The following is a 56,598-nucleotide window of genomic DNA, read 5'->3' on the forward strand; positions in this document are numbered from 1 at the left end:
GATTGGCCATTGGCTTCACCGGAAGCGGTGATGGTGACGGTTCCTGCGGACACGCCGGTCACCCTGCCTTTGTCGGTGCCACTGCTGCTGATGGTAGCGACGGCCGGGTCGCTGGAGCGCCAGCTCACGGCATCGTCAGCAGTGACATCCAACACCTGACCATCGGACAGAATGACTTCCCCTTTGAGTGGTTCACTCAAGCCAACCGGCAGAGAAGAAATGGCGGGGGTGATCTGTAGCTGGGTTACGATGGCATTGGTAATCGTCACCTCGGCAGTCGCGCTGAAGGATTGGCCATTGGCTTCACCGGAAGCGGTGATGGTGACGGTTCCTGCGGACACGCCGGTCACCCTGCCTTTGTCGGTGCCACTGCTGCTGATGGTGGCAACGGCCGGGTCGCTGGAACGCCAGCTCACGGCATCATCAGCAGTGACATCCAGCACCTGGCCATCGGACAGAATGACTTCCCCTTTGAGTGGTTCACTCAAGCCAACCGGCAGGGAGGAAACGGCGGGGGTGATCTGCAATCCGGATATAGAGATATCTGGCGGTATTACAGTAGATGAGTCATTGTTATTACCATTACAACCCAGTAATAAAAATGAGAAGAATAGGGCGACATATGACCGTAACATCTTTGTCATAGCAAGGTCCTCTAGGTTTATATTTTTGGAGCAAGCTTGAGGGCTTGGGCAATCATAAACAGGGGGCGAGTTACAGCTATGCAAGGATGTGGCAACGTGCCAACGAAAAAGTATGTGAGACGATCTTTAAGGCGGCTGTGTTTGGTAACTCTATAATGTGATCGAATAATAACCCACGATATTAATCACGACCAGCATTATAAAAATGTACTTTTGTTATTCCTTTGCGCTGGTTTTCAGTATGAATTAATTCTGAATGGAATTACTTGTATTTCCGTCTGAAATATCCTGTAACAAATTATATTGTGCGATGCATTCAAAGCATTCAAAGTGCTTTTTTATTTAACTGGTTTTGATGAACCAACTCTGAATGGATCTTGCTAAATTCCCCTCAGACATGTTTTGATACAATTTTATGGGAGTCATTTTCAATCGGCTATTCATGCTTTGTGCCCTCCATATGGATGGGCGTCGTACGAGGTGCCGTATTCGATTGGCATGGTGTGCGGGGGGATGGGCGCGGGGCCTTTCCTGGCATGTCATGCAGTTCCCGATTCATCTTGCTTGCATTGCCTGTCGTGGAGGGGCGATTGTGCAGCCCCCCTGTCTGACCCGTGGGTAACTGGGCTGACAGGGGCATTGTCAGCGCGTCGGCTCAGATCCCCTGCCAGATCGGCCAGCCGAGCCAGATCCCGAGCAGCAGCAACTGCCCCCAGACGATGGCCCAGAACCGCAGGCGGTAGCTCCCTTTCTGGGTCTTGTGGCGCAGCCACTGGCGGGCGACCAGGGCGCCAGGCCAGCCGCCGCACAGCTCAAGCAGATGCAGGCGGGCCTCGGGCACGCGCCAGCCGCCACGAATGGCCTGGCGTTTGTCCCAGGCGTAGACGACCAGGGTCAGCAGGCTCATCAGCAGGATCAGGGCCAGCGGCCACCAGTTGGCATCGTGCAGGCCGAGCCAGCCTGCCCAACCCAGGGGCAGCAGGGCAAGGGCCATCATGACAGGCACGCCGGATCCCGGGTCTCGCCCGGGTGTAGCGTGCGGATCACCCGGGCCGGGTTGCCCACCGCCACCGAGTCGGCCGGGATGTCCCGGGTGACCACGGCGCCAGCCCCTATGATGGAGCGGGGCCCTATGGTGACGCCGGGGCAGATGATGGCCCCGCCGCCAATCCAGCAGTCATCGCCTATCCGCACCGGCTTGTTGTAGGCGGTCCAGTTGCGTCGCTCCAGATGATCCATGGCGTGGGTGGCGGTGTAGATCTGCACGTTGGGGGCCAGCAGCACATGGTTGCCGATGTGCACCTCGCCCACGTCGAGTATGGTGACGTTGAAGTTGAAGAAGGTCTTCTCGCCGATGTGGATGTTGCGGCCGAATTCGCAGGTGAAGGGGGTGCTGATCCAGCAGGAGTCGGGGCAGTGGGCGAAGAGGTCGCGGCAGATCTGCTGGCGCAGGACGTGATCCCCCGCCGGTGAGGCGTTGAGCCGGCTCAGCAGCGCCTGGCCGCGAATGCGGTCGTTCGCTATCTCCTCGCTCTGGCTGTCCAGGGCGCCCCCCGCCAATACCTTGTCCCAGTCGCTTGCCATGGTCATCTCCTCCTGCTGCAAGAGGGGGCAGTATACGCGACAAGGGGAGGGGGTGTCAGAGTGCCGGGCCCGTCAGGTGATCCCCGTCATCCTGTCATCACGCCATCACGTCACAGGACAAGGGGCAGGATGAGCAGGATGGAGACGAGGTAGGGGAGCAAGACCCGCCGCCCCAGGCTGCGTCCGCCAATCACCAGTGCCAGCACCCCTTTCACCAGGGAGTTGACCAGCCCGGCGAGCAGTATGCCCCTGGCCGCCACCTCCAGGGCCAGCTCCTTCTGGGCGAGCTGGGAGAGGGAGAGGGTGATGGCGTCCACGTCCGTGATGCCGGAGACCAGCGACAGCAGATAGACCCCGGAGTTGCCCACCTTGCTTTGCAGCAGGGTGGCCATGAAGCCGATGAGGGCGAGCAGCAGACCGAACTTGATGGCGGTGGCGAGATCCAGCGGGTTGCGGGTTTCGGGCTGTACCGGGCCGTCCGGCATCTCTTCCCGCTGGCGCCAGAACCAGAAGGCAAAGCCGTAGACGATGGCTGCCAGCAGCAGCAGGGGGGCGGCCAGACGCAGCGCCAGCTCTCCGTGGATGATCAGCACCAGTGCCAGCAGCCTGAGCCACATGGTGGCTCCCGCCAGCAGAATGCCGGTGGCCAGCAGCCGCTCCAGCCCTCCCTGCTCCTTGTTGAGGCGGGCAAATTGCAGGGTGAGGGCGGTGGAGGAGGCGAGCCCCGCCAGCATGCTGGTGAGCACCAGCCCGGAGCGGGTGCCGAGCAGGCGCACCGCGAAGTGACCACAGAACGAGATGCCGGCGATCACCACCACCATGAGCCAGATCTTGAAGGGATTGAAGGCATTGAGGGGACCCATCTCGGTATCGGGGAGCACCGGCAGCAGCACCAGGGAGATGAGCAGAAAGCGCAGGGTGGCGTGAAACTCCATTTCGCTCAAGAACAGCATCCCCTGCTGGATCTTGCCCTTGAGCCCCATCAGGAGGGCCGCCAGCACGGCGCAGGCCACCGCCTCGCTCGGGCTCTGCAGCACCGACATCAGCCCCAGCAGGTAGGTGAGCACCATGGCTACCGAGCTGGTGAGGCCGAACTCCCCCTGCCAGCGCTGGGCCAGCCAGACCGAGAGGCCGCACCCCGTCACCACGGTCAGCAGACCGAGCAGGGCCAGCCAGGCGCCCAGGGTGGGCAGCAGCAGGGCGCAGACCCCGCCGAGCAGACCGATGAGGCCATAGGTGCGCATCCCGGCGATGCGCTGGTTGTCTCCGAGCTGGCGCACCTGCCAGCCCCGCTCCAGCCCGATGATGAGCCCGATGGCCAGGGACACCAGGGCGCCGTAGACGGGCTCGGCCTCTATCCACATGGGTTTCTCCTCCCGCTGCCGTTTCAGTGAGGATGGCACAGGGCATCCCGGGGCAGGGGGAGCTGGCTCACAGAGCGGGTGTCCCGCCTGCCGGGGTCTTGCAAACAAAAAAAAGGCGCCACCTGGAGGGGGCGCCTGGAAAGGTCAAACCTTGCGGTTTGCAGACCAACGGAACCAAAGATCACACACTTCACACTCAGCACTGCTGTGGGGGCAGGGCTCAACCCTGCCACTTGCCTCCTTCCACTATCACGTCGTTGGGATCGGTATCGGCGCTCAGCTTGTCGCGCACATACTGGTCGTAGAGTTTGAGCAGGTACTTCTCTTCCCCCAGCTTGGCGAGACGGTCGTTGACCCAGTCCCGCAGCTCGATATTGCCCTTCTTCACCGCCGGGGCGATGGGGTCTTCCGAGCCCAGCTTCTCGGGCAGCACCCGATAGCCCGGGTTCTCCTTGGCCCAGCTGAACAGCACCAGGTTGTCCTGGGCATAGGCATCGCCACGGCCCTGGGCCAGCGCCTGCAGGGATTCGGTGTTCTTCTCGAACTTGAGCACCTTCCAGTCCGGGTGGTTGCGGGTCAGCCAGATGTCGGCCGTGGTGCCGGTGGTGACGATAAGCCGCTTGCCGGCCAGATCGTCGAGCTTCTTGGCGTCGCTGCCTTCCGGCACCAGCACCTGCACCGCGACCTTGAGGTTCGGGTTGGTGAAGTCCACCACCTGCCGCCGCTCCGGGGTGACCGTCATGTTGGCGAGGATCAGGTCCACCTTGTCGCTCTGCAGGAAGGGGATGCGACTGGCGGGCTCCACCGCCACGAACTCGACCTTGTTCTCGTCCCCCAGCAGATCCTTGGCGAAGCGGCGGCCGAGATCGGTGTCAAAGCCGACGTAGTTGCCCTTCTCGTCCACATAGCCAAACGGCGGTTTGTCGGTGAAGACACCGACGATGAGCTTGTCGCGGGCCTTGATCTTGGCGAGGGAACCGTCTTCTGCCTGGGCGGCGCCGCTGGCGAGGCCCAGGCCGATGAGGGCGCTAAACAGGACCGAGGTAATTATCTTCATGCTGACTCCTTTCGTTTGCTGACAGTTGTATAAGAAAACTTGGCGAGGAACTGGCGGGCACGCTGGCTCCTGGGATTGTCGAAAAATTGATGGGGGGCGGCCTGCTCCAGGATGTGGCCGCCGTCCATGAAGACGATGCGATCGGCCACCGCCTGGGCGAACGCCAGCTCGTGGGTGACGATGAGCAGGGTCATGCCACTGCCGGCGAGATCCCGGATCACCTCCAGCACCTCTTGCACCATCTCGGGATCCAGCGCAGCGGTCACCTCGTCAAACAGCATCACCTGGGGGTTCATGCACAGGGCCCGCACGATGGCGATGCGCTGCTGCTGGCCGCCGGAGAGCTGGCGCGGATAGTCATGGCGCCGCTCCCACAGACCGATGCGGGTCAGCAGCTGCTCCGCCTGCAGCAGGGCCTCCTGCCGCTCCCGCTTCTGCACCTGCACAGGGCCGAGCAGCACGTTCTCCAGCACCGTCAGGTTGGGGAAGAGGTGATAGCTCTGGAACACCATGCCGATGCGCTGGCGCAGCCGCTGCCAGTCGGTGCTGGCATCCAGCAACTCTCCGTCGAAGCGAATGTCGCCCCCCTGAATGGGTTCGAGCCCGTTGAGGGTGCGCAGCAAGGTGCTCTTGCCGCAGCCGCTCGGCCCCAGGATGACGATCACTTCCCCCGGGTTCACCGTGAGGCTGACCTCATCCAGTACCCGGTGTTGGCCGAATTGTTTGCTGACAGCATTGAGCTCAAGCAGAGGTGTCATACCGCGTTACCCCATTGTTGCTCCAGCCGGCGCGAGGCGAGCGAGAGCGGATAGCAGACCAGAAAAAAGAACAGGAACAGCAGACCGTAGATAAGCAGCGAGCCATAGGTGCGCTCGATGATCTGCTGGCCCACCTTGATCACCTCCACCACCCCGATCAGCACCGCCAGGGAGCTGGTCTTGATGATGCGGGTGTAGATGTTGATGGTCGGCGGCGTCAGCCGTTGCAGCGCCTGGGGCAGCAGCACGTGGCGATAGAGCTGCCAGCGGGAGAGCCCGAGCGCCAGGCCAGCCTCCTGCTGGCCGCGGGCGAGGGATCCCAGGCCGCCGCGCACCACTTCGCCCACCTCGCTGGCCCCCCACAGGGCCAGCACCAGCACGGCGCACCAGAAGGCCGGGATGTCTACGCCAAAGAAGATCGGCAGCCCGAAGAAGAAGAGGTAGAGCCAGACCAGCACGGGCACCACCCGAAACAGCTCCAGATAGACCCGCAGCACTCCCCGAGTCAGCCTTCCCCCTTGCTGGGCCAGCACGCCGTAACCGACCCCGCCCAGGGTGGCGAACAGGATGGCGAGCAGGGAGATGGCGAGGGTCTGACCCGCGCCCACCGCCAGCAGCGGCAGCGCCTGCGCCAACTGTTCAGTGACCGGACTGGCCATAGTGATCCCTCCCTTCTTGTGCATGGGTGGCGAGTGACGGCGGCTGCAGGACAATAGGTGCCTTCATCAGTTGCTCAATGACCGAACTGACCATGTTGCAGCCTCCTTTCAACGACGCGCAGGGCAAGGGAGAGCGGCAGAAAAATCAGCACGCACATCAAGGTCAGCACCGCCAGCATCTCGTAGGTCTTGTAGTAGAGGGCGATGTAGTTCTTGGTGGTGTAGAGCAGTTCCGGCACCGCCACCGCCGAGGCGACCGTGGTCTCTTTGAGCAGAAAGATGAAGTTGGCAAACAGCGCCGGCAAGCTGGCGAGCCAGGCCTGGGGCAGCTGGACGTGGCGCAGCAGCTGCCAGCGGGAGAGGCCGATGGCCCGGCCCGCTTCCAGCTGGCTGGGGGGGATTGCCTGCACCCCTGCCCGCAGCGCCTCGGTCAGGTAGCCGCCGCCGAGGAAGGTCATGGCGATCACCGCCGTGGCAAAGCCGGAGAGCGAGATTCCGAGCGCCGGCAGCCCGAAGTAGAGAAAGAACAGCTGGATCAAGAGCGGCGTGTTGCGGGCCAGCTCCACATAGGCGCGGATCACTCCGTTCAGCCAGGGCTTGTGCAGGCTTTGCAGCGTCACGTTGAGCAGCGCCACGGCGAGTGAGGTGAGGATCACGATGGCGCCGAGCTGCAAGGTGACCCAGACCGATTGGCCGAACGTCGGCAGGGTAGTGAGAACAAAGGACCAGTCGAAGCTCATGCCGGGATCCTCCCGTCGCGGCGCAGCCGCTGGGGCACGACCGTGATGGCGTCAGGGTACTTGATGCCGGCGCCGGTGTTGAGCACCACCACCCGCTCGCCCCCCTGTATCCAGCCAGCTTCCCGCAGCTGGCGGGCGGCGGCGAAGGCGGCCGCCCCTTCCGGGCAGACGAAGCTGCCTTCGCGCGCGGCGAGTTGACGGATCTCGCGCTGGATGGCGCCATCGTCCACCGCGACGGCGCACCCCTCGGTGCGATAGAGGGCGTCCAGCACCAGAAAGTCCCCCAGCGCCTTGGGCACGTTGATGCCAAAAGCGAGGGTCTGGGAATCGGGCCAGAAGCGCGATTCGCGCTCCCCCTGCTGCCAGGCCTGGACGATGGGCGCGCAGCCGCTCGCCTGCACCGCCACCAGTCGCGGCAGCGGCCCCTTGACCCAGCCCAGCTCCTGCAACTCCCGCAGCGCCTTGTAGATGCCGATGAGACCAACCCCGCCGCCGGTGGGGTAGAGGATGACGTCCGGCAGGGTCCAGCCGAGCTGCTCTGCTATCTCCAGCCCCATGGTCTTCTTGCCCTCGATGCGATAGGGCTCCTTGAGGGTGGAGGCATCGAACAGCCCCTGCTCGGCCACCGCCTCGGCCACCTGGCGACCGGCGTCGCTGATGAGGCCATCCACCAGATAGAGGCGGGCACCGGCCAGCGAGGTCTCCAGTCTTGTGATGGCGGGTGCCGCCTGGGGCATGACTATGGTGCTGCGCAAGCCGGCGCGGGCGCCATAAAGCGCCCAGGCCGCACCGGCGTTGCCGTTGGTGGGCATGGCGAAGTGGGTGATGCCGAGCTCCCGGGCGCGGGAGACGCCGACCGCGGCGCCGCGGGCCTTGAAAGAACCGGTGGGGATGATGCTCTCATCCTTCATCCAGAGATCCGGAATGCCGATCTGTTTGCCGAAAGCGGGCAGGGGCAGCAGAGGGGTGAAGCCTTCCCCCAGGGTGATCACCTGGGCGGGGTCGCGCACCGGCAGCAGCTCGTGGTAGCGCCACAGGCTGGCGGGGCGCCCCAGCAGAGCGGCCGGGTGCCAGGCCTGTTTCAGGGCCTCGAGGTCGTAACTGGCCAGCAAGGGGGCACCGACCGGGCTCAACTGCTGGGGCTGATCGGCATTCACTATCTCGCCGGTCTTGCTGCAACGTAGATGTGATAGGTAGCTGTACGGCATGCTTTATCCTGAATGGCTCACGTTGGCTGGTGTCTTATTCCATCCTGTGACCCAAGGGCCGGATAACAAACAAAATAAAGCGGCAAACTTAAGCGAAAAAATTCATATGGCTCCCCCGTGTCGGCGGGCCACCCTCTGCCACCGGTCGGGGGGTTGGGCCATCCGGCGCGCTTTGTTAACCTGCCCGCTCACTCAAACCGCAGGGAGCCGCCTCGATGCGAGCCATTGTCAGCCTGCTGGCCCTGTCACTGCTCTGTGCGTGCAGCGGCCAGCCAACCAGAGAGGATGCCATGTCAGGGAATACGCGCCTTCACTACCCGGTCACCCGCCAGGGTGAGCAGGTGGATCACTATTTCGGCCAGGCCGTGGCCGACCCCTATCGCTGGCTGGAGGATGACCGCAGCCCCGAGACGGAGGCCTGGGTCAAGGCCCAGAACCGGGTGACTCAGGGTTACCTGGCGCAGATCCCGTATCGCGCCGCCATCAAGGAGAAGCTGGCCGCCTCCTGGAACTACGCCAAGGAGGGGGCGCCGTTTCGCGAGGGGCGCTACCACTACTTCTTCAAGAACGACGGTCTGCAGAACCAAAACGTCCTGTGGCGCCAGCTGGAGGGCAAGCCGGCGGAGGTATTCCTCGATCCCAATACCCTCAGCCCCGACGGCACCACGGCGCTGGATCAGCTGAGTTTCTCCCGCGATGGCCGCATCCTGGCCTACTCCTTGTCGCTGGCCGGCAGCGACTGGCGCGAGATCCACCTGATGGACGTAGAGAGCAAGCAGCCGCTGGAGGCGCCCCTCAGGGACGTGAAGTTCAGCGGCATCAGCTGGCTCGGCAACGAGGGCTTCTTCTACTCGAGCTACGACAAGCCCGACGGCAGCGAGCTGTCGGCCAGGACCGATCAGCACAAGGTCTATTTCCACCGGCTCGGCACGGCGCAGGAGGATGACCGGCTGGTGTTCGGCGCCATCCCGGCCCAGCACCACCGCTACGTGGGGGCGACCGTCACCGAAGATGACCGCTTCCTGCTCATCTCGGCGGCGAACTCCACCTCCGGCAACCGCCTCTATGTGAAGGATCTGGGCCAGGAGAACGCGCCGCTGCTGACGGTGCAGGGGGATCTGGATGCGGACGTGAGCCTGGTGGACAACCAGGGCGGCACCCTTTATCTGCTGACCAACCGGGACGCCCCCAACGGCCGGCTGGTGACGGTGGATGCCGCCAACCCGGGTCCGGCGCGCTGGCGGGATCTCATCCCCGAGCGTCAGCAGGTGCTGACGGTACACAGCGGCAGCGGCTATCTGTTTGCCGAGTACATGGTGGATGCCACCGCCCGGGTCGAGCAGTTCGACTACGAAGGCAAGCGGGTGCGCGAGGTGGCGCTGCCCGGCCTTGGCAGCGTCAGTGGCTTCAACGGCAAGCACGACGATCCCGCCCTCTACTTCGGCTTCGAGCACTATGCCCAGCCGCCGACTCTCTACCGGTTCGAGCCCAAGAGCGGCGCCATCAGCCTCTATCGCGCCTCGGCGGCGCCGTTCAAACCGGAGGATTACGTTTCCGAGCAGCGCTTCTACCAGAGCAAGGACGGCACCCGGGTGCCGCTCATCATCAGCTACCGCAAGGGGCTGAACCTCGATGGCAGCAACCCGACCATCCTCTACGGCTATGGCGGCTTCGACGTGAGCCTGACCCCGAGCTTCAGCGTGTCGGTAGCCAACTGGCTGGATCTGGGGGGCGTCTATGCGGTGGCCAACCTGCGCGGGGGCGGCGAGTACGGCCAGGCCTGGCACCTGGCGGGCACCCAGCAGAACAAGCAGAACGTGTTCGACGATTTCATCGCGGCGGCCGAGTACCTCAAGGCCGAGGGCTACACCCGCACCGATCGGCTGGCGATCCGAGGTGGCTCCAACGGCGGTCTGCTGGTGGGGGCGGTCATGACCCAGCGGCCGGATCTGATGCGGGTCGCCCTGCCGGCGGTGGGGGTGCTCGACATGCTGCGCTACCACACCTTCACCGCCGGGGCGGGCTGGGCCTATGACTACGGCACCAGCGCCGACAGCGAGGCGATGTTCGACTACCTGAAGGGCTACTCGCCCCTGCACAACGTCCGGCCCGGGGTCAGCTACCCCTCGACCCTGGTGACCACGGCGGATCACGACGATCGGGTGGTGCCGGCCCACTCCTTCAAGTTTGCCGCCACCCTGCAGGCCGACAATGCCGGCCCCCATCCCCAGCTCATCCGCATCGAGACCAATGCCGGGCACGGGGCGGGCACGCCGGTGGCCAAACTTATCGAGCAGAGTGCGGACATCTATGCCTTCACCCTGTACGAGATGGGCTACAGGGAGCTGCCGCGTCAGCCTTGATCCGGGCGAGACGGGCGCCAGCCATCCACTATCATCAGGGCCCTGCGGGGCCCTTTTTATTGCCGCGCGTTGGAAGAGCTGCGCTGGCTGCACTAGCTGCGACCATCCCTGTCTCGCCGCTGGCCCGTTTTGGCAGACGGGCCCCATCTGTCATCCCCCCGGTGGTATAGTCAGCCACAAGATCCGCATTCAAGGAGTCCATCGTGAAGAAGATCATCTACATCCTGCTGGGGTTGGCGCTGGCGGCCGTGGTGGCCATCGCCGCCCTGGTGTCTCTCATCGATCCCAACCAGTTCAAGCCCCAGCTGGCGGAGCAGGTGCGCAAGAGCACCGGCCGCGAGCTGGTGATACAAGGGGATATCGGCTGGCGTTTCTGGCCAAGCCTGGGCCTCTCCCTCGAGAAGGTGGCGCTACGCAACCCCGCCGGCTTTGCCGAGCCCGACCTGGTGCGATTCGAGCAGGGTGAGGCCTCGGTAGGCTTGCTGCCGCTGCTCTCCCACCGACTTGAGATCGGCAAGGTGACCCTGAGCGGCGCTCATCTGTTTATCCAGACCAGGGCTGACGGCAGCTCCAACCTGAGGGATCTACTCCAGGCCTCCGCCGACCCCAAGGGGGAGGCGACCTCCGAGCCCGCCGCAACGACGCCCCCAGCCGCCAGTGACAAACAGCCCTGGCAGATCAGCCTGCAAGGCATCGCGCTGGTGGATGCCAGCGCCCTGGTGCGGGACGACCGCAGCGGTACCGTCTCCCGGCTCGACAGGCTGGATCTCGATCTGGGGCAGTTGACCCCGGGGGAGTGGGTACCGGTGACCCTGGCGGCCAAGGGGGCACAGGGGGATCTGGCCTTTGATCTCAAGGGTCAGGCCCAGCTCAAACCGGCCCGGGAGGCCATGAAGAGCGAGCTTAAGGATCTCAATCTCAGCGGCAGCCTGAACCAGCCGACCCAGCGGCTGGATGCTTTCTCCCTCAAGGCCGATCGGCTGGCATTGGGGGAGTGGAGCAGTCTGAGCCTTAGCCTCAGCGGGGCACAGGGGGCGGCGGACAAGCCGACCCTGGCCGGTACGCTGGAGGGGACCCTCAAGGCGCGCCTCGATGAAAACCGGCAACTGCTGGAGCTGTCGGATGCCGTGCTGGCCGCCAAGCTGAGCGGCGATGCCCTGCCGCGCCCGCAGATGCAGCTCAAACTCGCTGGCTTTGCCCGCGCCGAGCTGGACAAGCAGGCCGTCACCCTCAGCAACCTGGTGATGGGGGTGGATGATGCTCTGCTGAGCGGCAGCGGCGCCGTTCGTCTGGGGGCCGTTCCCAAAGTGGACTTTGACCTCAAGGGGGAGAAGCTGGATCTCGACGGCTGGCTCGGTCAACCGGCCAAGGCTGCACCTGTGGCCGCCACCTCGGGAGCGGCTGCACCGGCCGGAACGCCGACACAGACCGCCGTGCCCGCCAACAGGGCGCTCTCCACGGCCGAACCGGATCTTACCGCCCTCAAGTCGGTGGACCTGGCTGGCCGACTGCAACTGGGCAGCCTGCGCCTCAAGGGGCTGGATCTGAGCGCCGTCGATCTGCAACTGGCCCTGGCCGGTGGCCAGCTCACCCTCAAGCAGTTCAGCGCCGGGGTGGCCGGCGGCCAGGTGACCGCCAGCGGCGTGCTTGATGCCCGTCAGCAGCCGGCCCGCTATCAGGTGCATAAGCGGGTGCAGGGAGTCGAAGTGCGGCCCCTGCTGCAGACCCTGGCCCAGACCGACCTGCTGGAAGGCAAGGGGGATCTGGAGGTGGAGGTGCAGGGTAGCGGTCTTTCCGAGCAGGCGCTGCGCAGCCGGATGCAGGGCAAGGTGAACCTCAAGTTGAGCGACGGTGCCCTGCACGGCATCAACCTGGCGGAGATGATCCGCGAGGCGCGGGCCACCCTGACCGGCAAGGGAGCGGATCAGGTGAAGGAGGTGCGCAAGACCGATTTCAGCGCCCTCACCGCCAGCTTCCAGATTGCCGACGGGATTGCCAGGAGCGACGACATCCAGCTCTTTGCCCCCGCCCTGCGGGTGAAGGGGCAGGGCCAGACCGCCTTGGTGCCGGAGACCCTCGACTTCCTGTTCCTCACCTCCGTGGTGGAGAGCAGCAAGGGACAGGGGGGCAAGACGGTGGACGAGCTCAAGGACATCACCATACCGGTGCGCATCGGCGGCCACTGGCAGGCGCCGAGCTACAAGCTCGACGTGAAGGCACTGCTCAGCAACAACAAGGTGCTGGAGGAGAAGGCCCGCAAGGAGGCCGAGCGCGGTCTCAAGAAGCTGCTGGGTGACAAGGCCGACAACGAAGGGGTGAAGGGGGTGGCGGACCAGCTGCTCAAGGGCCTGTTCAAATAGCCACCCTCCCGTTGTTGTCATCAAGAGCCCGCCCCGTGCGGGCTCTTTGCTGTGGTGCCGGGCGTTACGGGACGAGGTGTGGTCGGCAACATGAGGTACTATGCGAAATAGTCTTCGAAACCGGGAACCAGGAGGGTTCATGAACAAACGGGTGCTGATCACCGGCGGTGGCAGAGGTATCGGGGCCGCGACAGCCCGCTATCTGGCGGCGCAGGGTTACCATCTCTGTCTCAACTATCGTCAGGACAGGGCGTCCGCCGAGGCGGTGGTGGCCGAGATCCTGGCCACCCATCCGGTCGAGTGCATCGCGGTGCAGGCCGATGTCAGCGTGGAGGCCGAGGTGGTGCGCCTGTTCGAGGAGATGGACGCGAGGCTCGGCCCCGTTACCCACCTGGTGAACAACGCCGGCAGGTTGCAGCCCCAGATGCGGGTGCTGGAGATGAGCGCAGAGCGCATCAACCAGACTCTGACCACCAATGTCACCAGCTGCTTTCTCTGCTGCCGCGAGGCAGTGCGCCGCATGACGGCAGGGGGCGCCATCGTCAACGTCTCTTCGGCCGCTGCCCGGCTGGGCTCCCCCGGGGAGTACGTGGATTATGCCGCCGCCAAGGGGGCAGTCGACGTGCTGACCAGAGGCTTGTCGCTGGAGCTGGCGGCCCAGGGGATCCGGGTCAACGGGGTGCGTCCGGGTTTCATCTACACCGACATGCATGCCGACGGCGGCGAGCCCGGCCGGGTGGACAGGATCAAGGGGGCCATTCCGCTGCAACGGGGCGGCGAACCCCGTGAGGTGGCGACCGCCATCGCCTGGCTGCTGTCGGACGAGGCCTCCTATGCCACCGGCACCTTCATTGATGTGGCAGGTGGGCGCTAGGTCATCTTCAACAAGCCTCTCGTCAACGAGAAGGGGCGCCATGGCGCCCCTTCTGCTTATTATCCCAGCAGCTGTTGCCAGACCGCCAGCACATGGCCCCGCTCTCGCGGCAACTGATCGTCCCCCACCTTGCGGGAGATCTCCGAGAGATTGAGGCGATGGCCGAGGTTGCGGATCTCCAGATAGGCCTGCTTGAGCCCCTCTGCCTGCTCCAGTGTGAGTACCCCCGCCATCACGCACTCATCGAAGATGCGCACATTGTCTGACCAGCGGGTGAGGGCGTCCGGCTCACCGCAGGCATGGGCCAGCACCAGGTACTGGGCGATGAACTCGATGTCCACCATGCCACCGGGGGACTGCTTGAGATCGAACTCTCCCTCTCCCGCCTTGAGCAGGTGATCCCGCATCTTCTGGCGCATCTCCCGCACTTCGCGGGCCAGGGTGGGCAGATCCCGCTCCTTGGCCAGCACGTCGCGGCGGATGCGGGCAAATTCGGCGACCACGGTATCATCGCCATAGATGGGACGGGCTCGCACCAGGGCCTGATGCTCCCAGGTCCAGGCTTCCTGCTGCTGGTACTGCTCATAGGCCGACAGCGATGAGACCAGCAGGCCTGAGTCGCCGGAGGGGCGCAGCCGCATGTCGATCTCGTAGAGGATGCCGGACGGAGTGCGGGTGCTGAACAGATGCAGGATCCGCTGGGCCAGGCGCAGGTAAAACTGGCGGCTGTCGATGGGCTTGCGGCCATCGGTGTAACTGTTGGGGTCGCCGCCGTGCAGGAACACCAGATCGAGATCCGAGCCGTAGCCGAGTTCGATGCCCCCCAGCTTGCCGTAGGCCACCACCGCAAAGCCGCGCTGGCCGCTCACCGCCACCTCGGGCGGCACCCCGTAGCGTTCGCTCATCTGGGCCCACGCCTGATTGACCACCTCCTCAGTGATCGCCTCCGCCAGCCAGGTGAGGTGGTCGCTCACCTTCATCAGCGGCAGGGCGCCGGCGATGTCGGCGGCGACGATGCGCAGGAGCTGCACCTGCTTGAACTGGCGCAGCGCCTCCATCTGCTGCTCCACATCCTCCTCGGGGATGCGCAGCAGGAACTGGCGCAGCTGGGGCTTGTACTGATCCAGCGGGGTGGGGTGGTAGAGGTGCTGGGGATCCAGCAGCTCGTCCAGCAGGATGGGGTAGCGGGCCAGCTGCTCGCTCACCAGGTTGCTCTCGTCACACAGGCGTACCAGCTGGCGCAGGGCGGCGGGGTTTTCCGCCAGCAGTTGCAGATAGGCGCTGCGGGTGAAGATGCGAGTCAGCAGGGTGCAGACTCGCTCGAACAGGCGGGCGGGCTCGCGGCTCGCCACCACCAGGCGCAGCAGCTCCGGCATCAGCCAGTCCAGGGCGATGCGCCCCTGGGGCCCCACCTGACGGCGCTTGTACTCCTCCTTGAAACGCAGCAGGGCGGCGCAGAGGGGGGCGGGCTCCACCACTCCCTGCATGGTCAGCAGTTTTTCCAGCTCGGCGGCATCGAGCTCGGTGCGCCAGAGATCGAGCCAGAGCTGTTCCAGGTGGGCGGGGGCCTCCTTCTCTTCCCCCACCACGGCGACGAACTCCTGATGGACGGCGGCCATCTCCTCATCGAGGTGGGCCATGAAGGCGTCCCAGTCGGTAAAGCCGAGGGTGGCGATGAGCCGCTGGCGATCCCGATCCTCGGTGGGCAGAGTCTGGGTCTGCTGATCGCCGATCTCCTGCAAGATGTTTTCCACCCGGCGCAGGAAGCGATAGGCGGTGAGCAGGCGTTCGCACTGGCTCCCCTCCAGGGCCCCCCCCTGGGCGATGGCGGCCAGCGCCTCGGGCAGGTGGCGTACCCGCAGGGCGGGCTCGCGCCCGCCACGGATGAGTTGCAGCGCCTGGGCGATGAACTCCACCTCGCGAATGCCCCCGGCCCCCAGCTTGATGTTGCCCTCCAGTCCCTTGCGGCGCACCTCGGCGGCGATCATCGCCTTCATCTGGCGCAGGCCGTCGATGACGCCGAAGTCGATATAGCGGCGGAACACGAAGGGGCGCAGCAGTTCGGTCAGGGCCATGGCGTGTTCGCACTGGGGGCCCAGCACCCGCGCCTTGACCATGGCGTAGCGTTCCCAGTTGCGGCCGTGATGCTGGTAGTAGTCCTCCATGGCGGCGAAGGAGATGGCGAGCGGCCCCGCATCGCCAAAGGGGCGCAGCCGCATGTCGACCCGGAACACCTGACCATCCTGGGTGGGCTGGTGGAGGGCGTTGATGAGACGCTGCCCCAGCTTGATGAAGAACTGCTGGTTGGCGAGCTCCCGCCGACCGCCAACGGTGTAGCCGTTCTCGGGGAAGGTGAAGATAAGGTCGATGTCCGAGGAGAAGTTGAGCTCGCCGCCGCCGAGCTTGCCCATCCCGAGGATGAGCAGCGGCTGGGGGTTGCCATCGCCGTCCATGGGGGTGCCCAGCTCGCTGCACTGTTTGGCATAGAGCCAGTCGCGGGCACCACAGATGAGGGCATCCGCCAGCTTGGTGAGATGGATGAAGCTCTCTTCGACCTCTGACTCCCCGAGCAGCTCGCGCCAGGCGATCACCAGCATGCGGCTGCGGCGGAACTGGCGCAGGATGCGCTTGAGCGCCTCCTCGTCCGCGACCTCGGCGAGCAGGGCTGCGAGCTCAGGTTCATAGGCGGGCCAGCGCTCGGCCCGGGTCAGTGCGTCCGATGCCAGGGTCTCGGCCAGCAGCCCCGGCTGCTTGATAAGGGAGTCGGCGACAAAGTCGGAGAGGCCGAGCAGGGTCAGCAGGGTCTGGCGGGTGGGCTCGGGCAGTGCGTCATACTGGGGCGCCAGGGCGAGCAGCCGCTGCCAGTGGCGCAGGGCCTGCTCCTGCAACAAGGGAGAGAAGGCGGAGAAAGAGGGAGAGTGCTGGGCCACGGTTGCCATCCTTGTGGTTGACGAGTCTGCAGGGAGAGTGAAATGCCGGCTGCCAATCTAGCACTCCCGGGCGCTGGCGTCACAGCGCCGCTGCCCGGAAGGTGATCCGGCGACGGATCTGGCGATCGGCCGGGCTCAGGGACGCCGGTAGATCTTGGGGTCGTAGATTTCCATCAGGCTGCCGGGGCTTCTCGGCGGCACAAAACCGAAACCGGCGTAGAGGCCGTGGGCATCGGAGGTGGCGAGGGAGAGACGGCGCAGCCCTTGCAGCTCCGGGTGGGCGAGGATGGCTGCCACCAGGGCCTTGCTGTGACCGCGCCCGCGATGTTCGGGCAGCACGAAGACGTCGGCGAGATAACCGAAGGTTGCCTTGTCGGTGATGACCCGGGCGAAGGCGACCTGCTGGCCGTCGAGATAGGCTCCGAAGCACAGGGAGTGGTTGATGGCCCGCTGCAGGGTAGCGAGGGGAATGCCGAGGCACCAGTAGGCCTCTTCACTGAGGAAACGGTGAATGAGCGGGACGTCGAGGCGTCCCTTGTCGTCGCTTATCTCAAGCGCACGTTCTGTGGTCTGCATCCTGGCTCCTTGCCGTGATGAAAAAAGAAGGGCCCCTAAGGGGGCCTTCCAGTGTACTCAAATCACGACCTCAGGCCAGCCTGAAGGTTTGACGATGGGCGCCAGCATCAGGCCAGCTTGAAGGCCTGGATATGGCTGTCCAGCGTCTGGCTGTGGTGTTCCACCAGTTCGGAGGCATCTTTCAGCTCCCGCAGCACCACGACGGAGCCTTCCACCACCTGTTTGACCTGCTCCAGGTTGGCATTCATCTCCTCGGCCACCGAGCTCTGCTGCTCGGAGGCGGCGGCGATCTGGCGGTTCATGTCGGCCACTCCCTGCACCCGCTGCACTATGGTGTCGAGCTGGGTACCAGCCTGAGTTACCTGCTCTACCCCCTTGTCCGCCTGCTGCACGCTCTCGGCCATCAGGCCGACGGCCTGGCGGGCGTTGCCCTGAAGCTGCTCGATCATCTTCTGGATCTCGACGGTGGCCGCCTGGGCACGGTTCGCGAGTTCGCGCACCTCGGAGGCGACCACGGCAAAACCGCGACCCGCCTCACCGGCGCGGGCGGCCTCGATGGCGGCGTTCAGGGCCAGCAGGTTGGTCTGCTCGGAGATGCTGCGGATGGTGTCCACCACGGAGCCGATGCGATCGACCCCGTGTTCCACTTCGTTGACCACGGTGGAGGAGCGCTGGATGTTGCCGGAGAGAGTGTCGATGGTGTTGACGGTAGCCGCCACGCAGCGGCTGCCCTCCTCGGCCAGCTGGCTGGTTTCGGCGGTGGCGTGGGACGCCTGCTCCGCGTGGTTGGCCACTTCTCGAATGGCACCTACCATCTGGCTCATGGCGCTGGCAAGCTGCTCAATCTGGGTGAACTCCTCGTTGATGGCCTCGTTCGCCTCATCCATGCAGAGAGTCACCTGGGAGGCGATCTCGTTGAGCTCCTTGCAGGCGGCACGCTGGGTCCCGAACACCTCCTTGAGGTTCTCCTGGGAGTGGGCCACCGCCTTGGCGATGTCGCCGAACTCGTCCCGGGACTTGAGCAGCACGCTGTGGCTGAGATCCTTGTTGGCGAAACGCTCCAGCAGCCCCACCAGGTAGTGGACCTGCTTGACCATGAGGCGGGAGCCGGTGAGCAGCAGCACCACGAAGACGACCCCCATGAGCGCCGTCTCCACCAGCCCGGTCCAGAGCAGGCGATCGGCGATGGTGTTGGCCATGGCGGCATCAATGCCCTCGCTGAGCAGGGTCGCTTCCAGGTTGCTGGCATCGAACCAGAGTTTGGCCAGCAGCAGCAGGGTGCTGAACACCATGAGCAGCACCACCTTGGGCACCAGTCGGATGTTGCTCATGCGCCTCTCCAGCGGGTTCAACTGCATAATTTTTCTCCTTTCAACGTCCATTATTCCTTTGCCGTCATAGCTATCGGCATTATCTTCCTTTTTATTAATTTGCACCGTGCTTAAAGTTGGAAAATGTATGCGACATCACTTAACTCATTTGCGTACCATGGATCTGCTGATGGGGTTTCTCTCCGTGATTTCGGTTTGCCTGGTGGCTGCTCGCTGGCTGGGGCACGGTGAACTGAGCTCCCAGACTTTGCAGCTCTTTTATGATGTCGACAGCCTGATCTGCTACTTCTTCCTCGCTCACTTCGCCTATGGCTGGGCGCGCGCCTCCGACAGGATGGCCTTCTTCAAGAGCAACTGGTTCTATCTGCCCGGCAGCCTGCCCATGGTGGAACAACTGCGCTGGGCGCGGCTCATCCAGCTGTGGCGGGTTTACCAGTTGCTCCGGGACAGACCGGATCTGCTGGCCATGTTCCGTCGTGAACGCAACGAAACCACCCTCTCCGGCATTCTCTTCCTCTTCTTCCTGTTGCTGGGGGTCGGCTCCGGCGTCATGTACTGGCTGGAAACGGGGCAACCCGGCAGCCAGATCCAGACTCCTTACGATGCCTTCTGGTGGACGCTGGTGACCCTCTCTACCGTGGGGTACGGGGATCTGGTGCCCAAGACGGAGGAGGGGCGCTTCGTCGCCAGCCTGCTGATCCTCTTTGGAGTGGGTTTGTTTGGCGCCCTCAGCGGCTTCATGGCCAGCCTGTTCGTCCATCCCGGCAAGACCAACGACGACACCGCTGTGTGGCGACGCCAGCAGAGCGAGCAGCAGGCGCAACTGCTCAAAGAGCTCAAGGCCCTGCGCGCCGAGGTGCAGGCGCTGAAACAGAAGTAGGTGCGACGTCTGGAATGGTCGCGTCGTAAACCGGCGGCGCTGCGAGACAGCTCTCACTCGGGGAGATGGCGCTTTTCTTTGCTTGTCCTTTGACCCGCAGGCGGCTTAACATTCGGCCTGCAACCTAATCCAACGAAGAGAATCGATCGACCATGCGCGCCCTTCTCGGGATCCTGATCTGCTTGTGTGCCCAACAGGCACTGGCCGATACCCGCTATGTTTCAGACAACATCTTTACCTATATCCACAACGGTCCGGGTACCCAGTACCGGATCCTCGGCAGCGTCAAGGCCGGTGAGCCGCTGGAGGTCAAGGCGGTGAACCAGGAGGCCGGATTCACCCAGGTGGTGGACGGTCGTGGCCGCGAGGGCTGGATCAAGAACAGCGAGCTGCAGGGGGAGATCAGCCTGCGTGAACGCCTTCCCCAGGTTCAGAAAGAGCTGGACGAAGCCAAGGCCCGTCTGCTGAACCTCAATGGCGACAACGAGAAACGTTTCGCCGAGAAGGATGGCAAGATCGCCGAGCAGAGCAAGGAGATCGCCAGCCTCAAAGCCCGTCTGGACAGCCAGAGCGCCGAGATGAGCAGCCTCAAGGAACAGAACGACGCCCTGACCCAGAGCTATGACAACCGTGAGCACGACATGCAGATGGACTGGTTCATCCGCGGTGGTGCCATGGTGGGGGGCGGCATCCTGCTCGGGATCCTCCTGCCCATGCTCCCGCGCCGTCGCAAGAGCAGCGAGCGCTGGATGAACTGATCGCCCGGGCGGTCAACAGGATGAAAGGTCGCCAGAGGCGGCCTTTTTTCATGGTGTGTCTGGCGAGAAGAGGGCCATGTCGGGGGTCGCCATCGGCCCTTCCCGCTCGTAATATGAGGCAAACGATCCTGTGCCGCGCGCATTCTCAACAAGAGCCTTCATCATATGTCATCAACTGAACAGGCCTTCTGGTTCGTGCTGGGGGGCGATCACCTCGTCCTGCTGGATGAACAGGGGCGCATTCCACAAGGGCCCCGCGCCGTTTTGCCCACCCATCTGCACACCGCCCCCTTCGAGCGCTTCGACGAGTGGGACGGCCTGCCTTGCCATCTGCTGGATCTGGGCGCGGAGGCGGAGACCGGGGCCATGGCCCCGCTGCGCCAGCTCATGGTGGCGGGGGACGAAGAGGGCTTTCGCCTCGCAGGACGGGCCTGGCAGCTCGCCACTTTTCGCCGAACCCATCGTTTCTGCGGTGAGTGCGGCGCCCCCATGACCCCGAGGGAAGGGGAGTGGGCCCAGGGGTGTCATCACGGCCATGTCGTCTATCCGCGCATCTCCCCCTGCATCATCGTCGCGGTGCGCAAGGGGCCGGCCATCTTGCTGGCAGCCCACCGCCGTCACTATCAGGCGGATGATCCCATGTATACCGTGCTGGCCGGCTTCGTGGAGACAGGGGAGAATCTGGAGCAGTGCGTGGCGCGGGAGGTGTTCGAGGAGAGCGGCATCCGGGTGACCAATGTGCGTTACGTGGCGAGCCAGTCCTGGCCCTTCCCCCACAGCCTGATGATGGGCTTCACCGCCGACTACGAGAACGGCGAGATCCGGGTGCAGGATGACGAACTGGTGGCGGCAGGCTTCTTTGAGGCTGACCGGCTGCCGCGCTTGCCCCCTCATGGCACCATAGCGCGCCGGCTCATCGAACAGTGCCTCGCCGAGGCGCGTTGAGGGAAAACGGGGGCGCTTGTATGCGCCCCCTCACATCTTTGCACTCCTGCGGCGATGTGCGGCGTCAGGGTCGCCCTCAGCCTTGCACAAAGTGGTATCATGTCCGCCATTTTATGCGTGACATGACTCAGGAACTGGGATGAAAGAGCTGAAAAACGATCGATACCTGCGTGCCCTGCTGCGCCAGGAAGTGGACATGACCCCGGTATGGATGATGCGTCAGGCTGGCCGTTATCTGCCGGAATACAAGGCGACCCGCGCCGTTGCGGGGGATTTCATGTCCCTGTGTCGCAACGCCGAGCTGGCCTGTGAAGTCACCTTGCAGCCCCTGCGCCGCTATCCACTCGATGCCGCCATTCTCTTCTCCGACATCCTGACCGTGCCCGATGCCATGGGGCTGGGCCTCTACTTCGAACATGGGGAAGGCCCGCGCTTCGAGCGCCCGATCACCTCCATGGCCGACGTGCAGGCCCTGCCCATCCCGGATCCGGAAGACGAGCTCGGCTACGTGATGAATGCGGTGCGCACCATCCGCCGCGAGCTCAAGGGCGACGTGCCGCTCATCGGCTTCTCCGGCAGCCCCTGGACCCTGGCCACCTACATGGTGGAGGGGGGCAGCTCCAAGGCCTTCACCAAGATCAAGAAGATGATGTATGCAGAGCCGCAGACCCTGCATCTGCTGCTCGACAAGCTGGCGGACAGCGTGATTAGCTATCTCAACGCCCAGATCAGGGCGGGTGCCCAGGCGGTCATGGTATTCGACACCTGGGGCGGCGTGCTCACCCCGCGCGATTACCGCGACTTCTCCCTGCAGTACATGCACAAGATCGTCGATGGCCTGATCCGTGAACATGAGGGCCGCCGTGTGCCGGTCACCCTGTTCACCAAGAACGGCGGCCAGTGGCTGGAGCAGATCGCCGCCACCGGCTGTGATGCCCTGGGGCTGGACTGGACCACCGACATCGCGGACGCCAAACGCCGGGTCGGCGACAAGGTGGCGCTGCAAGGCAACATGGACCCCTCCATGCTCTACGCCACCCCGGAGCGGATCCGCGAAGAGGTCGCCACCATTCTGGCCGGTTTCGGTCATGGCAACGGTCATGTCTTCAACCTGGGGCACGGCATCCATCAGGATGTGGACCCGGAACATGCCGGCGTGTTCGTCAACGCGGTGCATGAGCTCTCCGCCCGGTACCACGGTCGCTGAGCGCGGCAAACAGCGTGATGAACGGGGCCTGCGGGCCCCGTTTTGCTGTCCGTGACACAGGGGGCTGCATCCTGGTTGCGGCTCGGGTTACACTGCACCCCCATGTTGGCAGTCGTGGCCGGGATGGGGTCGTTGAGGGGCAGGAGGCTGGATGGAGAAGCGGGCGTGGGATTGGGGCATCGATCTTGGCGGGACCAAGTGCGAGTGCGTGGTGCTCGATGGCGACGAGGTGTTGCTGCGCCACCGCATTCCCACTGAACGGCACGGCGGCTACCAGCACATGCTGGGCCAGATCGCCAAACTGGTGGACGAGTGTGCCGCCAAACTCGGTCGGCGTCCTGCACTCATCGGCATGGGGACGCCGGGGGCCCGGGACCCCCAGACCGGGCTGCTGAAAAACAGCAACACCACCGAGTTCAACGGCAAGCCGCTCAAGGAAGATCTGGAGCGCAGGCTGGGCGTCCCCGTGCTCATCGCCAACGACGCCAACTGTTTCGCCCTGGCGGAAACCCACCTGGGGGCGGTGCGCCAGCATCATCCCGATGCAAAAGTGGTGTTCGGCATCATCATGGGCACCGGGGTCGGGGCCGGCATCGTCATCAACGGCCAGATCCTCAACGGTCACCACGGCATCGCCGGGGAGTGGGGGCACAACGTCATGTTGCCGGAGGGGCCAGAGTGCTACTGCGGCAAGCGCGGCTGCGTCGAAACCCTCATCAGCGGCCCGGCGCTGGAGGCCTGGTACGAGGCCAGGACCAAACGCCGTCTCTCGCTCGCCCAGATTGCTGCGGCCAGTGCCCATGATCACGTCGCCAGGCTCACCATGGACAGGTTGCACCTGCTGTTCGGCCAGGCCCTCGCCAACGTGATCAATATTCTCGATCCGGACGTCATCGTCATCGGTGGCGGCGTGGGCAATGTGCAGAGCCTCTATCGCGCCGGGCGCGAAACGGTATTGCCTTTCCTGTTCAACCCCCGCTTCGCCACCCCCATGATAGTGCCGGCTCTGGGGGACAGCGCCGGGGTATTCGGTGCCGCACTGCTGGCCCGCGGCGTCTTTCGCGAGGCACTGCTCTCGTGAGTCGCCCCTTCCTCCCATCCCTTTGTCGCAGCTAAGGACACAACGTTTCCATGATCAAGATTGCCATCAACGGCTATGGCCGCATCGGCCGCAACGTGCTGCGGGCCCTCTACGAGAGCGGCCGCGACAAGACCATCAAGATAGTGGCCATCAACGAGCTGGCGGCCCCCGAGGCCATGGTGCACCTGACCCGCTTTGACACCAGCCACGGCCGGTTCCGCTATCCGGTGCAACTGGCGGGCAACAGCATGCAGGTGGGGGAGGATCTCATCGCCCTGTTTGCCGAGCGGGATCCGTCGAACTTGCCGTGGCGGGCGCTGGGGGTGGACGTGGTGCTGGACTGCACTGGGGTGTTCGGCTCCCGGGCCGATGCCGAGCTGCATCTGGGGGCGGGAGCGGGCAAGGTGCTCTTCTCCCATCCGGCGGACGCGGATGTGGACGCCACCATCGTCTACGGGGTCAACCACCAGGTGCTGACCGGGCGGGAGCGGATCGTCTCTAACGCCTCCTGCACCACCAACTGCGTGGTCCCCGTCATCGAAACATTGCATCGAGAATTCGAGATAAATTGTGGTACTATTACGACAATTCATTCGGCCATGCACGATCAGCAAGTCATCGATGCCTATCACGGCGACTTGCGCAGAACCCGGGCGGCCAGCCAGTCCATCATCCCGGTGGATACCAAGCTGGCAAAGGGGTTGGAACGTATCCTTCCCCACTTTGCCGGCAAGTTCGAGGCGATCGCGGTACGGGTACCGACCATCAATGTAACCGCCATGGATCTGAGCATTACTGTTCGTAAAAAAGTGACAGTTAGTGACGTAAATCAAGCCCTGCAACGGGCATCCAGAGGTACATTACACGGTATTCTGGACTACACGGAAGAGCCACTGGTCTCCGTAGACTTTAATCATGATGCACACTCCTGCATCATTGATGGTACCCAGACCCGGGTCAGCGATGCCAACCTCGTCAAGATGTTGATGTGGTGCGATAACGAATGGGGCTTCGCCAACCGCATGCTGGATACCACCCGGGCCATGATGGCCGCAGGCTGAAAGTCTGCACCGGGCGCAAGGTTACTGTTTTTTTAACATTACCTGAAAATATATAGAGGACTGAATATGTCTGTTATCAAGATGACCGACCTGGATCTGGCGGGCAAACGCGTTCTGATCCGTGCTGACCTGAACGTGCCGGTAAAAGACGGCAAGGTCACTTCCGATGCACGTATCGTTGCGACTCTGCCGACCATCAAGCTGGCTCTGGAAAAGGGCGCCAAGCTGATGATCACCTCCCACCTGGGTCGTCCGACCGAGGGTGAATACAACGAAGAATTCTCCCTGGCTCCGGTTGTCAACTATCTGAAAGACGCACTGTCCTGCCCGGTTCGTCTGGCCAAAGACTACCTGGATGGCGTAGACGTCGCCGCCGGTGAGCTGGTTGTGCTGGAAAACTGCCGCTTCAACAAAGGCGAGAAGAAGAACACCGAAGAGCTGGCCAAAAAATACGCCGCCCTGTGTGACGTCTTTGTAATGGATGCATTCGGTACTGCTCACCGCGCCGAAGGCTCTACCTACGGTGTGGCCCAGTTCGCGCCGGTTGCCTGTGCAGGCCCCCTGCTGGCCGGTGAACTGGAAGCCCTGGGCAAAGCCATGCTGAAGCCCGAGCGCCCCATGGTTGCCATCGTGGGCGGCTCCAAGGTCTCCACCAAGCTGACCGTACTCGAATCCCTCTCCAAGATCGCTGACCAGCTGGTGGTCGGTGGTGGCATCGCCAACACCTTCATCGCTGCTGCCGGTCACAACGTCGGCAAGTCCCTGTGCGAGCACGATCTGATCGACACCGCCAAGAAACTGGCTGCCGAAACCAACATTCCGGTGACCACCGACGTGGTTGTGGGTGCCGAGTTCTCCGAATCCACCCCGGCCACCATCAAGTCCGTGTCCGACGTGACTGACGGCGACATGATCTTCGACATCGGTCCGGATTCCGCCAAGGCCCTGGCCGACATCATCATGAACGCCAAGACCATCCTGTGGAACGGCCCGGTCGGCGTGTTCGAGTTCGACCAGTTCGCTGAAGGCACCAAGGTGATCGCCGAAGCCATCGCCGCTTCCCCGGCCTTCTCCATCGCTGGCGGTGGTGACACCCTGGCTGCCATCGACAAGTTCGGCATCGCCGACAAGGTCTCCTACATCTCCACCGGCGGCGGCGCCTTCCTGGAGTTCGTAGAAGGCAAGGTACTGCCGGCTGTCGCGATTCTCGAAGAGCGCGCCAAAGCCTAATTGACCCGGGACGGGGGGCAAAAGCCTCCCGTTTCGTTTATCATGTGGCCGCTGTGCCGGTTCATGATGAACCCCCCACTTTTTATTAACGGCATACGAGACAGGACGATTAAACATGTCTAAGAAAATTTTCGACTTCGTAAAACCCGGCGTGATCACTGGTGATGACGTTCAGAAAGTGTTCGCCATCGCCAAGGAAAACGGCTTCGCTCTGCCGGCCGTCAACTGCGTCGGTACCGACTCCGTGAACGCCGTGCTGGAAGCTGCTGCCAAGGTCAAAGCCCCGGTTATCGTACAGTTCTCCAACGGTGGTGCCGTGTTCACCGCCGGCAAGGGTCTGAAGCTGGAAGGCCAGCAAGCTGCCATCCTGGGTGCCATCTCCGGTGCCAAGCACGTGCACGCCGTTGCCGAAGCCTACGGTGTTCCCGTGATCCTGCACACCGACCACGCTGCCAAGAAGCTGCTGCCGTGGATCGACGGTCTGCTGGACGCGGGCGAGAAGCACTTTGCCGAAACCGGCAAGCCGCTGTTCTCCTCCCACATGCTGGATCTGTCCGAAGAGTCTCTGGAAGAGAACATCGACATCTGCTGCGAGTACCTGACCCGCATGGCCAAGATGAACATGACTCTGGAGCTGGAACTGGGCTGCACCGGCGGTGAAGAAGACGGCGTGGACAACAGCCACCTGGACCAATCCTCCCTGTACACCCAGCCGGAAGACGTGGCCTACGCCTACGAGCGTCTGTCCAAGATCAGCCCGCGCTTCACCATCGCTGCCTCCTTCGGCAACGTGCACGGTGTGTACAAGCCGGGTAACGTCAAGCTGACTCCGAAGATCCTGGACAACTCCCAGAAGTACGTCTCCGAGAAGTTCGGTCTGCCTGCCAAGTCCCTGGACTTCGTGTTCCACGGTGGCTCCGGCTCTACCCTGGAAGAGATCCGCGAATCCATCTCCTACGGTGTGGTGAAGATGAACATCGACACCGACACCCAGTGGGCGACCTGGGAAGGCGTGCTGAACTTCTACAAGTCCAACGAAGCCTACCTGCAAGGCCAGCTGGGCAACCCGGAAGGTGCCGACAAGCCGAACAAGAAGTTCTACGATCCGCGCGTATGGCTGCGTGCCGGTCAGACTTCCATGATCGCGCGTCTGGAGAAGGCCTTCTCCGACCTGAACGCCATCGACGTACTGTAATTCGCAGCACCTTGATTGCATGAAAAGGCGCCCTTCGGGGCGCCTTTTGCATTTCTGTGATCCTGACGGGCTGGATTGGGGATGGGGGGCTGGGTATTATCGATGACATCCGTTTAATTTAGTAAACGAATGCAACCAGGCAGGATGCTGAGCATGCAGACAGGAAGACAGGGACATCAGGAACACACGGCCTCCTATTACGCGGCCACTCGCAACGACCATCGGCAGTGGCCCGAGCTCAGTGGTGAGCTGGATGCGGACGTCTGCGTCATCGGTGGCGGTTTCACCGGCCTCAACACCGCCATCAACCTGGCCGATGCCGGTTACAAGGTGGTGCTGCTGGAGGCCAACCGCATCGGTTGGGGAGCGTCGGGGCGCAACGGCGGCCAGCTGATCCGCGGCATCGGCCACGATACCAGCCAGTTTGCCCGCTGGATTGGCGAGGCGGGCGTGCGGGAGCTGGATCTGATGGGGATCGAAGCGGTGCAGCTGGTGCGCGAGCGGGTCGAGCGTTTCAATATCGAGTGCGATCTGACCTGGGGCTATTGCGATCTCGCCACCAAGGCGCGTCACCTGAAGGGGTTCGAGGAGGATGCCGAGCACCTGGCGAGCCTGGGTTATCGGCACGCACTGAAAATGGTGGCGCGGGAGGAGATGCACACCGTGGTCGGGTCGGATCGCTATATCGGCGGGATGAGCGACATGGGCTCCGGTCACCTGCATCCTCTCAACCTTGCCCTCGGCGAAGCGCGGGCGGTAGCCAGTCTCGGGGGCTCCCTGTTCGAACACTCAAGGGTGACCCACATCGATTACGGCGAGCGTGTCGAGGTGACTACGGCCCACGGCCGGGTCAGCGCGGACTACCTGGTAATCGGCTGCAACGCTTACCTGGGCGACCTCCAGCCCGATCTCGGGGGCAAGGTGCTGCCGGCGGGCTCCTACATTCTCGCCACCCAGGTGCTGGAGAAGCGCCTGCGCCAGCGCTTGCTGCCACAGAACATGGCGGTGTGCGATCAGAACGTGGCGCTCGACTACTATCGGTTGTCGGCGGATGGTCGCCTGCTGTTTGGCGGTGCCTGCAACTACTCGGGCCGTGACCCCCGCGACATCAAGGCCTTCATGCTGCCCAAGCTGCTGCGGGTCTTCCCCGAGCTCGCGGGTACCGCCATCGAGTTCCAGTGGGGGGGCATGATAGGCATAGGCGCCAACCGGCTGCCCCAGATAGGCCGCCTCGAGCAGCATCCCAACGTCTTCTATGCCCAGGCCTATTCGGGCCATGGCCTCAATGCCACCCACATGGCGGGCAAGCTGGTGGCGGAGGCGATCAAGGGGGAGAGCCGGGGCTTCGATCTCTTCAGCCGCGTCCCCCACATGACTTTCCCGGGTGGCCCGGCGCTGCGCTCTCCGTTGCTGGCGCTCGGGATGCTCTGGTATCGGCTGAAGGATCTGCTCTAGGGGGAGGGGGGCTCGGGATTATCCCTGCTGCGTCGCGTCTGGCTCGGCCAGGCGCCAGCCCTGCTCCGTCTTCATCATCCAGACCTGGGTCTCCTGCGCCAGGGCCTGGCCTGCCTCGAAGTCGCCATATTTGCGCTCGAGCTCCATCAGCCCCATCTCCTGCTGGAAGGGGCCGACCCTGTCATAGACGAGATCCTCGTCGTGCAGCACCTGCAACTGATCCAGTCCCTGCTTGAAGTGGAGCTGGTAGCTCACCTTGACCAGATAGACCCCCTCCATCCGCTCCTCCTTGCCGAGCACGGCGAAGTCGCGGATGTCGAACAGGTCAGCATCTGTGCCCGCCTGCAACCTGGCGGTGACCTGGCTCTGGATGGTCTCTTCACCGGGACCTGCGTTGCAGCCATAAAGCCAGAGGGCCAGCAGGGGGATGAACCACTTTTTCATCAAAACTCCGGACGAACGAGACGGGAAAGCGCAAATATTGCCACGGCGTCGGTCATATACAAGGGATTGCCGGAAAAATGGCGGTCAAACCGGGGGCCCACACGGTTGCATGTGCCACCCGGTATCAGCGCAGCTTGTCCAGCTGGCCGAGAAATTCGGCAGGCCCCATGAAGCCGGTCACCCGCTGGCCGTTCAGCTCGTTGCCATCGCGATCGAAGAAGATGAGGGTCGGCAATCCCAGCACGTTGAGGCCGTTGAGCAGATCCACATCGGCGTCGTCGTTGGCGGTGACGTCCGCCTGCAGCAGCACCATCTCGCTGAAGCGCGCCTGCACATCGGGGTCGCTGAAGGTCTTGTGCTCGAATTCCTTGCAGGCCACGCACCAGTCGGCGTAGAGATCCAGCAGCACCGGCTTGCCGCGGGCGGCGGCGAGCTGCACCTTGAGATCGTCCAGGGTCTTGATGCGGATGAATCGGGGGGCCTGGGTCTGGGCGGCGGCATTGGCCCCCTCGGGTGGCAGCAGCAGATCCTTGCCCACCACCACCAGACCCATCATCCCCAGCAGCAGGACGAAGCCGCCGAGGCTCTTGCCCACCGAATGGGCGCGATGCTGGTTGTGGTGATAGAGATAACCGCACAGCACCAGCCCCCAGCCGAGCCAGAGCAGGGTGGACATCTGGTCGCTCAGGAGCCTTGAGAGCAGCAGGATGGGTACCGCCAGCAGCGCAAAACCGAAGAGTTGCTTGATCACATCCATCCAGGCGCCGGCCCTGGGCAGCAGCTTGCCGCCAGAGGTGCCGAGCAAGAGCAGCGGCAGCCCCATGCCCAGGGAGAGGGCATAGAGGGCCGCACCGCCGAGCCAGAGGTCGCCACTCTGGGCCACGTAGATGAGGGCCCCGGAGAGCGGCGCCGTGGTGCAGGGGGAGCAGACCAGTCCCGAGATCATGCCCATGATGGCGACGCCGGCCACGGATCCGCCCTGCTGGCGGTTGGAGAAGCCCGAGAGACGGGTTTGCAGGCTGCTCGGCAGTTGCAGGGTGTAGAGCCCGAACATGGAGAGGGCGAGCAGCACGAACATCACCGAGAGGCCGATGAGCACATAGGGGTGCTGCAGGGCCGCCTGGAATTGCAGGCCCGCCGAGGCGACGACGAGCCCGAGCAGGGTATAGGTGACCGCCATCCCCTGCACATAGACGAAGGAGAGCAGGAAGGCGCGACGGGTGGAGAGGCGATGCCCGGCCCCGGCGATGATCCCGGTCAGGATGGGATACATGGGGAAGACGCAGGGGGTGAAGGCGAGGCCGAGACCCAGGGCGAAGAAGGCGGCGACGCTGATCCAGAACCCCTGGCTGCCAAGGGCGGCCGCCAGCCTGTCCTGCTGGCTGCCCGGCACGTCGGTGCCTTGAAGGCTGGCCACCGCTTCCGCCCGGGCGGGGGCGGCGAGGGGCTCGACGGCGATCCGCTTGTCGGTCGGTGGGTAGCAGAGTCCCTCGGTGCAGCCCTGGTAACTCAGGGTGAGGCTGGCCGCGTCCCCGACCCGGGTCAGTGCGACGGGGATCTGCACCTCCTGGTAATAGACCCGGCTCTTGCCGAAGAAGTCATCCTCGTGCTCGGTGCCGGGGGGCAGGACGGGCTCGTCGAAGGCGAGGTTCTCTCCCTTCACACGGATACTGTGGCGATAGAGGTAGTAGCCGTCGGCGATGCGTATCCGGAGCAGCAGCCGATCACCCTGTTGTTCGCTCTCGAGGGCGAAGGCCTGATCCACCTTGAGGAATCTGGGCTGGGTCTCGATGCCGAGGCTGCCGAGCAGATCCTGGCTGCTGGCCCGGGCGGGGGCCGTCGTCAGGACGCAGAGCAGGCCCAGCAGCATCAGCAGGAAGGAGAGGGGGCGAGAGGCGGTCATGAGGTCTCCTGTGTCAACCAGTCGAGATAGGCAGGGTGGCCCTGGCTTGCCGGAAGCGCCAGGATCTCCGGTACCTCGTAGGGATGGTGGGCGAGAATGCACTGGCGCAGGGGTTCGAACAGCGCGGCCCGACTCTTGATGACGAGCTGGATCTCCCGGGTTCGCTCCGTCTTGCCCTGCCAGCGATAGACGGAGGTGACCCCGGGCAGCTGGTTGATGCAGGCGGCGAGGCGCTGGTCGAGCAGCTGCTCGCAGAGGCGGTCTGCACTGGTCTCGTCGGGGCAGGTGCAGAGCACCAGAATGGCATCGGTCATAGGGATGGACGGTCTCGGCAACGGGGCGCACGGGCCCCCTGGATCAGCCGTTACTATACCGGGCCGGGGGGCAAATAGCACCCGGCCCCCCGCACCCGGAATAAGTCATGCGCCCGAGATGGACGCTGTGAAAAGGACAGGGCAGAATGAGCGGGCTTGTTCCAATTCTACGTAAGGAAATGTATGACCCAACAGAATGAGCAGCAGAGAAACCGCATGTTGAGCCTGTTGCGTGAAGGGGAGCGCCGCATGCTGGTGCAACTGGCCGGTCTGCTGCGTACCAGTGTCGACGAGATCAATGCGGAGCTGGAAAAAGAGGAGCTGTTGTCGGCGTTGGAGCAACCCATCACGGTGGAGTACCTCAACGGCGTGGTGCAGCATCATCTGTTCGAGCGCCTGCACAAGGGGGACATGGTGGCGGCCCAACGCATGCTGAACCAGTACCAGAGCGACCTCGAAGCCATGATGCGCCAGGAAACCAGGCAGGACGACACCCCGCCGGAAGAGGTCAAGGCCCAGGCCTGACCCCGCGAGGCCCTCTTCAGCACCATCATGCCATCGCATGATGGTGCCTCGCCCTTACCCCTCGAATCGCTTATCCCAGCACCTTCTGCACCTGTCCCATGGGAATGGGGAACACCTTGTCGTAACTCCAGTTGTAGACGAAGGCATAGACCAGGTAGAAGAGCACGAAGCCCATATCCAGCACCAGCGCCTCCAGTAGGCCGATGTCGAGCCACCAGGACATCACCGGCAGGGCCACGATCAGCAGGCCCCCCTCGAACCCCAGGGTGTGCAGCACACGCTGCCACAGCGCCTTGTGGGTGTGGCCCTGATAGCGCAGCAGCAGCTTGTCCACCCCGATGTTGTAGACATAGTTCCAGACGGTGGCGACCACCGAGAAGAACAGGGCCAGGGGGCCCATGTGGTTGAGCCCGACGCCGGTCACCCAGCTGGCCAGCGGAGCGGCGATCAGCAGGCCAATCAATTCGAAGCCGATGGCGTGGCGCAGGCGGTCACGGGTCGTACGCATGGTTTGTCTCTCTCTTTGGTCAGGGAATGGCGGCAATGTATCGCCAAAACCGGATAGATTCACGTTGGTATCTATCGCTAAAATAGATAGATGTGACGACACAACAGCACGGCGGAGCAGGCTCATGACCCCTTCACTGGAACACTTCAAGGCATTGCTGGCGACGGCCGAGACCGGGTCGTTCTCGGCGGCTGCGCGCAGGCTGGGCAAGGCCCAGTCGGTGGTGAGTGCCGCCATCGCCAACCTGGAGATCGATCTCGGCCTTGCGTTGTTCGATCGCAGCGGCCGCTATCCCGTGCTGACCGAGGCGGGTGCCCGCATCTGTCAGGAGGCAGGGGGGCTGCTGGCCCAGAGCGAGCGACTGCAGGCCATCGCAGGAGAACTGGCCAACGGCGTCGAGTCGCGCCTCACCCTGGCTATCGACGATGACTCCCACCTGCCCTGGCTTGGTTCCCTGCTGGAGGAGTTCGCCAGCCGTTACCCGGCGGTGGAGCTGGAGCTGCTGTTCCCGCTGATGGAGGACGTGACCGAGCTGCTCAAGAGCGGCCGTGCCCAGCTTGGCATCAGCTATCAGAAGGCGCACCCCGAGCGGGAGCTGGTCTCCCGCTCCCTGGGGACGGTCACCATGCCCCTGGTGGTCTCTCCGGATCACCCCCTGGCCCACAAGACGCCGTTGAAGGAGAGCGACCTGCAAGGGGCTCGCCAGTTGATGGTGACCGGACGGCGGGAGGGGACGGAGCGCCATCGCTTCCGCCTCTCGGCGCAAGTGTGGTGGGTGGAGGGAGATCTCGGGATCCTGGAGCTGGTGAAACTGGGGCTGGGATGGGCGGCGGTGCCCGAGTTTCTGCTGCACCGGCCCCTGGCGCGGGGGGAGCTGGTGGTGCTCAAGCCAGACTTCATCGCCGAGGCGGAACTGGCGCTGGAGTTGCAGTGGTATCGCGCCCGCCCGCTCGGGCAGGCGGGGCGCTGGTTGCAGGAGGCACTGCTGGCGCGGGTGCCTCGCTAGGGGGGATTCAGTCGATCAACGCATAGGGCAGGGGCTGCAGACTGAGGCTGGAGCCCTCTTCCAGCTTGAGGCGGAAGCGGGCGTCGGCCTCGGTGTCCTTGGGCAGCACGGCGGTGAGCCATACCTGACCCTGCTGCTGCCAGGCGTTGAGCACCAGACCGCTGCGGCGCCAGTTGTCACCGAGCTGGATCTCCAGGGTGTCACCGCTGGCCACCTGCGTTGCGGCAGTGCCGCTCAGCACGAAGAGGGCGCGGTTGTTGGCGCCGCGATACTTGGCGCGCGCCACCGTCTCCTGCCCCATGTAGCAGCCCTTGTTGAAGCTGATTCCATCAAGGGCTTGCAGGTTCAGCATCTGGGGGATGTATTCCCCCTGATGGATCGCTTCCAGATGGGGGAGACCGGCTTTGATTTCCAGCCCCCACCAGAGTCCTTCGTCGCCCACCGGCAGGTTCAGGGCCAGCGGGGATGTGCTCGCCAGCAGCCAGCGGTCCGCCTCCACCCTGACTGCCATGCCGCCCTCCACCAGGCCGGTGCCGGTCAGCGCGAAGTGCTGTGCCATCCAGTCGTCCGTCCCCTGACCGGCCAGTCCGGCCAGGCTGCCCTGAAACTCGCCGATCTCGACCTTGGCAAAGATCGCAAACTTCTTGAGCTCCGGCAGCTGGCGGGCCAGCACCGAGGGCTTGGTCAGCATCAGCAGGCTGTCTTCCAGGCAGAGCAGGCGAAAATCGCTCCACAGCTTGCCCTTGGGATCGCAGTGGCCGCCGAGGGTGCTCTGGCCCGGCTGCAGGGCGTTGACGTCGCAGGTCACCTGACCTTGCAGATACTTGGCGCGATCCGGGCCGCCGAGGCGGGTGATGGCCAGATTGGTCAGGGAAAACAGGGTCGGCTCGGCAGGAAGAAGAGGGGTCGGCAAGCTCACGATGGGATTCCAGAGACAGAAAGTATGTGACCTGCATGGTAAAGACGTAAGGAATGTTTGTCAGCCGGAAAATCCTGCTGCTACCATTCCCCGGTCTTTGTAAGGAGAGTTCCATGTTGAACCCAAGTGAGAAGTCCCGCCTGAAGTGGGCCTGCCGTCGCGGCATGCTCGAGCTGGATGTGATCTTTATGCCCTTCTTTGAGCACGAGTTCGATGGCCTCGGCGAGGCCGAACAGCGCACCTTCATCCGCCTGCTGGAGTGCGAGGATCCCGAGCTGTTCCGCTGGTGCATGGGTCACGGCGTGCCCGAGGATCCCGATTTTGCCGCCATGATCCCCCTGATCCTCGAGCGCAATCAGGCCCGCCACGACAGCCTGCGCTGAGCCCGACTCGCGACCGCCACCCCTCATGGCCAGCCTCGCGTCTCCCCAGCGGGTAGTGATGCCCGTGATCGCCTCCCGCCAGCAGCGTCTGCTGCTGTGCATCCTGTTTCTGTTGCTGCTCTTGCCCGTCGCCAGCCTGATCCCGGGCTGGCAATGGGGGCTGTTCCTCCCTGTCTGGGGGCTGAGTCTGTGGCGCGCGTTGCGCCGCCATCCGGCGGCGAGCGGCGTGCTCGTCTGGGACGGGGAGTGGCTCGAGTGGCAAGGGGCGCGCCATCGGCTGGATCCCCGCAGCCGCATCCTGCCCGGGGTGCTCTGGTTGCGGCTGAAGAAAGTGGAGGGCTCCGAGGGGCAGCTCTGGCTCTTCTCCGATGCCCTGGCCCCTGCACACTACCGCGCCCTGGCCCGCGCCATTCACCTCGCTGTCCGCTAGGGGCGTCTCTCTACCTGCTACATCTGCCGCTCATAGCAGATGACCCCGCCTGGGCGGGGTCATCTGGGGGAGGGCATACGCCCGAATCGAACGCAACGGCCTTATTCCAGATCCGGCGTCATTCCCGATCCGGGGTCAGCACGGTTGGCTTGGAGTCCGGCTGCATGTCCGGATAATCCAGGTTGTAGTGCAAACCGCGAGACTCCTTGCGCTCCAGGGCGCAGTTGACGATGAGCTCGGCCACCTGCAACAGGTTGCGCAGCTCCAGCAGGTTGTTGGAGACCCGGAAGTTGGCGTAGTACTCCTGCACCTCCTGCTTGAGCAGATCGATGCGACGCTTGGCCCGGGCCAGGCGCTTGTTGGTGCGCACTATGCCCACGTAGTCCCACATCATCAGCCGCAGCTCGTGCCAGTTGTGCTGGATCACCACCTGCTCGTCCGAGTCATCCACCTGGCTCTCGTCCCAGGCCGGCAGGCTGGGGGGCGCCACGCTGGTGGGCAGCTTGGCCAGGATGTCGGCTCCCGCCTGGTGGGCATAGACCACGCATTCGAGCAGGGAGTTGGAGGCCATGCGATTGGCGCCGTGCAACCCGGTATAGGTCACCTCGCCGATGGCATAGAGGCCGGGGATGTCGGTCTGGCCGTTGTTGTCGATCATCACGCCGCCACAGGTGTAGTGGGCCGCCGGGACGATGGGCATCGCCTCCTTGGTGATGTCGATACCGGCCGCGAGGCAGCGCTCATAAATGGTCGGGAAGTGCTTGATGATGAAATCCGCCGGCTTGTGGCTGATGTCCAGATACATGCAATCCGCCCCGAGGCGCTTCATCTCGTGGTCGATGGCGCGGGCGACGATATCCCGCGGGGCCAGCTCGGCCCGCTCGTCAAACTCCGGCATGAAGCGGCTGCCGTCGGGACGGCGCAGATAGGCCCCCTCGCCACGCAGCGCTTCGGTCAGCAGGAAGTTGGGGTCGTCCGGGTGGAACAGGCTGGTGGGGTGGAACTGGTTGAACTCCAGGTTCGCCACCCGGCAGCCGGCGCGCCACGCCATGGCGATGCCGTCGCCAGAGCTGACGTCCGGGTTGGAGGTGTACTGGTACACCTTGGAGGCCCCGCCGGTGGCCAGCGCCACGAAGCGGGCGCGGATCACCTCGACCTGCTCGGCGTTGCGATTCCAGACATAGGCTCCCAGTACCTTGTTGCCCGGCAGACCCAACTTGCGGGTGGTGATGAGATCGACCGCGTTGAAGCGCTCCATCAGCTGGATGTTGGGGTGGGCGCGCACCTGGTCGATCAGGGTGAGCTGCACCGCCTTGCCGGTGGCGTCGGCCGCGTGGAAGATGCGGCGATGGCTGTGGCCCCCTTCCCGGGTCAGGTGATAGTGGGATTCCCCCTCGGCATCCTCTTCCTGATCGAAGGGGACCCCTTGCTGAATGAGCCACTGGATGGAGTCGCGGGCGTTGCGGGCGGTGAACTCCACCACCGCCGGGTCGCACAACCCGGCGCCGGCGTTGAGCGTGTCGCTCACGTGGGATTCGATGCTGTCGGTCTCGTCGAACACGGCAGCGATGCCTCCTTGCGCATAGAGAGTGGCCCCCTCACTGATGGGCCCCTTGCTCAGAACCAGGACTTTGGCCTGGTCTGCCAATCGCAACGCGAGGGACAGACCGGCGGCACCGCTGCCAATGATGAGTACGTCGCAAAGGTATTCAACACTTGCTTTCATAAGTATCATTGGCCTGGATTAAGAACTGGCCCCATGGTAGCCCAAGGGGGGTTGTGATGCAGCCCGCATCACATTTTTTTCAATGCAAGCGAACTTTCCCTGATTCCTCCTGTCTGAACTTGTGCGCTTAGAAGGGGCCGGAAAAGAAAAACGATAACCTGATGGGGGTTTTACGGCTCTGATGAGCGACCAGAATCTACTGGACGAACAGCTGGTTGAACGGGTCCAGCGTGGCGATAAAAATGCATTCAACCTGTTGGTACGCAAGTACCAGCACAAGGTGGTCAACCTGGTGGCCAGGTATGTCAACAATCCGGGCGATGTACCGGATGTGGCGCAGGAGGCATTCATCAAGGCCTACCGTGCGTTGCCGACATTCCGTGGCGAGAGCGCGTTTTACACCTGGTTGTACCGGATTGCCGTCAACACGGCCAAAAACTACCTGACGTCACAGGGGCGCAGACCGCCCAGCAGTGATGTCGAAGCGGACGAGGCTGAATATTATGGTGGTGGTGAAGCCCTGCAAGAGGTGGCCACCCCGGAGAACCTGGCGCTGACCGACGAGATCAAGCGTACCGTGTTTACCGCCATAGAAGCCTTGCCAGAAGATTTGAGAACGGCGATCACCCTTCGTGAAATGGAAGGGCTGAGCTACGAGGAGATTGCGGAGATCATGGATTGTCCGGTGGGTACGGTGAGATCCCGCATCTTCCGGGCGAGGGAAGCAATCGATAAAAAGCTGCAACCTCTGATCGAGCATTAACTGGGGAAAGACAGGCAAACTTATGGCAAATAAAGAGCAACTTTCAGCCCTGATGGATGGCGACCTCAGCGAAATCGAGGTACTGAACGAGCTGGGAACGGATCCCGCTCTGCAGGATACCTGGTCGCGTTACCATCTGATCGGTGATGCCATGCGGGGTGACCTGCCGGTCAATCTGCAACTGGATCTCAGCGACAGCATCATGCTGGCGCTGGAGGATGAACCCGCCATACCGGCGCCCAAGCCGGCACAGCCTGCTGCGCCCCAGGTGCAGCCCGCCGGCAAGGTGATCCCCTTCGTTCGCCGCTTTGGCCAGCAAGTGGGGCAGTATGCCATTGCCGCCTCCGTGGCTGCCGCCGTCATCTTCGGCGTGCAGCAGTACCAGGGCAAGGATGGTGTACCGACCAGCCCGGTGCTCAATACCATACCCGTGGGTGGCAGTGCTGCGCCGGTGAGCGTGCACTATCCCCAGGATGGCAGCCGGACCGGCGTGCGTCAGCAAGGTCTGAGCGAGCAGCAGATGCAGGAGCAGCGCGAGCGCATCAATGCCTTCCTGCGCGACCATCAACTGCAACAGCGTCTGCTGCAAGACAAGCAGATTCAGGAATAACGCATTTTTAGGGATCAGATCGTGCGCCAGTCCAGCCGTATCCTGCTGGCCTCTCTCCTGTTGATTTGTGCCAAGGCCTCGGCCGACGATCTGTCGGCCGAGGCCTTGTTGCAGCAGATGCAGAGTGCCGTTTCGCAACAAAACTTCGAATTGTCCATGGTCAAGGCCCGCCAGGGGCGCCTCGAGCCTATCCGTTTCAGCCACGGGATCATCGATGGCAAGGAGGTGGCTCACTTGAGCTATCTCGACGGCAAGGCCGTGGAGTTCCTGCAACGCCAGAACGAATACACCTTCTTCGAAAACACCCATGAGCCCTACACCCTCAAGGGGGCGCGTTTCCCCGGGGTCTGGTCGAGCCTGGTGAGGATGCCGCTGCCCCGGGTGATGGAGAGTTATGACCCCGTGCTGGCGGGCCGCAGCCGGGTGGCCGGCCTGGTGGCACAAGTGGTACGGCTGGTGCCCAAGGAGGCGGACAAGTACGGCTTCGTGCTCTGGATTGACGAACAGAGCCATCTGCTGCTGCGGGTGGACATGGTGGATCGGGAAGGAAATCTGGTGGAGCAGGTGCTGGGGGTGGATCTGGACAGGCAATCTGCGCCGGCCCCCTGGCTGGTCACCCTGGCACGCAGCAAGCTGCCGGATGCGCTGGCGCTGGAAGATGCCTATCCCGCTCCCCAGCAGACCCTCAACTGGCACCTGACCTGGTTGCCCGATGGCTTCAAGGTGCTCTCTCAGGATCGGCATCAGCTGGTCAGCACCAGTCTGCCGGTGGATTACATGATGCTCTCCGACGGGCTGGTGGATCTCTCCGTCTATGTTTCCCGGGTCGATCCCAAGCAGGCGGTGCGCCAGCAGTTGATTCGCCAGGGGGCCACCTCGCTGGTGAGCTTCGTCAACGAGGTCGGGGTAGAGATCACCGTGGTGGGCGAGGTGCCCGCCGAAACCGCCAAGCGCATCGCCGAGGCCGTGCAGCCGCTGGCCCGCAACGAGGCGGTGCAGTGAGTCTTTGCCGTGAGACTTGCCCTGAGGGTGCCGCCGTGCTGAGATCCGGTGCATCCACCGCCCCCTGTGAGGAGTCATCAGGTGAGTAACATGAGTGAAGAGCTGGCCACAGTAGTGGCCATCGACGGCAATCACGCCTGGGTGGAGTGCGAGCGGCGATCCGCCTGCAGCGGTTGCCACCAACAATCCAGCTGCGGGACCGGCACCGTCGCCAAGGCCTTTCCCATGAAGGCGCAGCGGCTGCGGGTCGCCCTCACCGGCGATGTAGCGGTGGGCCAGCAGATCCGCCTGGGCATCCCTCAGGCCAGCATCCTGCGCGGTGCGGCCCTGGTGTACGTGCTGCCGCTCTTCTGTCTGCTGCTGGGCGCCCTGCTCGGCCAGCTCTGGCTGGTGCCGCTCTTGTCGGCGGGAGAGGGGGTGACCATCCTCTGCTGTCTGCTGGGCGGCGCCATCGGATTTTTACTGGTTCGTTACTTTTCTGACCGGCTCGAGCAGGGGGAATACGGTCCCCGCATGCTCGGGGTGGTGCTCAATACCCGTCATCTCTCTTGAGGGGCCGGGTCTGGCGGAGGGCATCCAGGTGCCCAACGCCCGCCAGACAAGGCGCTATTTGTGGGGCCCGCCGACTAAAGATTGGCCGTCGACCGGGTTATCCAGTAAAATCCTGCCCTCATATCCGACCCTAACTTAATTTTGAGTGATTCTTGCTCGATGAAACACATTCGTAACTTTTCGATTATTGCGCACATCGACCACGGTAAGTCGACCCTGTCGGACCGTTTGATCCAGACTTGCGGCGGCCTGTCCGATCGCGAGATGCAGGCCCAGGTGCTGGACTCCATGGATCTGGAGCGCGAGCGCGGCATTACCATCAAGGCACAGAGTGTGACCCTGAACTACCAGGCACAAGACGGTAACACCTATCAGCTGAACTTTATCGACACCCCGGGCCACGTGGATTTCTCCTACGAGGTTTCTCGCTCCCTGGCTGCCTGTGAAGGGGCACTGCTGGTGGTGGATGCCGGTCAGGGGGTTGAGGCACAGACTCTGGCCAACTGCTACACCGCCATGGAAATGGATTTGGAAGTGGTGCCGGTGCTGAACAAGATCGACCTGCCGGCCGCAGAGCCCGAGCGGGTTGCCGAGGAGATCGAGGACATCGTCGGCATCGACGCGGTGGACGCGGTGCGCTGCTCCGCCAAGACCGGCCTCGGTGTCGATCTGGTGCTGGAAGAGATCGTCGCCAAGATCCCGTCCCCGGAAGGGGATCCGGAGGCGCCGCTGCAGGCGCTGATCATCGACTCCTGGTTCGACTCCTACCTCGGGGTCGTGTCGCTCGTGCGGATCAAGAACGGTTCCCTGAAGAAGAACGACAAGATCAAGGTGATGAGCACCGGTCAGGTGTGGGGTGTAGATCGTATCGGTATCTTCACCCCCAAGCAGGTGGACACCGACGGCCTGGGTTGTGGCGAGGTAGGTTGGGTCGTCTGCGGCATCAAGGACATCCACGGTGCGCCGGTGGGGGATACCCTGACCCTGGCCAAGCACGGTGCCGAGAAGGCGCTGGCCGGCTTCAAGAAGGTGAAGCCCCAGGTCTATGCGGGCCTGTTCCCCATCTCCAGCGATGACTACGAGTCCTTCCGCGATGCGCTGGAGAAGCTCTCCCTCAACGACGCCTCCCTGTTCTACGAACCGGAGAGCTCCACGGCGCTGGGCTTCGGCTTCCGCTGCGGCTTCCTCGGGATGCTGCACATGGAGATCATCCAGGAGCGTCTGGAGCGTGAATACGATCTGGATCTCATCACCACCGCACCGACCGTGGTCTACGAGATCGAGCTGAACGATGGCTCCACCATCCACATCGACAGCCCGGCCCAGATGCCCGCCATCAACAACATCAAGGAGATGCGCGAGCCCATCGCCGAGTGCCACATCCTGCTGCCGCAGGAGTACATGGGCAACGTCATCACCCTCTGCATCGAGAAGCGCGGCGTACAGACCAACATGGTCTACCACGGCAAGCAGGTGGCGCTGACCTACGAGATCCCGATGGCGGAAGTGGTGCTCGACTTCTTCGACCGTCTGAAGTCCACCAGTCGCGGCTACGCCTCCCTTGACTACGGCTTCAAGCGTTTCGAAACCTCCGACATGGTCCGTCTGGACATCATGATCAACGGCGAGCGGGTCGACGCCCTGGCCATCATCACCCACAAGGAGAACGCCCAGTATCGCGGTCGCCAGGTGGTGGAGAAGATGCGCGAGCTGATCCCGCGCCAGATGTTCGACATCGCCATCCAGGCCGCCATCGGCAACCAGATCATCGCCCGCAGCACCGTCAAGGCATTGCGTAAAGACGTCACCGCCAAGTGCTACGGTGGTGACGTGAGCCGGAAGAAGAAGCTGTTGAACAAGCAGAAAGAAGGCAAGAAGCGGATGAAGTCTCTGGGCCGTGTGGATGTGCCGCAAGAGGCCTTCCTCGCCATTCTCCACGTCGGAAAGGATTAATCGATGGCAAGCACCTTTTCCCTGATCCTCGTCGTCGTCACCCTGCTGACCGGCATCATCTGGACGCTCGACAAGCTGGTCTGGGCCAAGCAGCGGGCAGCCAAGATTGCCGCCGCCCGTGCCAATGCCGGTCCGGATGTGGACGAGAAGACACTGGCCAAGGTGGCCCCCATGCCGGTCTGGATCGAACAGACCGGCGGGGTTTTCCCGGTGATCGCGCTGGTGCTGATCCTGCGCTCCTTCATCTTCGAGCCGTTCCAGATCCCGTCCGGCTCCATGATGCCGACCCTGCTGGTGGGCGACTTCATCCTGGTGGAGAAGTTTGCCTACGGCCTCAAGGACCCGGTGACCAACACCAAGTTCCTCGAGACCGGTGAGCCGAAGCGCGGTGATGTGGTGGTCTTCAAGTATCCGCTGGATACCCGGGTGGACTACATCAAGCGGGTGGTCGGCATGCCCGGCGATCGGGTCATCTATCGCAACAAGGAGCTGATGATCCGGCCCAAGTGCGATGAGCAGGAAGGGAAAACGTGCCCCGGCTTCCAGAAGCTGGACGTCAAGTTCGAGCAGCGCGGCGAGTTCAGCCAGATGGGGATCCCGCTGGATCGCTACACCGAACAGCTGGGCGATGTCTCCCACGAGACCTTGCGCAACCCGCTGATGCCGGACCTGGTGGACCGCTACTATCGCCAGCCCGGGACCTACCCCGACGAGTGGGTAGTGCCGGAAGGCCACTATTTCGTGATGGGTGACAACCGCGACAACAGCACCGACAGCCGTTTCTGGGGTTTCGTGCCCGAGCAGAACCTGGTAGGCAAGGCGGTCGCCATCTGGATCAGTTTCGAATTCGAGCGCGAGGAAGGGTCCGGCTTGCCGAGCTGGGTGCCGACCGGTGTGCGCTTCAACCGCATTGGCGGAATCAAGTAAATGAATATCAAGATGAACAGACTGCAGTCCCGTCTCGGGCATGTCTTTCAGGATCCTGAGCTGCTGACCCGGGCACTGACCCATCGCAGCGCAGGGTCCCGTCACAACGAGCGCCTGGAATTTCTGGGGGACTCCATCCTGAGTCTGGTGATTGCCGATGACCTCTTCCACCGCTTCCCGCAGGCGGCGGAAGGGGATCTCAGCCGGATGCGCGCCACCCTGGTGCGCGAGAAGACGCTGGCCGAGCTGGGCCGGGAATTCGACCTCGGGGATCACCTGATCCTGGGGCCGGGGGAGCTGAAAAGCGGCGGTTTTCGCCGCGAGTCCATCCTGGCCGACACCGTCGAGGCGGTGATCGGCGCCATCTATCTGGACACGGATCTGGAGCGGGTGCGCAGCCTCCTGCTCGGCTGGTATGCCAGCCGCCTTGGCGAGATCAAGCCCGGGATCGAACAGAAGGATCCCAAGACCCGTCTGCAAGAGATCCTGCAGGGCAGCCGCAAATCCCTGCCGACCTATACGGTGACCAACGTCAAGGGCGAGGCCCACAACCAGGAGTTCACCGTCCAGTGCGAAGTGGATGGGCTGGATGGCCCCCTGGTCGGGATCGGCTCCAGCCGCCGCAAGGCCGAACAGGCCGCGGCGCAGCAAGCACTGGAACGGCTGTCATGAGCACCATGACGGATCCGGCACTGTGCGCTCTTTTCACTCCATCAGCATTGGGAACGCGGTCATGACAGATACCACCTATTGCGGCTTTGTCGCCATCGTGGGCCGCCCCAACGTGGGCAAGTCCACCCTGCTCAACAAGTTGCTTGGCCAGAAGGTCAGCATCACCTCGAAGAAGCCTCAGACTACCCGTCACCGGATCCTGGGGATCGACACCGAGGAGAACCATCAGACCATCTATGTGGATACCCCGGGTCTGCACATCGAGGAGAAGCGGGCCATCAACCGCCTGATGAACCGCGCCGCCACCAGTTCCCTGGGGGACGTGGCCATGGTGGTGTTCGTGGTGGACGGCACCCACTGGACCAAGGATGACGAGATGGTGCTGGGCAAGCTGCGCCACCTCAAGTGCCCCGTGGTGCTGGCGGTCAACAAGATCGACAACGTCAAGGAGAAAGAGGATCTGCTGCCGCACCTCGAGTGGCTGGGTCAGCAGATGAACTTTGCCCACATCCTGCCCATCAGCGCCGAGAAGGGTACCAACGTGGAGAAGATCCGCGAGTGGGCCAAGGATCTGCTGCCGGAGAACGTCCACTTCTTCCCGGAAGATTACGTGACCGACCGCTCTTCCCGCTTCATGGCCTCCGAGATCATCCGCGAGAAGCTGATGCGCTTCACCGGTGAGGAGCTGCCCTATTCGGTGACGGTGGAGATCGAGCGCTTCAAGGTCGAGGAAAACGGTCTCTACCACATCCACGGGCTCATCCTGGTGGAGCGCGAAGGCCAGAAGAAAATGGTCATCGGCAACAAGGGCGAGAAGATCAAGACCATCGGCACAGAGGCGCGCATCGACATGGAACGGCTGTTCCAGAACAAGGTGCATCTCGAGCTGTGGGTCAAGGTCAAGTCCGGCTGGGCCGACGACGAGCGGGCCCTGCGCAGCCTCGGGTATGGCGACGACTGATTGCTGACCCCGGCTTTCGTCATCCACAGTCGGCCCTATCGGGAGACCAGCCAGCTGGTCGAGGTCTTCACCCAGGATAGCGGTCGATTCACCCTGGTGGCTCGCGGTTCCCGCGGGCCACGCTCCTCTCTGAAGGGGCTGCTTCAGCCCTTCACCCTGCTCACCATTGCCTGGCGCGGCAAGGGGGATCTCAAGAACCTCACCCAGGTGGAGTGCCCGGATCACTCGTTGCGCCTCGGCGGGGATCGTCTCTTCTACGGCCTCTATCTCAACGAGCTGGTCTACTACCTGCTGGAAGCGCACACCCCCTTCCCCGAGGTGTTCGACGCCTATGCCCGTGCCATCATGGCCCTGGCGGACGGCGAGACCCCGGAGCTGCCCCTGCGCCGCTTCGAGTTCCTGCTGCTGCAGGCCCTGGGCTACGCGGTGGACTTCGAATATGCCGCGGACGACGACTCCCCCATCGACCCCACCCTGCTCTACGGCTTCGAGCGGGAGCTCGGCTTTGTCGCTTGCGAGCGGGCGCCGGATCCCCGTACCCTGTTCCTCGGCGCCCACCTGCTGGCCTTCGCCGAGGGGCGTTTTGACACGCCTCCCTTGCTGCAGGCGGCCAAGCGTTTCAGCCGACTGGCGCTGCAGCCCTATCTCGGCAAGCGTCAACTGAAGAGCAGGGAGCTCTTTTTGAAGCGAAAAGGCAGTGTTTCAAGCTGATTTTTATTATCTGGTGATGTTTTGTGTTTATGACATCGCCTTTCATGAACAATAATGCTGTCGCCGCGACCAGAACCGGCCTGCGGCGGCACATGGACAGAGGAGCGGGCTCCACCCGCTCCGGCATTCACAGATGACCTGTATCAAGGAGTAAGCAATGAGCGAGATCTACCTGGGTGTGAACATCGACCATATCGCCACCCTGCGCAACGCCCGCGGCACCCAGTATCCGGATCCGGTACAGGCCGCCTTCGTGGCCGAGCAGGCCGGTGCCGATGGCATCACGGTCCACCTGCGGGAAGATCGCCGCCACATCACCGACCGGGACGTGGAGATCCTGCGCCAGACCATCCAGACCAGGATGAACCTGGAGATGGCGGTGACCGAGGAGATGATCGGCATCGCCTGCCGCATCAAGCCCCACTTCGTCTGTCTGGTGCCGGAGAAGCGCACCGAGGTGACCACCGAGGGTGGTCTGGACGTGGCGGGCCAGCTGGACAAGGTGACCGATGCGGTGACCCGTCTTGCGGCCGTCGGTGCTCAGGTATCCCTCTTCATCGATGCGGATCCGTTGCAGATCGATGCGGCCGCCGCGAGCGGTGCTCCCTTCATCGAGATCCACACCGGCCGCTACGCCGATGCCACCACGGATGCCGAGCGCAACGCCGAGTTCAAGCGCATCGCCGCCGGTGCTTCCTACGCCGCTGGCAAGGGCTTGAAGGTCAATGCGGGCCACGGTCTGCACTACCACAACGTCAAGGCTATCGCCGCCATCCCCGAGCTCTATGAGCTCAACATCGGTCACGCCATCATCGGTCGCGCCGCCTTCGACGGTCTGGCCAAGGCGGTCAGCGACATGCGTGCGCTGATGCAGGAAGCCCGTCAGGGGATCTGATGCCGCTTCGCAGGTATGAAAACCACAAGGGACGCTTCGGCGTCCCTTGTGGTTTTCAGGAGTGGAAGGCGGGGTGAACCCCGTGCTCATCTGGCATGGGGCCGGGCATCCGTGTGCAGAGGGCGAAAGGGAAGGGGCGTCTCAGCCTGGTTCCGGGAAGTAGCGCTCCAGCAGGGCGGTGAGGATGGCCTGGCACTCGGCATCCGGCTCGCCGGTGACCAGGGCGGGGCGAAAGTGAAGCTGGAAGGCGCGCAGGACGGCGCGGCTCTGCTCATCCCAGGCGCCGTGCTGGGGTAGGCCGTAGCCGTAACGGGCAAGCTGCTGCTGCCATTGCAGCGCATCCCAGGGGATGAGCTGCGTCTGGCGCAGCTCGGCCACCCGGGCCTCGTCGGGCCAGGCGCCGACACCGTAGCGCAGGGCGAGCTCGCGCCAGGGGAACCGGGGGCCGGGATCCTGCTTGCGCTCGGGGGCGACATCGCTGTGGGCCAGCACCTGGGTGGGGGGGATCTGGTAGCGCTCGACCAGATCCCGGGCGAGTGCGCCGAGGGCGGCGATCTGGGCAGGGGGATAGGGTTGCCAGTGTCTCAGATGGGCGGGCAGGGCCGCGTCTTTCTCGTCATACCCGAGATTCACTATCTCGATACCGAGCGAACTGGCGTTGAGCCCGGCGTAGTGATGCCAGCGACTGCGTCCGGCGTGCCAGGCCCGCTGGCTGTCGGGCAGCAGCTGGTAGACCGGGAACGGTTGCTCGTCGGTGTCGCGGGGGATCAGGTAGTGGGCGCTCACCTTGTGCTCCGGCTCGGTCAGCAGGAGCAGGGAGCGGGCATCCTCTTCATCCGTGTAGTGCAGGATGAGAAAGGCGATGCGCTCGTTCTGGCTGGCGCTCTGATGCTCCTGATTGAGACGATAGGGCGCAGGCTGGCAGGCGCCGAGCAGCAGGATGAGGGGCAGTGACCAGCGCCAGCGCGCCGCGAACCGGCACGCGCCGCCGCTCGCCGGGCGTGGAGCCAGCAGGCGGCGCCAGCCCATGGTCTAGCCTCGCACCTGGCCGGAGGCGGTCATCAGGGCGCGGGCCTGTATTTGGCGGTGAGGCCAATCAGGAAGTTGCGCAGGATCTGATCCCCGCAATCCTGATAGTGCTTGTGATCCCTGGCACGGAACAGGGCGCTCAGCTCGGACTTGGAGAGGTTGAAGTTCGCGAGCTTGAGGGTGCCCAGCATCTCCTCTTCCTTGTAGTTGAGGCCGATGCGCAGCTTGCGCAGGATCAGGTTGTTGTTGATCCGGTTCGGGATCACCTGGGGCGGGGCATCTTCCCGCACACCGCGGCGCAGGGCGATGAAGCCGTCGAGGAACTGGCTCAGTGCCGAGTCCGGGCAGGCGGAGAAGCCCGCTTCCTGTGCCTCGCCCTCTTCGGCCTCTTTCATCAGCCAGCCGTGCAACTGGGCATGGGTGATGGCCAGATTGCCCTTGGCAAAGATCTCGACCATCTGGTCGTTGCTGATGCTGAGGGCATAGCGCAGGCGGCGCAGAATATCGTTGTTGGTCATGTTGACTCCTGTGGAAACGGCGCAGATGTTACCACCTGCCGCCTGTCCAGTCAGAAAAAGCGCCTCAGTCGGTCAGGGCCAGGTAGCGGGGTGCCTCTTGCCTCACCTGCTCCAGGGCATCCTGCAGCTCCAGCAACTCGGGTTCCAGATCGCTCACGGCGACCCCGTCGCGCAGCTGCTGCTCGAGCTGGGAGAGCAGTCGTTGCAGACCCGGCACCCCGGAGTAGGCGCAGCCACCGTTGAGGCGGTGGAGCTGGGCCAGCACGTCTGCATCGTCGGCACTCCCTTCCAGCGCCGCCGCCAGGATGGGCTCCACCTCGTCGAAGCTGGCCAGCAGCATGGTCAGCATCTCCCGGGCGAGGGCTGGCTTGCCGGCGGCCTGACGCACGGCAAGGGGCCAGTCTATCTGCTGATCCCCGTGATTCTGGTGCCGCCGGTGGGCGAAGTCGGTGATGAGCTGCGCCAGCATCCCCTCGTCGATGGGTTTGGCCAGGTAGTCGTCCATGCCCTGCCGAATGAGGCGCTCCCGCTCACCGGGAATGGCATGGGCGGTGACCGCGACGATGGGGGTCTCGGTGTTGAGGGAGTGGTGGCGGATCGCCTGGGTGGCGCTGATGCCGTCCATGACGGGCATCTGGATATCCATGAAGATGATGTCGAACGGCTGGCTCTGGGCCAGGTTGACCGCCTCCTTGCCGTTCTTGCACACCACCACCTCGGTCACCATCTCCTTGAGCATGGCGGCGATGAGCTTGAGGTTGGCGGCGTTGTCATCCACCGCCAGCACCTTGACAGCCTGCACGCTGCGCGGCGTCGGCGCGGGCAGGGGGGCACGGCGTACCGCCTCGGGGGAGAGCAGAGCGTGCAGCAACTTGCGATGGTTGATGGGCTTGGAGAGGCAGTGGACGGCGCCGTGGGCCAGCATGGCGTCGTAGAGGGCCGGCTCGTGGCTGCTGAGCAGCACTATGGTGTTCTGCTGGCCGTCCAGTCCGTCGAGACGGGCAATCACCTGCTGCGGGCTGTGCAGGGTGCTGCTGCCGATGAGCACCATGTCCTGGCTGCTCATCGGGGGCCACTCCTCGTCCACCGTCAGGGAGTGCACATCCAGGTGCCACTCTCCCAGCAGGGCAAGCAGGGAGGCGTGAGTGAAGGGATCCGGCTCCAGCAGCCAGACCCGCTTGCCCTGGATGCGATCCAGCGGAAGCCGCTCGCTCTGGGGCAGGGGCGAGACATCCAGATCCAGGTGGAACGAGAAGACCGACCCCTTGCCGAGTTCGGATTCGAAGCGGATCTGGCCCCCCATCTGCTGCACCAGCTTCTGGGTGATGACGAGCCCGAGCCCGGTGCCCCCATAGCGGCGGGAGATGGAGGAGTCTGCCTGGTTGAAGGCCTGGAACAACTGGCGCTGCTGCTCTTCCGAGATGCCGATGCCGGTATCGCGAATCAGCACCCGCAGGCGCACCTTGTTGCCGCTGGATTCCCCGGTCTGCTCGACACGCACGTCCACGTTGCCTCGCTCGGTGAACTTGATGGCGTTGCCGGTGAGGTTGGTGAGCACCTGCTGCAGACGCATGGGGTCTCCGGTGAGGTAGTCCGGCACGGCGGCATCCACCTGGAGGGAGAGTTCGAGCTGCTTGTCGTGGGCGCTCGGCCCCAGCAGGTGCATGGTCTCGTTGAGGGTGTCCCGCAGGCTGAAGGGGATGTGCTCGAGCTGCAGCTTGCCCGCCTCCAGCTTGGAGAAGTCGAGGATGTCGTTGATGATCCCAAGGAGGTTGCGCGCCGACTTCTCGATGGTCTGCATGTAGTCGGTCTGGCTCGGGGTCAGACTGGTCTTGAGCAGCTGGCGGGTGAAGCCGATGACCCCGTTGAGAGGGGTGCGCAGCTCGTGGGACATGTTGGCGAGGAACTCGGACTTGACCCTGGCCGCCTCCTGGGCGCGCTTCTTCGCCATGTCGAGCTCGACGTTCTGGATCTCGATCTGCTCGAGGGTCTCCCGCAGATCCGACGTCGCCTGATCGATGTTCTGTTGCATCTCCTCGTGATATTCGGAGAGCGCCTTGGCCATGGCGTTGATGCCGTTCTTGAGCATGTCCAGCTCGCCGGTGAGCTGGCCGCTGACCCGGGTATCGAGTCGCCCCTCCCTGATCCGGTGCACCGCCTGCACCATGTCGGTGATGGGCTGGGTCACGCTCTTGACCAGACGGAAGCCGAACAGGGCGCTGATGGCCAGCCCGATGAGCACGATGATGACCGCGAAGAAGGCGTCGCGGTACTGCAGGACGATGGCCCTGTCCGTGGCGAGTTGCATGGAGATGTAGCCAATGACCGGCGGTTCCAGGTCGCTTGGCAGCGGGAAGCCGTCCAGGCTGGTCTCTGCCTGGATGGGGGTGCGCAGTATGATGTCATCGCCGTTGACGGAGACGCTGGTCAGGGCCGGGATGACGCTGCCGTCCGGCAGACGAAGCTGGCTGAAGTCCCTGTGGTAGTTGGACGTCACGAACAGCTGGTTCTCCTGGGTGAAGACGGCGATGGACTTGATGAAGGGCGAGTTCTTGCGATGGGTGAGCCCGATCAGCCGCTTGAGGGATTCGCGGCTGTGCTGTGTCATGCCGTATTCGCTGGCGATGGCCAGGGGCTCGATGATGTTGATGCCCTGATCGATGAGGTTGTTTTCCAGCTGCTGATAGCGGTGGAAGGTGAAATAGCCAGCGATGAGGCCGCCGATGATGAGGGTCGGCAAGATGGTGAAGGCCAGCACCCGGGCCCTGAGACCGTACTTGGTCATGCCGCCGACCCGCCTTTCGCAAGAGAAGCCATGACCCGGGGCGCATGCAGGCACCGGGGTCGGGCAGGCAATACAGTCAATGTCGCTGTACGGGGTCTCAGGCCGTATCCGGTCATATCAATGGGCCACTTTTGGTCAGAATGGACGATGGGGCGGATGCCGCGGCTGGGGCCCTCAGGCCGTATTTGGTCATACGATTATTCTTGTGGGACAATGGTCTGCCGCAGATTCCACAATCATGACATAGCCACCTATAGGCACCAAGTTTTATGGCCCAGTTTTTCAAGCCCCAAAAGAAATCCACCCAGCCCCAACGTATTGAATTTACGGTAGACAGTCTGGATCACCACTGTGTCGGCGTCGGCCGTCATCAGGGCAAGGCCATCTTCGTCGAAGGGGCTCTGCCCGGCGAGGCCATCAAGGCCCGCATCATCGACGACAAGAAGCACTATGCCCACGCCGCCCTGCAACAGGTGGTGACCCCGGCCGTCAACCGGGTCGCCCCCTTCTGCGACCACTATCGCGAGTGTGGCGGTTGCAGTGCCCAGCACCTGGGAGAGGGAGATCAGCTGGCGGCCAAGGAGGCGGGACTGGTCAGCCTGTTCGAGCGCCTTGGCAACATCCAGGCGCCAGCGTTGGCACCTGCGCTGACGGGGGAGTCCCGCGCCTACCGCCGGGTCTGCCGTCTGGCCATCAAGTTTGACAAGAACGGTCGCTGCACCCGGGTGGGCTTTCGTCGTCGCCAGTCGAACGATCTGGTAGAGATTGCCGGCTGTCCTGTGCTGGCCGAGCCCCTCTCCGCCCTTATCGCCCCTCTGCGCGAATGCCTCAACCGGCTGAAGAGCCAGCGCGAACTGGGCCATGCGGAACTCATTCAGGGGGAGCAGGGCATTCTGATGCTGCTGCGCCACACCGGTCGCCCCACCGAGGCGGATCGGGCGCACTTGACCGAGTTTGCCACCGCCCAGGGGATAGACCTCTATCTGCAGGCGGCGGACGAGCAGATCGAACCTCTGCGTCAACAGTCTCAACCAAGTTACACGCTGGATGGCCTGTCTCTTGCATTCGCTCCCGGCGACTTCATCCAGGTCAACGGGCCCGTCAACCAGCGCATGGTGGAGCAGGCATTGAGCTGGCTCGACGCAGGCAAGGATGACAAGGTGCTGGACCTCTTCTGCGGCATCGGCAACTTCACCCTGCCGCTGGCCCGTCAGGCCCGCGAAGTGGTGGGGGTGGAAGGGGAGTTCGCCATGGTGACGCGTGCACAGGAGAATGCCCGCCGCAACGGTATCGACAACGCCCGCTTCTACAAGGCGGACTTGAGCGGCGACATCGTGGGCATGTCCTGGGCCCGGGAAGGGTTCGATCTGGTACTGCTGGATCCGGCCAGACCCGGGGCGCTGGAGGTGATGAGCCACGTGGTGGCACTTTCCCCCAAACGGGTGGTCTATGTTTCCTGTAACCCGGTCACCCTGGCCCGTGACAGTCAGGTGCTGGTGCAGGGGGGCTACAAGCTGACCCGTCTGGGGATGCTGGACATGTTCCCCCACACCGGTCATCTGGAGTCCATGGCGCTGTTCGAACGGGGCTGAGTCGAGGCGACTGCATTATTCTGGATGAATCAAGATGCGGTCGTGATGATTTTTCGATGTGCATGATGCTGCCAGAGTGAGGTAAAACAGGTGTTTTTCGCTGCCTTCAACGGGCAGGGCAGAATGCGGTTATCTTGGTTTTCCAGCGGCGGCAGCGCTGTTTGAGCGGGAGTGATTAGGGTAATCTAGGTCGTCGATAGTGGATCGGATGCGGGGAAGAGCCCTGTCACCTTGCGCGGTGACATGCCTTGAAAACTCTTTCATGCATCCCCATTTGAGGCAGTCATCAGTTGATGAGGGGATGAGGAGAGCATCGGCTTTCGACCCCACACTTTTAAGGATTGATACCATGGTTGCGGTGCGCGATATTCATTTGAAAGACAATTTCACTCTGGATGAGTGGGTCAGTTCCCTTACCCTGAGTGAAAGTGACAAGAATCAGTTGCGAACCGTCTACCAGTATTGCCTGACCCTGGGTGACGAAGCGCTCACCAACCGCCTGCTGGTCCGCGGGGTCGAGATGGTGGGCATCCTGCTGATGCTCAGCATGGATCTCGCCACCCTCAAGGCCGCCATTCTCTATCCCTTCGTCGAAGCCGGTCTCATCAGCCAGGAAAAGGTGAACGAGGACTTCGGCCCCAAGATCGCCAAGCTGGTGGAAGGGGTGCTGGAGATGGAGGCCATTCGCTCCCTGCAAACCCTTCACCGCAGCGAAACCTCGCCGGAGCAGGTGGACAACGTGCGCCGCATGCTGCTCGCCATGGTCGAGGACGTGCGCGCCGTGGTCATCAAGCTGGCGGAGCGCATCGCCTGCCTGCGTGAGGCGAAGAAGGCGGATGAGGAGACCCGGGTGCTGATGGCCCAGGAGATCACCAACATCTATGCCCCCCTTGCGAACCGCCTCGGTATCGGTCAGCTCAAGTGGGAGCTCGAGGATCTCGCCTTCCGCTACCTGCACCCGGACACCTACAAGCAGATCGCCAAGCAACTGGACGAGAAACGGCTCGACCGCGAGCGCTACATCCGCGAATTCGTGCAGTCCCTGCGCGATGCCCTGGCCGAGGCCGGCGTCGAGGCCGAGGTCTATGGCCGACCGAAACACATCTACAGCATCTGGCGCAAGATGCAGAAGAAGCACCTCGAATTCAACGAGCTGTTCGATGTGCGCGCGGTGCGGGTGATCACCAAGCGGCTGCAGGATTGCTACGCGGCGCTCGGTATCGTTCACACCCATTTCCACCATATTCCCCGCGAATTTGACGACTATGTCGCCAACCCCAAGCCCAATGGTTACCAGTCCATCCACACCGTGGTGGTGGGGGAGGAGGGCAAGACGGTGGAGATCCAGATCCGTACCGAGCAGATGCATCAGGATGCGGAGCTCGGTGTGGCTGCGCACTGGCGCTACAAGGAAGGGGCCCAGGCCGCTGCCAAGACCAGCACCTTCGAAGACAAGATCGAATGGCTGCGCAAACTCCTCGCCTGGCAGGAGGACCTCTCGGAGAGCGGCTCCTTGCTGGACGATCTGCGCAGTCAGGTGTTCGAGGACAGGGTTTATGTCTTCACTCCCAAGGGCGATGTCATCGACCTGCCGGCAGGGGCGACGCCGCTCGACTTCGCCTATCACGTGCACAGCATGATCGGTCACCGCTGCATCGGCACCAAGATCGACGGTCGTATCGTGCCCTTCACCTATACGCTGCAAACCGGTGATCAGGTGGAGGTGATCACCCAGAAGGAGCCGAACCCGAGCCGCGACTGGATGAACCCGAACGCCGGCTTCCTGCGCTCCAGCCGGGCGCGGGCCAAGGTGGCCACCTGGTTCAGAAAGCTGGACCGGGACAAGAACATCGCCGCCGGCAAGGAGCTGCTGGAGAAAGAGCTGGACAGACACAACCTCACCCTCTCCAAGGTGGACAAGGTGGTGCTGGAGCGTTTCCATGCGGAGGAGCTGGAAGATTTGCTGGCCGGTATCGGCAGCGGCGACATCCGCATCAACCAGCTGCTCAACTACCTCGACACCCGCTACAACAAGCCGACGGCGGAAGAAGAAGATCGCCGTCTGCTGGAGAAGCTGGAGCAGAAGGCCAATGTGCCCTTCCGCCCCAAACCCAAGGATCACATCGTGGTGGAAGGGGTGGGCAACCTGATGACTCACATCGCCCGCTGCTGCCAGCCCATCCCGGGGGACGCCATCCAGGGCTTCATCACCATGGGACGGGGGGTTTCCATCCACCGGGAGGATTGCGAGCAGCTCAAGGAGCTGTCGCGTCGCAACCCGGAGCGCCTGATCGATGCGGTCTGGGGGGAGAACTACTCCGGCGGTTACGGTCTCACCATCCGCATTCTCTCCAACGACAGATCCGGCCTGCTGCGCGACATCACCACCGTGCTCGCCAACGAGAAGATCAACGTGATGGGAGTGCGTTCGCGCTCCAACGTGCGCGAGCAGACCGCCGAAATAGACATGGAGCTGGAGATTTACAACATCAACGCCTTCAACCGGGCGTTGGCCAAGCTCAGTCAGCTCAACGACGTGATCAGCGCCAAGCGGCTGTAATGCTCAACCGACCGGCCCCAGTGGCCGGTCTGCATTTTCTCCCTCCTTGCAGAGCATTGAAGACGGATATCACGCGCCCCATCTCCGTCCGCCATGGCTCCACATCATGTGGAACAGTGGCGTGAGCGGATATTGATGAACCCCATTTACCGAATCGAAAGTGAGTTACCCATGTCCCAACGCTACGACCTTCCCCAACTGCTCGACATCATGGCCAGATTGCGTGACCCGAACGGGGGCTGTCCCTGGGATCTCAAGCAGAGCTTCCAGACCATAGTGCCGCACACCCTGGAGGAGGCCTACGAGGTGACGGATGCCATCGAGAGCGAAGATTGGCAAGGGCTGAAGGGGGAGCTCGGTGATCTGCTGTTCCAGGTCGTGTTCTATGCCCAGCTCGGCAAGGAGCAGGGATTGTTCGACTTTGCCGACATCGTCGATACCGTGAGCGAGAAGCTCATTCGCCGCCACCCCCATGTCTTCTCCGATGCCGATCTCGGTGACGAGCAGGCGGTCAAAGCGAACTGGGAGGCGGAAAAGGCCAAAGAGCGGGCCGCGCTCGACAAGGAGAGCGTGCTGGACGATATCCCCCTCTCCCTGCCTGCCCTGACCCGGGCAGCCAAGATCCAGAAGCGCTGCGCCACCGTCGGTTTCGACTGGAAGACCCTGGGGCCCGTGGTGGACAAGATCCACGAGGAGATCGACGAGGTGATGGAAGAGGCGCTGATGGTTGACGTGGACGAGGGGCGGGTGAGCGACGAGCTCGGCGATCTCTTGTTTGCCACCGTCAATCTGGTGCGTCATCTGGGCAAGGATCCCGAGCAGGTGCTGAGGGCTGCCAACACCAAGTTTGAGCGTCGTTTTCGTCAAGTTGAACACTTTATTGCCGCAGAAGGTCTGAAAATGACGGATTGCTCCCTGGAGAAGCTGGACGAGGCCTGGAACAAGGCCAAGGAAACCGAGCAAAGTTGATTTGGCGCAAGACGGGGCGGCGGGGAGCCTGATAGATTTTTGTTCATTGTTTGGGAGTGGGGGTTTTGGTATACTGTTTCCCCGTCCTGCTTCATCCCCGAAGCACCCCTTAAAATTCCCTAAACTTCTTTCAGGTTCAGCATGACGACCAAATATATTTTTGTGACTGGTGGCGTTGTTTCATCCCTCGGCAAAGGCATTGCCGCAGCTTCTCTGGCAGCCATTCTGGAAGCCCGTGGTCTGGATGTGACCATCATGAAACTGGACCCGTACATCAACGTGGATCCGGGCACCATGAGCCCGACCCAGCATGGTGAAGTGTTCGTAACCGAGGACGGGGCCGAAACCGATCTGGATTTGGGCCACTACGAGCGTTTCATCCGCACCAAGATGACCCGCCGCAACAACTTCACCACCGGCCGCATCTATGCGGACGTGCTGCGCAAGGAGCGTCGTGGTGACTATCTGGGCGCCACCATCCAGGTAATCCCGCACATCACCAACGCCATCAAGGAGCGGGTGATTGCCGGTGCCGAAGGCCATCAGGTTGCCATCGTCGAAGTGGGCGGTACCGTGGGCGACATCGAGTCCCTTCCGTTCCTTGAAGCCATTCGTCAGCTGGCGGCCATCGTGGGTCGCAACAATGCCATGTTCATGCACCTGACCCTGGTTCCTTACCTGGCCGCCGCCGGCGAGGTGAAGACCAAGCCGACCCAGCACTCCGTGAAGGAGCTGCTCTCCATCGGTATCCAGCCGGATGTGCTGATCTGCCGCTCCGACCGCGCCATTCCGGCCAACGAGCGTGCCAAGATCGCCCTGTTCTGCAACGTGCCCGAGCGCGCCGTCATCTCCATGAAGGATGTCGACTCCATTTACAAGATCCCGGCGCTGCTGAAATCCCAGGGGCTGGACGGCTACATCACCGAGCGCTTCGGCATCGAGTGCAAAGAAGCCGACCTGGCCGAGTGGGAACAGGTCATCTATGAAGAGGCCAACCCGACTGCCGAAGTCACCATCGGCATGGTGGGCAAGTATGTCTCCCTGCCGGACGCCTACAAGTCCGTCAACGAAGCGCTCAAGCACGGTGGCCTGAAGACCCGTCTCTCCGTCAACATCAAGTACATAGACTCCCAGGACATCGAGACCCGTGGCGCCGAGCTGCTGGAAGGTCTGGATGCGATCCTGGTACCGGGTGGCTTCGGCGAACGCGGCGTGGAAGGCAAGATTCTGGCCGCCAAATATGCCCGCGAGAACAAGATCCCGTACCTCGGTATCTGCCTGGGCATGCAGGTTGCCTTGATCGAATACGCCCGCAACGTGGCGGGCATGGAAGGGGCTCACTCCTCCGAGTTCAAGAAAGACAGCCCGTTCCCCGTGGTTGGTCTCATTACCGAGTGGGTGGATGACGAAGGCAACGTCGAGACCCGGACCGAGAAGTCCGATCTGGGCGGCACCATGCGTCTGGGCTCCCAGCTCTGCCACCTGGTGGAAGATTCCAAGGTCCGTCAGATGTACGGCAGCCCGACCATTTACGAGCGCCACCGTCACCGTTATGAAGTGAACAACAAGCTGCTGCCGCAGATTGAAGCGGCAGGTCTGAAGGTGACCGGTCTCTCCGCCGACAAGAAGCTGGTGGAAATCATCGAGATCCCGGATCACCCCTGGTTCGTGGCCGCGCAGT

At 63.2% G+C, this 56,598-nt stretch carries 51 protein-coding genes (1 of these 51 only partly in view); 30 read left to right on the forward strand and 21 right to left on the reverse strand.

Translation table 11 applies throughout. The annotated features are described in order from the left end of the window. The 9 genes from AB5Y59_RS16710 to AB5Y59_RS16750 form a co-directional block, all read right to left on the reverse strand. On the reverse strand, positions 1 to 644 hold a 644-nt coding region (locus AB5Y59_RS16710), incomplete at its 3' end, for an Ig-like domain-containing protein (protein ID WP_368212386.1). Positions 645 to 1,299: 655 nt separating this feature from the next. Then, positions 1,300 to 1,641, reverse strand: coding sequence for a DUF1294 domain-containing protein (locus tag AB5Y59_RS16715; protein ID WP_368212388.1), 342 nt, complete (start codon positions 1,639 to 1,641; stop codon positions 1,300 to 1,302). Continuing rightward, positions 1,638 to 2,228, reverse strand: coding sequence for a sugar O-acetyltransferase (locus AB5Y59_RS16720; protein WP_368212390.1), 591 nt, complete (start codon positions 2,226 to 2,228; stop codon positions 1,638 to 1,640). The genes AB5Y59_RS16715 and AB5Y59_RS16720 overlap by 4 nt, the downstream gene beginning before the upstream one ends. Positions 2,229 to 2,338: 110 nt before the next feature. Continuing rightward, complete coding sequence (locus AB5Y59_RS16725) at positions 2,339 to 3,592, reverse strand: MgtC/SapB family protein (protein ID WP_109112177.1); 1,254 nt, start codon at positions 3,590 to 3,592, stop codon at positions 2,339 to 2,341. Between the two features lie 220 nt (positions 3,593 to 3,812). Then, positions 3,813 to 4,649: a transporter substrate-binding domain-containing protein gene (locus AB5Y59_RS16730; RefSeq protein WP_039040560.1), complete on the reverse strand. Its 837-nt coding sequence runs from the start codon at positions 4,647 to 4,649 to the stop codon at positions 3,813 to 3,815. After that, positions 4,646 to 5,407, reverse strand: a complete 762-nt coding sequence (locus tag AB5Y59_RS16735) for an amino acid ABC transporter ATP-binding protein (RefSeq protein ID WP_368212392.1) — start codon at positions 5,405 to 5,407, stop codon at positions 4,646 to 4,648. The genes AB5Y59_RS16730 and AB5Y59_RS16735 overlap by 4 nt, the downstream gene beginning before the upstream one ends. After that, entirely contained in the window at positions 5,404 to 6,066 is a 663-nt protein-coding gene (locus AB5Y59_RS16740) for an amino acid ABC transporter permease (RefSeq protein ID WP_323884691.1), read from the reverse strand. Before AB5Y59_RS16740 ends, AB5Y59_RS16735 begins: the two co-directional genes overlap by 4 nt. A 74-nt stretch (positions 6,067 to 6,140) precedes the next feature. After that, a complete protein-coding gene (locus AB5Y59_RS16745) occupies positions 6,141 to 6,806 on the reverse strand; it encodes an amino acid ABC transporter permease (protein WP_368212394.1) in 666 nt (221 codons plus the stop codon). After that, positions 6,803 to 8,014 (reverse strand): threonine synthase, encoded by a 1,212-nt coding sequence (locus tag AB5Y59_RS16750; protein WP_043154845.1) that lies wholly within the window; start codon positions 8,012 to 8,014, stop codon positions 6,803 to 6,805. The genes AB5Y59_RS16745 and AB5Y59_RS16750 overlap by 4 nt, the downstream gene beginning before the upstream one ends. Before the next feature lie 215 nt (positions 8,015 to 8,229). On the opposite strand from AB5Y59_RS16750, the gene AB5Y59_RS16755 reads away from it, so the two are divergent. The 3 genes from AB5Y59_RS16755 (at position 8,230) to AB5Y59_RS16765 (ending at position 13,611) form a co-directional block, all read left to right on the forward strand. Beyond that, complete coding sequence (locus tag AB5Y59_RS16755; RefSeq protein WP_043154844.1) at positions 8,230 to 10,377, forward strand: prolyl oligopeptidase family protein; 2,148 nt, start codon at positions 8,230 to 8,232, stop codon at positions 10,375 to 10,377. Between the two features lie 203 nt (positions 10,378 to 10,580). Beyond that, positions 10,581 to 12,737, forward strand: a complete 2,157-nt coding sequence (locus AB5Y59_RS16760; RefSeq protein ID WP_043154842.1) for an AsmA family protein — start codon at positions 10,581 to 10,583, stop codon at positions 12,735 to 12,737. 139 nt (positions 12,738 to 12,876) lie between these two features. Beyond that, on the forward strand, positions 12,877 to 13,611 hold the full coding sequence (locus tag AB5Y59_RS16765; protein WP_043154840.1) for an SDR family oxidoreductase: 735 nt from the start codon (positions 12,877 to 12,879) through the stop codon (positions 13,609 to 13,611). Between the two features lie 59 nt (positions 13,612 to 13,670). Here the strand turns inward: AB5Y59_RS16765 and glnE are convergent, their stop codons facing one another. From glnE to AB5Y59_RS16780, 3 genes are all read right to left on the reverse strand, one after another. After that, a complete protein-coding gene (glnE, locus tag AB5Y59_RS16770; protein ID WP_235671678.1) occupies positions 13,671 to 16,541 on the reverse strand; it encodes a bifunctional [glutamate--ammonia ligase]-adenylyl-L-tyrosine phosphorylase/[glutamate--ammonia-ligase] adenylyltransferase in 2,871 nt (956 codons plus the stop codon). 135 nt (positions 16,542 to 16,676) lie between these two features. Next, a complete protein-coding gene (locus AB5Y59_RS16775) occupies positions 16,677 to 17,117 on the reverse strand; it encodes a GNAT family N-acetyltransferase (protein WP_368212396.1) in 441 nt (146 codons plus the stop codon). A 107-nt stretch (positions 17,118 to 17,224) separates the two neighbouring features. After that, positions 17,225 to 18,475, reverse strand: coding sequence for a methyl-accepting chemotaxis protein (locus AB5Y59_RS16780; protein ID WP_010675666.1), 1,251 nt, complete (start codon positions 18,473 to 18,475; stop codon positions 17,225 to 17,227). 100 nt (positions 18,476 to 18,575) lie between these two features. Here AB5Y59_RS16780 and AB5Y59_RS16785 point away from each other — a divergent pair, with 100 nt between their 5' ends. From AB5Y59_RS16785 to AB5Y59_RS16825, 9 genes are all read left to right on the forward strand, one after another. Then, positions 18,576 to 19,328 (forward strand): potassium channel family protein, encoded by a 753-nt coding sequence (locus AB5Y59_RS16785; RefSeq protein WP_104452269.1) that lies wholly within the window; start codon positions 18,576 to 18,578, stop codon positions 19,326 to 19,328. 152 nt (positions 19,329 to 19,480) lie between these two features. Continuing rightward, on the forward strand, positions 19,481 to 20,086 hold the full coding sequence (locus tag AB5Y59_RS16790; protein WP_010675664.1) for a TIGR04211 family SH3 domain-containing protein: 606 nt from the start codon (positions 19,481 to 19,483) through the stop codon (positions 20,084 to 20,086). A 165-nt stretch (positions 20,087 to 20,251) separates the two neighbouring features. Then, positions 20,252 to 21,031 carry an NAD(+) diphosphatase gene (gene nudC, locus AB5Y59_RS16795; RefSeq protein WP_279981892.1) on the forward strand — a complete coding sequence of 260 codons (780 nt, stop codon included), beginning with the start codon at positions 20,252 to 20,254 and terminating at the stop codon, positions 21,029 to 21,031. Positions 21,032 to 21,170: 139 nt separating this feature from the next. After that, positions 21,171 to 22,238, forward strand: a complete 1,068-nt coding sequence (gene hemE / locus AB5Y59_RS16800; RefSeq protein ID WP_042016218.1) for a uroporphyrinogen decarboxylase — start codon at positions 21,171 to 21,173, stop codon at positions 22,236 to 22,238. Between the two features lie 151 nt (positions 22,239 to 22,389). Next, a complete protein-coding gene (locus tag AB5Y59_RS16805; RefSeq protein WP_368212399.1) occupies positions 22,390 to 23,319 on the forward strand; it encodes an ROK family protein in 930 nt (309 codons plus the stop codon). 50 nt (positions 23,320 to 23,369) lie between these two features. Next, positions 23,370 to 24,380, forward strand: a complete 1,011-nt coding sequence (gene epd, locus AB5Y59_RS16810) for an erythrose-4-phosphate dehydrogenase (protein WP_041211676.1) — start codon at positions 23,370 to 23,372, stop codon at positions 24,378 to 24,380. 66 nt (positions 24,381 to 24,446) lie between these two features. Continuing rightward, on the forward strand, positions 24,447 to 25,610 hold the full coding sequence (locus AB5Y59_RS16815) for a phosphoglycerate kinase (protein WP_052815671.1): 1,164 nt from the start codon (positions 24,447 to 24,449) through the stop codon (positions 25,608 to 25,610). 115 nt (positions 25,611 to 25,725) lie between these two features. After that, the gene (gene fbaA / locus AB5Y59_RS16820) at positions 25,726 to 26,805 is read left to right on the forward strand and encodes a class II fructose-bisphosphate aldolase (RefSeq protein ID WP_010675658.1); all 1,080 of its coding nucleotides are present in this window, start codon (positions 25,726 to 25,728) and stop codon (positions 26,803 to 26,805) included. 153 nt (positions 26,806 to 26,958) lie between these two features. Continuing rightward, complete coding sequence (locus tag AB5Y59_RS16825) at positions 26,959 to 28,260, forward strand: NAD(P)/FAD-dependent oxidoreductase (RefSeq protein WP_368212400.1); 1,302 nt, start codon at positions 26,959 to 26,961, stop codon at positions 28,258 to 28,260. Positions 28,261 to 28,278: 18 nt separating this feature from the next. Here the strand turns inward: AB5Y59_RS16825 and AB5Y59_RS16830 are convergent, their stop codons facing one another. The 3 genes from AB5Y59_RS16830 to cutA all read right to left on the reverse strand — a co-directional run bounded on the left by AB5Y59_RS16830 (position 28,279) and on the right by cutA (position 30,921). Continuing rightward, positions 28,279 to 28,704 (reverse strand): hypothetical protein, encoded by a 426-nt coding sequence (locus AB5Y59_RS16830; RefSeq protein ID WP_039040544.1) that lies wholly within the window; start codon positions 28,702 to 28,704, stop codon positions 28,279 to 28,281. A gap of 124 nt (positions 28,705 to 28,828) precedes the next feature. Beyond that, positions 28,829 to 30,607 (reverse strand): protein-disulfide reductase DsbD, encoded by a 1,779-nt coding sequence (locus tag AB5Y59_RS16835; protein WP_368212402.1) that lies wholly within the window; start codon positions 30,605 to 30,607, stop codon positions 28,829 to 28,831. Continuing rightward, complete coding sequence (gene cutA, locus AB5Y59_RS16840) at positions 30,604 to 30,921, reverse strand: divalent-cation tolerance protein CutA (RefSeq protein WP_010675653.1); 318 nt, start codon at positions 30,919 to 30,921, stop codon at positions 30,604 to 30,606. The genes AB5Y59_RS16835 and cutA overlap by 4 nt, the downstream gene beginning before the upstream one ends. A 183-nt stretch (positions 30,922 to 31,104) precedes the next feature. Between cutA and AB5Y59_RS16845 the strand changes: the two genes are divergently transcribed. Further along, complete coding sequence (locus AB5Y59_RS16845) at positions 31,105 to 31,446, forward strand: hypothetical protein (RefSeq protein WP_010675652.1); 342 nt, start codon at positions 31,105 to 31,107, stop codon at positions 31,444 to 31,446. A gap of 70 nt (positions 31,447 to 31,516) precedes the next feature. Here the strand turns inward: AB5Y59_RS16845 and AB5Y59_RS16850 are convergent, their stop codons facing one another. Further along, on the reverse strand, positions 31,517 to 31,954 hold the full coding sequence (locus AB5Y59_RS16850; protein ID WP_201888174.1) for a PACE efflux transporter: 438 nt from the start codon (positions 31,952 to 31,954) through the stop codon (positions 31,517 to 31,519). A 124-nt stretch (positions 31,955 to 32,078) separates the two neighbouring features. Here AB5Y59_RS16850 and AB5Y59_RS16855 point away from each other — a divergent pair, with 124 nt between their 5' ends. Further along, a complete protein-coding gene (locus tag AB5Y59_RS16855) occupies positions 32,079 to 32,960 on the forward strand; it encodes a LysR family transcriptional regulator (protein ID WP_201955527.1) in 882 nt (293 codons plus the stop codon). A 7-nt stretch (positions 32,961 to 32,967) separates the two neighbouring features. Here the strand turns inward: AB5Y59_RS16855 and ygfZ are convergent, their stop codons facing one another. Then, on the reverse strand, positions 32,968 to 33,879 hold the full coding sequence (gene ygfZ / locus AB5Y59_RS16860) for a tRNA-modifying protein YgfZ (RefSeq protein ID WP_210555955.1): 912 nt from the start codon (positions 33,877 to 33,879) through the stop codon (positions 32,968 to 32,970). 113 nt (positions 33,880 to 33,992) lie between these two features. Between ygfZ and AB5Y59_RS16865 the strand changes: the two genes are divergently transcribed. Both AB5Y59_RS16865 and AB5Y59_RS16870 read left to right on the forward strand, forming a co-directional pair. Beyond that, a complete protein-coding gene (locus AB5Y59_RS16865) occupies positions 33,993 to 34,262 on the forward strand; it encodes a succinate dehydrogenase assembly factor 2 (RefSeq protein WP_041213909.1) in 270 nt (89 codons plus the stop codon). A gap of 58 nt (positions 34,263 to 34,320) precedes the next feature. Continuing rightward, positions 34,321 to 34,692 carry a protein YgfX gene (locus AB5Y59_RS16870; protein ID WP_274799359.1) on the forward strand — a complete coding sequence of 124 codons (372 nt, stop codon included), beginning with the start codon at positions 34,321 to 34,323 and terminating at the stop codon, positions 34,690 to 34,692. Between the two features lie 118 nt (positions 34,693 to 34,810). On the opposite strand, the gene nadB is transcribed toward AB5Y59_RS16870, so the two are convergent. After that, positions 34,811 to 36,418, reverse strand: a complete 1,608-nt coding sequence (gene nadB, locus AB5Y59_RS16875) for an L-aspartate oxidase (protein ID WP_368212405.1) — start codon at positions 36,416 to 36,418, stop codon at positions 34,811 to 34,813. Positions 36,419 to 36,599: 181 nt separating this feature from the next. Here nadB and rpoE point away from each other — a divergent pair, with 181 nt between their 5' ends. The 10 genes from rpoE to pdxJ all read left to right on the forward strand — a co-directional run bounded on the left by rpoE (position 36,600) and on the right by pdxJ (position 45,464). Continuing rightward, the gene (gene rpoE, locus AB5Y59_RS16880; protein ID WP_010675645.1) at positions 36,600 to 37,181 is read left to right on the forward strand and encodes an RNA polymerase sigma factor RpoE; all 582 of its coding nucleotides are present in this window, start codon (positions 36,600 to 36,602) and stop codon (positions 37,179 to 37,181) included. A 22-nt stretch (positions 37,182 to 37,203) separates the two neighbouring features. Beyond that, positions 37,204 to 37,791 carry an RseA family anti-sigma factor gene (locus AB5Y59_RS16885; protein ID WP_368212407.1) on the forward strand — a complete coding sequence of 196 codons (588 nt, stop codon included), beginning with the start codon at positions 37,204 to 37,206 and terminating at the stop codon, positions 37,789 to 37,791. A 21-nt stretch (positions 37,792 to 37,812) separates the two neighbouring features. Beyond that, on the forward strand, positions 37,813 to 38,793 hold the full coding sequence (locus AB5Y59_RS16890; protein ID WP_010675643.1) for a MucB/RseB C-terminal domain-containing protein: 981 nt from the start codon (positions 37,813 to 37,815) through the stop codon (positions 38,791 to 38,793). Positions 38,794 to 38,883: 90 nt separating this feature from the next. After that, positions 38,884 to 39,345 carry a SoxR reducing system RseC family protein gene (locus AB5Y59_RS16895; protein WP_039040538.1) on the forward strand — a complete coding sequence of 154 codons (462 nt, stop codon included), beginning with the start codon at positions 38,884 to 38,886 and terminating at the stop codon, positions 39,343 to 39,345. Between the two features lie 159 nt (positions 39,346 to 39,504). Beyond that, entirely contained in the window at positions 39,505 to 41,298 is a 1,794-nt protein-coding gene (lepA, locus tag AB5Y59_RS16900) for a translation elongation factor 4 (RefSeq protein WP_010675641.1), read from the forward strand. Positions 41,299 to 41,301: 3 nt separating this feature from the next. After that, on the forward strand, positions 41,302 to 42,225 hold the full coding sequence (gene lepB / locus AB5Y59_RS16905) for a signal peptidase I (protein ID WP_368212409.1): 924 nt from the start codon (positions 41,302 to 41,304) through the stop codon (positions 42,223 to 42,225). After that, positions 42,226 to 42,897, forward strand: coding sequence for a ribonuclease III (rnc, locus tag AB5Y59_RS16910; protein WP_010675639.1), 672 nt, complete (start codon positions 42,226 to 42,228; stop codon positions 42,895 to 42,897). It begins immediately after the preceding gene. Between the two features lie 61 nt (positions 42,898 to 42,958). Then, a complete protein-coding gene (gene era, locus AB5Y59_RS16915; protein WP_010675638.1) occupies positions 42,959 to 43,858 on the forward strand; it encodes a GTPase Era in 900 nt (299 codons plus the stop codon). Continuing rightward, positions 43,859 to 44,569, forward strand: a complete 711-nt coding sequence (gene recO, locus AB5Y59_RS16920) for a DNA repair protein RecO (RefSeq protein WP_039040537.1) — start codon at positions 43,859 to 43,861, stop codon at positions 44,567 to 44,569. A 157-nt stretch (positions 44,570 to 44,726) separates the two neighbouring features. Further along, positions 44,727 to 45,464 carry a pyridoxine 5'-phosphate synthase gene (gene pdxJ / locus AB5Y59_RS16925; RefSeq protein WP_010675636.1) on the forward strand — a complete coding sequence of 246 codons (738 nt, stop codon included), beginning with the start codon at positions 44,727 to 44,729 and terminating at the stop codon, positions 45,462 to 45,464. 141 nt (positions 45,465 to 45,605) lie between these two features. On the opposite strand, the gene AB5Y59_RS16930 is transcribed toward pdxJ, so the two are convergent. From AB5Y59_RS16930 to barA, 3 genes are all read right to left on the reverse strand, one after another. Next, positions 45,606 to 46,493, reverse strand: coding sequence for an N-acetylmuramoyl-L-alanine amidase (locus AB5Y59_RS16930; protein ID WP_368212410.1), 888 nt, complete (start codon positions 46,491 to 46,493; stop codon positions 45,606 to 45,608). Between the two features lie 32 nt (positions 46,494 to 46,525). Next, complete coding sequence (locus AB5Y59_RS16935; RefSeq protein WP_368212411.1) at positions 46,526 to 47,011, reverse strand: DUF1456 family protein; 486 nt, start codon at positions 47,009 to 47,011, stop codon at positions 46,526 to 46,528. A 64-nt stretch (positions 47,012 to 47,075) separates the two neighbouring features. After that, the gene (gene barA, locus AB5Y59_RS16940; protein WP_182976337.1) at positions 47,076 to 49,796 is read right to left on the reverse strand and encodes a two-component sensor histidine kinase BarA; all 2,721 of its coding nucleotides are present in this window, start codon (positions 49,794 to 49,796) and stop codon (positions 47,076 to 47,078) included. Positions 49,797 to 50,065: 269 nt separating this feature from the next. Between barA and rlmD the strand changes: the two genes are divergently transcribed. The 4 genes from rlmD to pyrG all read left to right on the forward strand — a co-directional run. Next, positions 50,066 to 51,388, forward strand: a complete 1,323-nt coding sequence (gene rlmD, locus AB5Y59_RS16945) for a 23S rRNA (uracil(1939)-C(5))-methyltransferase RlmD (RefSeq protein ID WP_319854995.1) — start codon at positions 50,066 to 50,068, stop codon at positions 51,386 to 51,388. A gap of 349 nt (positions 51,389 to 51,737) precedes the next feature. Next, a complete protein-coding gene (relA, locus tag AB5Y59_RS16950; protein WP_010675631.1) occupies positions 51,738 to 53,948 on the forward strand; it encodes a GTP diphosphokinase in 2,211 nt (736 codons plus the stop codon). 171 nt (positions 53,949 to 54,119) lie between these two features. After that, positions 54,120 to 54,917, forward strand: a complete 798-nt coding sequence (gene mazG / locus AB5Y59_RS16955; RefSeq protein WP_368212412.1) for a nucleoside triphosphate pyrophosphohydrolase — start codon at positions 54,120 to 54,122, stop codon at positions 54,915 to 54,917. 141 nt (positions 54,918 to 55,058) lie between these two features. Continuing rightward, positions 55,059 to 56,598 carry the 5' portion of a glutamine hydrolyzing CTP synthase gene (pyrG, locus tag AB5Y59_RS16960; RefSeq protein WP_010675629.1) on the forward strand. Its footprint extends 98 nt past the window's final position, so the window shows 1,540 of its 1,638 coding nt (coding positions 1–1,540); its start codon is at positions 55,059 to 55,061; its stop codon lies beyond the right edge, outside the window.

Origin of the sequence: Aeromonas sp. s10 (assembly GCF_040907975.1) — a bacterium.
GTDB lineage: Bacteria > Pseudomonadota > Gammaproteobacteria > Enterobacterales > Aeromonadaceae > Aeromonas > Aeromonas caviae.

Bases quoted from the DNA above. Each gene is read 5' to 3' on its own strand.
- AB5Y59_RS16895 (WP_039040538.1), top strand. From the start codon at position 38,884: ATGAGTGAAGAGCTGGCCACAGTAGTGGCCATCGACGGCAATCACGCC.
- AB5Y59_RS16805 (WP_368212399.1), top strand. From the start codon at position 22,390: ATGGAGAAGCGGGCGTGGGATTGGGGCATCGATCTTGGCGGGACCAAG.
- mazG (WP_368212412.1), top strand. From the start codon at position 54,120: ATGTCCCAACGCTACGACCTTCCCCAACTGCTCGACATCATGGCCAGA.
- epd (WP_041211676.1), top strand. From the start codon at position 23,370: ATGATCAAGATTGCCATCAACGGCTATGGCCGCATCGGCCGCAACGTG.
- hemE (WP_042016218.1), top strand. From the start codon at position 21,171: ATGAAAGAGCTGAAAAACGATCGATACCTGCGTGCCCTGCTGCGCCAG.
- AB5Y59_RS16785 (WP_104452269.1), top strand. From the start codon at position 18,576: ATGCGACATCACTTAACTCATTTGCGTACCATGGATCTGCTGATGGGG.
- rpoE (WP_010675645.1), top strand. From the start codon at position 36,600: ATGAGCGACCAGAATCTACTGGACGAACAGCTGGTTGAACGGGTCCAG.
- AB5Y59_RS16775 (WP_368212396.1), bottom strand. From the start codon at position 17,117: ATGCAGACCACAGAACGTGCGCTTGAGATAAGCGACGACAAGGGACGC.
- AB5Y59_RS16715 (WP_368212388.1), bottom strand. From the start codon at position 1,641: ATGATGGCCCTTGCCCTGCTGCCCCTGGGTTGGGCAGGCTGGCTCGGC.
- AB5Y59_RS16830 (WP_039040544.1), bottom strand. From the start codon at position 28,704: ATGAAAAAGTGGTTCATCCCCCTGCTGGCCCTCTGGCTTTATGGCTGC.
- AB5Y59_RS16865 (WP_041213909.1), top strand. From the start codon at position 33,993: ATGTTGAACCCAAGTGAGAAGTCCCGCCTGAAGTGGGCCTGCCGTCGC.
- pdxJ (WP_010675636.1), top strand. From the start codon at position 44,727: ATGAGCGAGATCTACCTGGGTGTGAACATCGACCATATCGCCACCCTG.
- AB5Y59_RS16845 (WP_010675652.1), top strand. From the start codon at position 31,105: ATGACCCAACAGAATGAGCAGCAGAGAAACCGCATGTTGAGCCTGTTG.
- era (WP_010675638.1), top strand. From the start codon at position 42,959: ATGACAGATACCACCTATTGCGGCTTTGTCGCCATCGTGGGCCGCCCC.
- nadB (WP_368212405.1), bottom strand. From the start codon at position 36,418: ATGAAAGCAAGTGTTGAATACCTTTGCGACGTACTCATCATTGGCAGC.
- AB5Y59_RS16765 (WP_043154840.1), top strand. From the start codon at position 12,877: ATGAACAAACGGGTGCTGATCACCGGCGGTGGCAGAGGTATCGGGGCC.
- AB5Y59_RS16815 (WP_052815671.1), top strand. From the start codon at position 24,447: ATGTCTGTTATCAAGATGACCGACCTGGATCTGGCGGGCAAACGCGTT.
- AB5Y59_RS16930 (WP_368212410.1), bottom strand. From the start codon at position 46,493: ATGGGCTGGCGCCGCCTGCTGGCTCCACGCCCGGCGAGCGGCGGCGCG.
- AB5Y59_RS16735 (WP_368212392.1), bottom strand. From the start codon at position 5,407: ATGACACCTCTGCTTGAGCTCAATGCTGTCAGCAAACAATTCGGCCAA.
- relA (WP_010675631.1), top strand. From the start codon at position 51,738: ATGGTTGCGGTGCGCGATATTCATTTGAAAGACAATTTCACTCTGGAT.
- cutA (WP_010675653.1), bottom strand. From the start codon at position 30,921: ATGACCGATGCCATTCTGGTGCTCTGCACCTGCCCCGACGAGACCAGT.
- AB5Y59_RS16730 (WP_039040560.1), bottom strand. From the start codon at position 4,649: ATGAAGATAATTACCTCGGTCCTGTTTAGCGCCCTCATCGGCCTGGGC.
- fbaA (WP_010675658.1), top strand. From the start codon at position 25,726: ATGTCTAAGAAAATTTTCGACTTCGTAAAACCCGGCGTGATCACTGGT.
- AB5Y59_RS16745 (WP_368212394.1), bottom strand. From the start codon at position 6,806: ATGAGCTTCGACTGGTCCTTTGTTCTCACTACCCTGCCGACGTTCGGC.
- AB5Y59_RS16885 (WP_368212407.1), top strand. From the start codon at position 37,204: ATGGCAAATAAAGAGCAACTTTCAGCCCTGATGGATGGCGACCTCAGC.
- nudC (WP_279981892.1), top strand. From the start codon at position 20,252: ATGTCATCAACTGAACAGGCCTTCTGGTTCGTGCTGGGGGGCGATCAC.
- AB5Y59_RS16870 (WP_274799359.1), top strand. From the start codon at position 34,321: ATGCCCGTGATCGCCTCCCGCCAGCAGCGTCTGCTGCTGTGCATCCTG.
- lepA (WP_010675641.1), top strand. From the start codon at position 39,505: ATGAAACACATTCGTAACTTTTCGATTATTGCGCACATCGACCACGGT.
- AB5Y59_RS16780 (WP_010675666.1), bottom strand. From the start codon at position 18,475: ATGCAGTTGAACCCGCTGGAGAGGCGCATGAGCAACATCCGACTGGTG.
- AB5Y59_RS16725 (WP_109112177.1), bottom strand. From the start codon at position 3,592: ATGTGGATAGAGGCCGAGCCCGTCTACGGCGCCCTGGTGTCCCTGGCC.
- lepB (WP_368212409.1), top strand. From the start codon at position 41,302: ATGGCAAGCACCTTTTCCCTGATCCTCGTCGTCGTCACCCTGCTGACC.
- AB5Y59_RS16850 (WP_201888174.1), bottom strand. From the start codon at position 31,954: ATGCGTACGACCCGTGACCGCCTGCGCCACGCCATCGGCTTCGAATTG.
- rlmD (WP_319854995.1), top strand. From the start codon at position 50,066: ATGGCCCAGTTTTTCAAGCCCCAAAAGAAATCCACCCAGCCCCAACGT.
- AB5Y59_RS16750 (WP_043154845.1), bottom strand. From the start codon at position 8,014: ATGCCGTACAGCTACCTATCACATCTACGTTGCAGCAAGACCGGCGAG.
- rnc (WP_010675639.1), top strand. From the start codon at position 42,226: ATGAATATCAAGATGAACAGACTGCAGTCCCGTCTCGGGCATGTCTTT.
- AB5Y59_RS16755 (WP_043154844.1), top strand. From the start codon at position 8,230: ATGCGAGCCATTGTCAGCCTGCTGGCCCTGTCACTGCTCTGTGCGTGC.
- barA (WP_182976337.1), bottom strand. From the start codon at position 49,796: ATGACCAAGTACGGTCTCAGGGCCCGGGTGCTGGCCTTCACCATCTTG.
- AB5Y59_RS16740 (WP_323884691.1), bottom strand. From the start codon at position 6,066: ATGGCCAGTCCGGTCACTGAACAGTTGGCGCAGGCGCTGCCGCTGCTG.
- AB5Y59_RS16825 (WP_368212400.1), top strand. From the start codon at position 26,959: ATGCAGACAGGAAGACAGGGACATCAGGAACACACGGCCTCCTATTAC.
- AB5Y59_RS16935 (WP_368212411.1), bottom strand. From the start codon at position 47,011: ATGACCAACAACGATATTCTGCGCCGCCTGCGCTATGCCCTCAGCATC.
- AB5Y59_RS16790 (WP_010675664.1), top strand. From the start codon at position 19,481: ATGCGCGCCCTTCTCGGGATCCTGATCTGCTTGTGTGCCCAACAGGCA.
- AB5Y59_RS16835 (WP_368212402.1), bottom strand. From the start codon at position 30,607: ATGACCGCCTCTCGCCCCCTCTCCTTCCTGCTGATGCTGCTGGGCCTG.
- AB5Y59_RS16720 (WP_368212390.1), bottom strand. From the start codon at position 2,228: ATGGCAAGCGACTGGGACAAGGTATTGGCGGGGGGCGCCCTGGACAGC.
- AB5Y59_RS16855 (WP_201955527.1), top strand. From the start codon at position 32,079: ATGACCCCTTCACTGGAACACTTCAAGGCATTGCTGGCGACGGCCGAG.